This is a genomic window from Duganella sp. HH101 (assembly GCF_001758795.1).
GTDB lineage: Bacteria > Pseudomonadota > Gammaproteobacteria > Burkholderiales > Burkholderiaceae_D > Rugamonas > Rugamonas rivuli.
Map to the genome: position 1 here is coordinate 57672 of NZ_LRON01000010.1, position 55381 is coordinate 113052.

57 protein-coding genes and 1 tRNA gene (2 of these 58 only partly in view) are annotated in these 55381 nt (G+C 60.9%); 16 read left to right on the top strand and 42 right to left on the bottom strand.

The genetic code is table 11. The features are described 5' to 3' along the window. The 3 genes in view from DUGA2_RS17095 to DUGA2_RS17105 are tightly spaced (at most 33 nt apart) and all read left to right on the top strand, a layout consistent with a single transcriptional unit that may run on beyond the window. Window positions 1-238, top strand: partial view of a diguanylate cyclase gene (locus DUGA2_RS17095; RefSeq protein ID WP_070270614.1) — the end only. Its footprint begins 2870 nt before the window's first position; only the last 238 of its 3108 coding nucleotides appear in the window; its start codon lies off the left edge, out of view; the stop codon is at window positions 236-238. Window positions 239-246: 8 nt separating this feature from the next. Next, window positions 247-432 (top strand): oxidoreductase-like domain-containing protein, encoded by a 186-nt coding sequence (locus tag DUGA2_RS17100; protein ID WP_070270615.1) that lies wholly within the window; start codon window positions 247-249, stop codon window positions 430-432. Window positions 433-465: 33 nt separating this feature from the next. Next, entirely contained in the window at window positions 466-1119 is a 654-nt protein-coding gene (locus tag DUGA2_RS17105) for a dihydrofolate reductase family protein (protein ID WP_070270617.1), read from the top strand. Here DUGA2_RS17105 and DUGA2_RS17110 read toward each other — a convergent pair. Continuing rightward, the gene (locus DUGA2_RS17110) at window positions 1116-2798 is read right to left on the bottom strand and encodes a methyl-accepting chemotaxis protein (protein ID WP_070270620.1); all 1683 of its coding nucleotides are present in this window, start codon (window positions 2796-2798) and stop codon (window positions 1116-1118) included. The two genes, DUGA2_RS17105 and DUGA2_RS17110, sit on opposite strands and share 4 nt — an antisense overlap. Window positions 2799-2922: 124 nt before the next feature. Next, window positions 2923-5169 (bottom strand): TonB-dependent receptor, encoded by a 2247-nt coding sequence (locus tag DUGA2_RS17115; RefSeq protein ID WP_070270623.1) that lies wholly within the window; start codon window positions 5167-5169, stop codon window positions 2923-2925. A gap of 201 nt (window positions 5170-5370) precedes the next feature. Here DUGA2_RS17115 and DUGA2_RS17120 point away from each other — a divergent pair, with 201 nt between their 5' ends. Together DUGA2_RS17120 and DUGA2_RS17125 are read left to right on the top strand one after the other, a co-directional pair. Continuing rightward, the gene (locus tag DUGA2_RS17120; RefSeq protein WP_070270626.1) at window positions 5371-6651 is read left to right on the top strand and encodes an NRAMP family divalent metal transporter; all 1281 of its coding nucleotides are present in this window, start codon (window positions 5371-5373) and stop codon (window positions 6649-6651) included. Between the two features lie 38 nt (window positions 6652-6689). After that, window positions 6690-7013, top strand: coding sequence for a hypothetical protein (locus tag DUGA2_RS17125; RefSeq protein WP_070270629.1), 324 nt, complete (start codon window positions 6690-6692; stop codon window positions 7011-7013). Here the strand turns inward: DUGA2_RS17125 and DUGA2_RS17130 are convergent. Continuing rightward, a complete protein-coding gene (locus DUGA2_RS17130; protein WP_229214712.1) occupies window positions 7006-8964 on the bottom strand; it encodes a bifunctional diguanylate cyclase/phosphodiesterase in 1959 nt (652 codons plus the stop codon). The genes DUGA2_RS17125 and DUGA2_RS17130 overlap by 8 nt on opposite strands. A 625-nt stretch (window positions 8965-9589) precedes the next feature. Further along, window positions 9590-10195: a LysE/ArgO family amino acid transporter gene (locus tag DUGA2_RS17135; RefSeq protein ID WP_070270632.1), complete on the bottom strand. Its 606-nt coding sequence runs from the start codon at window positions 10193-10195 to the stop codon at window positions 9590-9592. Window positions 10196-10283: 88 nt separating this feature from the next. Here DUGA2_RS17135 and DUGA2_RS17140 point away from each other — a divergent pair, with 88 nt between their 5' ends. After that, complete coding sequence (locus DUGA2_RS17140; protein ID WP_070270634.1) at window positions 10284-11168, top strand: LysR family transcriptional regulator ArgP; 885 nt, start codon at window positions 10284-10286, stop codon at window positions 11166-11168. Here the strand turns inward: DUGA2_RS17140 and DUGA2_RS17145 are convergent. Together DUGA2_RS17145 and DUGA2_RS17150 are read right to left on the bottom strand one after the other, a co-directional pair. Then, on the bottom strand, window positions 11165-12226 hold the full coding sequence (locus tag DUGA2_RS17145) for a histone methylation protein DOT1-like protein (RefSeq protein ID WP_070270636.1): 1062 nt from the start codon (window positions 12224-12226) through the stop codon (window positions 11165-11167). The genes DUGA2_RS17140 and DUGA2_RS17145 overlap by 4 nt on opposite strands. Before the next feature lies 1 nt (window position 12227). After that, a complete protein-coding gene (locus DUGA2_RS17150; RefSeq protein ID WP_008451864.1) occupies window positions 12228-12590 on the bottom strand; it encodes a DUF5710 domain-containing protein in 363 nt (120 codons plus the stop codon). Window positions 12591-12692: 102 nt separating this feature from the next. Here DUGA2_RS17150 and DUGA2_RS17155 point away from each other — a divergent pair, with 102 nt between their 5' ends. Continuing rightward, complete coding sequence (locus tag DUGA2_RS17155; RefSeq protein WP_070270638.1) at window positions 12693-13583, top strand: helix-turn-helix domain-containing GNAT family N-acetyltransferase; 891 nt, start codon at window positions 12693-12695, stop codon at window positions 13581-13583. 59 nt (window positions 13584-13642) lie between these two features. Then, on the top strand, window positions 13643-14272 hold the full coding sequence (locus tag DUGA2_RS17160; protein ID WP_070270640.1) for a hypothetical protein: 630 nt from the start codon (window positions 13643-13645) through the stop codon (window positions 14270-14272). A 58-nt stretch (window positions 14273-14330) separates the two neighbouring features. Here DUGA2_RS17160 and DUGA2_RS17165 read toward each other — a convergent pair whose 3' ends face one another. Then, on the bottom strand, window positions 14331-15623 hold the full coding sequence (locus tag DUGA2_RS17165; RefSeq protein ID WP_070270642.1) for a Vps62-related protein: 1293 nt from the start codon (window positions 15621-15623) through the stop codon (window positions 14331-14333). Window positions 15624-15908: 285 nt separating this feature from the next. Here DUGA2_RS17165 and DUGA2_RS17170 point away from each other — a divergent pair, with 285 nt between their 5' ends. Both DUGA2_RS17170 and DUGA2_RS17175 read left to right on the top strand, forming a co-directional pair. Further along, entirely contained in the window at window positions 15909-18098 is a 2190-nt protein-coding gene (locus DUGA2_RS17170; protein ID WP_071658932.1) for a serine/threonine-protein kinase, read from the top strand. Then, on the top strand, window positions 18098-18691 hold the full coding sequence (locus DUGA2_RS17175) for a hypothetical protein (protein WP_141753298.1): 594 nt from the start codon (window positions 18098-18100) through the stop codon (window positions 18689-18691). The genes DUGA2_RS17170 and DUGA2_RS17175 overlap by 1 nt, the downstream gene beginning before the upstream one ends. Here DUGA2_RS17175 and DUGA2_RS17180 read toward each other — a convergent pair. Both DUGA2_RS17180 and DUGA2_RS17185 read right to left on the bottom strand, forming a co-directional pair. Further along, a complete protein-coding gene (locus DUGA2_RS17180; protein ID WP_083296357.1) occupies window positions 18688-20226 on the bottom strand; it encodes a sigma 54-interacting transcriptional regulator in 1539 nt (512 codons plus the stop codon). The two genes, DUGA2_RS17175 and DUGA2_RS17180, sit on opposite strands and share 4 nt — an antisense overlap. A 198-nt stretch (window positions 20227-20424) precedes the next feature. Next, window positions 20425-21213, bottom strand: coding sequence for an SDR family NAD(P)-dependent oxidoreductase (locus DUGA2_RS17185; RefSeq protein ID WP_070270649.1), 789 nt, complete (start codon window positions 21211-21213; stop codon window positions 20425-20427). A gap of 91 nt (window positions 21214-21304) precedes the next feature. Here DUGA2_RS17185 and DUGA2_RS17190 point away from each other — a divergent pair, with 91 nt between their 5' ends. Beyond that, window positions 21305-22177: a LysR family transcriptional regulator gene (locus DUGA2_RS17190; RefSeq protein ID WP_070270651.1), complete on the top strand. Its 873-nt coding sequence runs from the start codon at window positions 21305-21307 to the stop codon at window positions 22175-22177. Window positions 22178-22189: 12 nt separating this feature from the next. Here the strand turns inward: DUGA2_RS17190 and DUGA2_RS17195 are convergent, their stop codons facing one another. The 16 genes from DUGA2_RS17195 to DUGA2_RS17260 all read right to left on the bottom strand — a co-directional run bounded on the left by DUGA2_RS17195 (window position 22190) and on the right by DUGA2_RS17260 (window position 35358). Then, the gene (locus tag DUGA2_RS17195; RefSeq protein WP_070270653.1) at window positions 22190-23500 is read right to left on the bottom strand and encodes a type II toxin-antitoxin system HipA family toxin; all 1311 of its coding nucleotides are present in this window, start codon (window positions 23498-23500) and stop codon (window positions 22190-22192) included. Then, window positions 23501-23785: a helix-turn-helix transcriptional regulator gene (locus DUGA2_RS17200; protein ID WP_070270655.1), complete on the bottom strand. Its 285-nt coding sequence runs from the start codon at window positions 23783-23785 to the stop codon at window positions 23501-23503. It abuts the gene before it with no gap. A gap of 612 nt (window positions 23786-24397) precedes the next feature. Then, window positions 24398-25774, bottom strand: a complete 1377-nt coding sequence (locus tag DUGA2_RS33585; protein ID WP_141753299.1) for a hypothetical protein — start codon at window positions 25772-25774, stop codon at window positions 24398-24400. Continuing rightward, window positions 25746-26222, bottom strand: a complete 477-nt coding sequence (locus DUGA2_RS33590) for a hypothetical protein (RefSeq protein WP_141753300.1) — start codon at window positions 26220-26222, stop codon at window positions 25746-25748. Before DUGA2_RS33590 ends, DUGA2_RS33585 begins: the two co-directional genes overlap by 29 nt. Before the next feature lie 860 nt (window positions 26223-27082). Beyond that, window positions 27083-27949 carry a hypothetical protein gene (locus DUGA2_RS33595; RefSeq protein ID WP_141753301.1) on the bottom strand — a complete coding sequence of 289 codons (867 nt, stop codon included), beginning with the start codon at window positions 27947-27949 and terminating at the stop codon, window positions 27083-27085. A 25-nt stretch (window positions 27950-27974) separates the two neighbouring features. Continuing rightward, complete coding sequence (locus DUGA2_RS32755) at window positions 27975-28754, bottom strand: metallophosphoesterase (RefSeq protein WP_071658933.1); 780 nt, start codon at window positions 28752-28754, stop codon at window positions 27975-27977. A 21-nt stretch (window positions 28755-28775) separates the two neighbouring features. Continuing rightward, the gene (locus DUGA2_RS17215; RefSeq protein WP_070270661.1) at window positions 28776-30038 is read right to left on the bottom strand and encodes a type II secretion system protein GspD; all 1263 of its coding nucleotides are present in this window, start codon (window positions 30036-30038) and stop codon (window positions 28776-28778) included. Further along, on the bottom strand, window positions 30035-30895 hold the full coding sequence (locus DUGA2_RS32760) for a zonular occludens toxin domain-containing protein (protein WP_071658934.1): 861 nt from the start codon (window positions 30893-30895) through the stop codon (window positions 30035-30037). The genes DUGA2_RS17215 and DUGA2_RS32760 overlap by 4 nt, the downstream gene beginning before the upstream one ends. Before the next feature lie 2 nt (window positions 30896-30897). Beyond that, window positions 30898-31182 (bottom strand): DUF2523 domain-containing protein, encoded by a 285-nt coding sequence (locus tag DUGA2_RS17225; protein WP_070270665.1) that lies wholly within the window; start codon window positions 31180-31182, stop codon window positions 30898-30900. A 16-nt stretch (window positions 31183-31198) separates the two neighbouring features. Further along, window positions 31199-32368, bottom strand: a complete 1170-nt coding sequence (locus DUGA2_RS33600) for a virulence factor TspB C-terminal domain-related protein (RefSeq protein WP_141753302.1) — start codon at window positions 32366-32368, stop codon at window positions 31199-31201. Further along, window positions 32365-32730, bottom strand: coding sequence for a hypothetical protein (locus tag DUGA2_RS33605; RefSeq protein WP_141753303.1), 366 nt, complete (start codon window positions 32728-32730; stop codon window positions 32365-32367). Before DUGA2_RS33605 ends, DUGA2_RS33600 begins: the two co-directional genes overlap by 4 nt. A 4-nt stretch (window positions 32731-32734) precedes the next feature. Further along, a complete protein-coding gene (locus DUGA2_RS17235; RefSeq protein ID WP_070270668.1) occupies window positions 32735-32959 on the bottom strand; it encodes a major capsid protein in 225 nt (74 codons plus the stop codon). 55 nt (window positions 32960-33014) lie between these two features. Further along, the gene (locus DUGA2_RS17240) at window positions 33015-33212 is read right to left on the bottom strand and encodes a hypothetical protein (RefSeq protein ID WP_070270670.1); all 198 of its coding nucleotides are present in this window, start codon (window positions 33210-33212) and stop codon (window positions 33015-33017) included. Beyond that, window positions 33199-33534 (bottom strand): hypothetical protein, encoded by a 336-nt coding sequence (locus tag DUGA2_RS17245; RefSeq protein WP_070270672.1) that lies wholly within the window; start codon window positions 33532-33534, stop codon window positions 33199-33201. The genes DUGA2_RS17240 and DUGA2_RS17245 overlap by 14 nt, the downstream gene beginning before the upstream one ends. Before the next feature lie 24 nt (window positions 33535-33558). Next, window positions 33559-34959, bottom strand: a complete 1401-nt coding sequence (locus DUGA2_RS17250; protein WP_229214713.1) for a replication initiation factor domain-containing protein — start codon at window positions 34957-34959, stop codon at window positions 33559-33561. A 183-nt stretch (window positions 34960-35142) separates the two neighbouring features. After that, window positions 35143-35358, bottom strand: coding sequence for a hypothetical protein (locus DUGA2_RS17260; protein ID WP_229214714.1), 216 nt, complete (start codon window positions 35356-35358; stop codon window positions 35143-35145). A gap of 80 nt (window positions 35359-35438) precedes the next feature. Here DUGA2_RS17260 and DUGA2_RS17265 point away from each other — a divergent pair, with 80 nt between their 5' ends. Next, window positions 35439-35951, top strand: a complete 513-nt coding sequence (locus tag DUGA2_RS17265; RefSeq protein ID WP_141753304.1) for a hypothetical protein — start codon at window positions 35439-35441, stop codon at window positions 35949-35951. Further along, window positions 35932-36939, top strand: a complete 1008-nt coding sequence (locus DUGA2_RS17270) for a tyrosine-type recombinase/integrase (RefSeq protein WP_070270676.1) — start codon at window positions 35932-35934, stop codon at window positions 36937-36939. The genes DUGA2_RS17265 and DUGA2_RS17270 overlap by 20 nt, the downstream gene beginning before the upstream one ends. A gap of 50 nt (window positions 36940-36989) precedes the next feature. On the opposite strand, the gene DUGA2_RS17275 is transcribed toward DUGA2_RS17270, so the two are convergent. The 7 genes from DUGA2_RS17275 to ybiB form a co-directional block, all read right to left on the bottom strand. Continuing rightward, a tRNA-Ile gene (locus tag DUGA2_RS17275) sits at window positions 36990-37068 on the bottom strand. 104 nt (window positions 37069-37172) lie between these two features. Next, window positions 37173-39413, bottom strand: coding sequence for an RNA polymerase sigma factor RpoD (rpoD, locus tag DUGA2_RS17280; RefSeq protein WP_070270677.1), 2241 nt, complete (start codon window positions 39411-39413; stop codon window positions 37173-37175). 489 nt (window positions 39414-39902) lie between these two features. Then, complete coding sequence (gene dnaG, locus DUGA2_RS17285; protein ID WP_070270679.1) at window positions 39903-41699, bottom strand: DNA primase; 1797 nt, start codon at window positions 41697-41699, stop codon at window positions 39903-39905. 93 nt (window positions 41700-41792) lie between these two features. After that, window positions 41793-42242, bottom strand: a complete 450-nt coding sequence (locus DUGA2_RS17290) for a GatB/YqeY domain-containing protein (protein WP_008451877.1) — start codon at window positions 42240-42242, stop codon at window positions 41793-41795. Between the two features lie 139 nt (window positions 42243-42381). Continuing rightward, window positions 42382-42594, bottom strand: coding sequence for a 30S ribosomal protein S21 (gene rpsU, locus DUGA2_RS17295; protein WP_008451879.1), 213 nt, complete (start codon window positions 42592-42594; stop codon window positions 42382-42384). A gap of 194 nt (window positions 42595-42788) precedes the next feature. Beyond that, a complete protein-coding gene (locus DUGA2_RS17300) occupies window positions 42789-43997 on the bottom strand; it encodes an NAD(P)/FAD-dependent oxidoreductase (protein ID WP_070270681.1) in 1209 nt (402 codons plus the stop codon). A gap of 49 nt (window positions 43998-44046) precedes the next feature. Further along, complete coding sequence (gene ybiB, locus DUGA2_RS17305; RefSeq protein WP_070270682.1) at window positions 44047-45036, bottom strand: DNA-binding protein YbiB; 990 nt, start codon at window positions 45034-45036, stop codon at window positions 44047-44049. Between the two features lie 74 nt (window positions 45037-45110). Here ybiB and DUGA2_RS17310 point away from each other — a divergent pair, with 74 nt between their 5' ends. Next, window positions 45111-46169: a 3-deoxy-7-phosphoheptulonate synthase gene (locus DUGA2_RS17310; protein ID WP_070270684.1), complete on the top strand. Its 1059-nt coding sequence runs from the start codon at window positions 45111-45113 to the stop codon at window positions 46167-46169. Window positions 46170-46242: 73 nt separating this feature from the next. On the opposite strand, the gene DUGA2_RS17315 is transcribed toward DUGA2_RS17310, so the two are convergent. After that, the gene (locus tag DUGA2_RS17315) at window positions 46243-46557 is read right to left on the bottom strand and encodes a hypothetical protein (protein ID WP_070270685.1); all 315 of its coding nucleotides are present in this window, start codon (window positions 46555-46557) and stop codon (window positions 46243-46245) included. Between the two features lie 187 nt (window positions 46558-46744). Here DUGA2_RS17315 and tsaD point away from each other — a divergent pair, with 187 nt between their 5' ends. Next, entirely contained in the window at window positions 46745-47785 is a 1041-nt protein-coding gene (gene tsaD, locus DUGA2_RS17320) for a tRNA (adenosine(37)-N6)-threonylcarbamoyltransferase complex transferase subunit TsaD (protein ID WP_070270687.1), read from the top strand. On the opposite strand, the gene DUGA2_RS17325 is transcribed toward tsaD, so the two are convergent. Further along, window positions 47782-47967, bottom strand: coding sequence for a hypothetical protein (locus tag DUGA2_RS17325; RefSeq protein ID WP_070270689.1), 186 nt, complete (start codon window positions 47965-47967; stop codon window positions 47782-47784). The genes tsaD and DUGA2_RS17325 overlap by 4 nt on opposite strands. A 163-nt stretch (window positions 47968-48130) precedes the next feature. Beyond that, window positions 48131-49036 carry a LysR family transcriptional regulator gene (locus DUGA2_RS17330; protein WP_083296359.1) on the bottom strand — a complete coding sequence of 302 codons (906 nt, stop codon included), beginning with the start codon at window positions 49034-49036 and terminating at the stop codon, window positions 48131-48133. 104 nt (window positions 49037-49140) lie between these two features. Between DUGA2_RS17330 and DUGA2_RS17335 the strand changes: the two genes are divergently transcribed. Further along, window positions 49141-50001: an oxidoreductase gene (locus tag DUGA2_RS17335; RefSeq protein WP_070270691.1), complete on the top strand. Its 861-nt coding sequence runs from the start codon at window positions 49141-49143 to the stop codon at window positions 49999-50001. Here the strand turns inward: DUGA2_RS17335 and DUGA2_RS17340 are convergent. The 7 genes from DUGA2_RS17340 to ybaK form a co-directional block, all read right to left on the bottom strand. Next, window positions 49998-51248, bottom strand: coding sequence for a metal-dependent hydrolase (locus DUGA2_RS17340; RefSeq protein ID WP_070270693.1), 1251 nt, complete (start codon window positions 51246-51248; stop codon window positions 49998-50000). The genes DUGA2_RS17335 and DUGA2_RS17340 overlap by 4 nt on opposite strands. A gap of 4 nt (window positions 51249-51252) precedes the next feature. After that, window positions 51253-51987, bottom strand: a complete 735-nt coding sequence (locus DUGA2_RS17345; RefSeq protein ID WP_070270695.1) for an AAA family ATPase — start codon at window positions 51985-51987, stop codon at window positions 51253-51255. Between the two features lies 1 nt (window position 51988). Beyond that, on the bottom strand, window positions 51989-52279 hold the full coding sequence (locus DUGA2_RS17350) for a DUF427 domain-containing protein (protein WP_070270696.1): 291 nt from the start codon (window positions 52277-52279) through the stop codon (window positions 51989-51991). A gap of 18 nt (window positions 52280-52297) precedes the next feature. Beyond that, window positions 52298-53350 (bottom strand): sensor domain-containing diguanylate cyclase, encoded by a 1053-nt coding sequence (locus tag DUGA2_RS17355; protein WP_070270698.1) that lies wholly within the window; start codon window positions 53348-53350, stop codon window positions 52298-52300. A 135-nt stretch (window positions 53351-53485) separates the two neighbouring features. Further along, window positions 53486-54136 carry a DsbA family oxidoreductase gene (locus DUGA2_RS17360; protein ID WP_070270699.1) on the bottom strand — a complete coding sequence of 217 codons (651 nt, stop codon included), beginning with the start codon at window positions 54134-54136 and terminating at the stop codon, window positions 53486-53488. 77 nt (window positions 54137-54213) lie between these two features. Then, window positions 54214-54843, bottom strand: coding sequence for a glycerol-3-phosphate 1-O-acyltransferase PlsY (gene plsY / locus DUGA2_RS17365; RefSeq protein ID WP_070270700.1), 630 nt, complete (start codon window positions 54841-54843; stop codon window positions 54214-54216). 59 nt (window positions 54844-54902) lie between these two features. After that, on the bottom strand, window positions 54903-55381 hold the 3' portion of the coding sequence (ybaK, locus tag DUGA2_RS17370; RefSeq protein WP_070270702.1) for a Cys-tRNA(Pro) deacylase. 13 nt of this gene lie beyond the right edge of the window; 479 of the gene's 492 nt are visible here — the last part of the coding sequence; the start codon falls outside the window, past its right edge; the stop codon is at window positions 54903-54905.

Sequence of the window (55381 nt, forward strand, 5' to 3'; positions counted from 1 at the left end):
CACCGACGCCGCCGACGCCTTCGGCATCGCCGAGGAAATCTGCGCCGAGCTGGCGCGGCGCCAGCTGCCGCACGAGCAGTCGCCGTTCGGCATCCTGACCATCAGCATCGGCGTGGCGGTGATGGTGCCGACCGAGGACAGCTCGCCCGAGCTGCTGGTGCAGATGGCCGACCGCGCGCTGTACCGCGCCAAGGAAAAGGGCCGCAACATGGCGCTGCTGGCCATGCCGCCAATGTGAGGACGGCGATGAGCGACACCGCCGCCTCCATCCCTGCCGACGATCCGCAGCCGCAAGCGCCGCAGCCGCCGCAACCGGGCGACTGCTGCCACAGCGGCTGCGCCTTCTGCGTCGAAGACATGTACCAGGATGAACTGGATCGCTACCGCGCCGCACTGAAGGCGTGGCGGGAGCGCCATCCCGGGCGTGGATGATAGGATAGTCAAAACACTACACGGAGGCAGACGATGACACGAGTTCGCGTTGAAGGCTTCACCATCTCGCTCGATGGATACGGCGCAGGTCCGGACCAGGACATCAACCACCCGCTCGGCGTGGGCGGAACCGAGCTGCACCAGTGGCTGCTGCCCACGCGCACCTTCCAGCAGGCGCTGTTCGGACAGGACGGCGGCACCACCGGGATAGACGATGATTTCGCCAGCCGTGGTTTCCAGAATGTCGGCGCCTGGATACTTGGCCGGAATATGTTCTCGCCCGATCGCGGCAACTGGCCGGACCCGGACTGGAAAGGCTGGTGGGGCGACAGCCCGCCGTACCACACGCCGGTGTTCATCCTGACCCACCATGCGCGCGCTCCCATCGAGATGGAGGGCGGCACGACCTTCCACTTCATCACAGGCGGCATCCACGAGGCGCTGGACCGCGCGCGCGAAGCGGCAGCCGGCAAGGACGTACGCATAGGCGGCGGGCCGCACACCATCCGCCAGTATCTGCGCGAAGGCCTGATCGACGAGCTGCACATCGCCATCTCGCCGGTGCTGCTGGGCCGGGGAGAACCGCTGTTCGAAGGCTTGGACTTGCGGGCTCTGGGATACGCGTGCGTGGCGTCGGTCGGGACGGAGAAGGCCACGCACATCGTGCTGCGGCGGCAGCGCGGTTAAAACGTTTCCCACTCGTCGCCAGCGGCACTGGCCTTGGCCGGCTTCTTCAGCGCCGGCCTGGCCGCCGCCACGCGGACCGAGGCAGCGGCAGGCTTGCTGCGCGCCGCCGGGCGAACCGGCGGTGCGCCGGACGCCTGCAGCTTGAACACGCTGACCACCTCGCTCAACCTGGCCGCCTGATCCTGCATGGCTTCCGCCGCCGCCGCGGCCTGCTCCACCAGCGCGGCGTTCTGCTGCGTCACCTGGTCCATCTGGACGATGGCGGTGTTGACCTGCTCGATGCCGCTGCTCTGCTCGACGCTGGCCGAGGTGATCTCGCTCATGATGTCGGTCACGCGGGCGATGCTGGCGACGACCTCGTTCATGGTGGCGCCGGCCTGGTCGACCAGCTGCGAACCGCTCTCCACCTTCTGCACCGAATCGCCGATCAGCTGCTTGATGTCCTTGGCCGCCGCCGCCGAGCGCTGCGCCAGGTTGCGCACCTCGGACGCCACCACCGCGAAGCCGCGCCCCTGCTCGCCGGCGCGGGCTGCCTCCACCGCCGCGTTCAAGGCCAGGATATTGGTCTGGAAAGCGATGCCGTCGATGACGGCGATGATGTCGACGATCTTGCGCGACGACTCATTGATCGAGGCCATGGTGCCGACCACCTGCCCCACCACGTCGCCGCCCTTGAGCGCGATGCCGGAGGCCGACTGCGCCAGCTGGTTGGCCTGGCGCGCATTGTCGGCGTTCTGCTTGACGGTGCTGGTCAGCTCCTCCATCGACGAGGCCGTCTCTTCCAGCGAGCTGGCCTGCTGCTCGGTGCGCGACGACAGGTCCTGGTTGCCGCTGGCGATCTGGCTCGATGCGGTGGCGATGGTGTCGGTGCCGCTGCGCACCTGGCTGACCAGGTTTTGCAGATTGCCGGTCATGTCCTTGAGCGCCTGCATCAGCTGGCCCGTCTCGCAGGCCGAGTGCACGGCGATGGCGCGCGTCAGGTCGCCGTCGGCGACGCCGCGCGCCAGCCCCACCGCTTCCCGCAGCGGCGCCGAGACGATGCGCGCCACCCACAGCGCCAGCACCATGCCGATGCCGATGTTCAGCGCCAGCAGTCCGATCGCGGTCCAGCGGGCGGTGTGGAAGGTGGCGGTGGCCTGCGCGCTGGCGTCGTTGCCGCCGTCGATATTGATCTTGACCAGCTGGTTGACGTCCTCGATCAGCGCGCCGATGGTGGTGGCCGAACTGCCGACGATGACGGCGCGCGCCTCGGCCTTCTGGCCGGCGCGCGACAGCGCCAGCAGTTTGTCGTTGTCTTTCAACAGCGCCTGCAAGGACAGCGAGAAGCGCTCGTAGGCGGCTTTTTCCCCGGGGCTGGAGATCAGTTTTTCGTAGCGTGCGCGGTCGGCCGCCAGCGCCGCCAGCGTGGCGTTCATGCGCTGGTCGTACTGCGCCATGGCCTTTTCTTCGTCGACCATCAGGTGCGACAGTTCCCAGCGCCGCAGTTCGCCGATATCGACGCGCAGGGCCAGCACCGCCTGCACGCTGGGCATCCAGTTTTCCGCCAGATCGTTGGAGGCCTGGTTGACTTGTCCCATCGACAGCAGCGAACAAACGCCCATGATGAGCGTCAGCAATAAAACTATGCCGAAAGAAACTATGAGCTTGGTGGCGATTCTCAGGTCGTAAAACCATTGCATGGCGGTCTCCTCATCGTTGCCCGGGCTAGCCAGTATGCAACGATGTGGAGTCCGCCACCAGCGCCATGATCGGGCTGTGTTGGGCGAGCAACAGCGGCTGGCGTGGCCAGCCGCCGCCGCAGGCTTACAGCTTGCCGTTCAGCGTGAAGAACACCTGGCGCGGCGCGCCGGTCAGCAGCGTTTGCGCGGTGCCGCCGACATCGCTGGCCTGGAAGCCGTTGGTGCCGATCGAGCTGATGTACTGCTTGTCGAACAGATTGGTGACGTTCACCTGCAGCGACAGGTCTTTCAGCATGCCCAGCGATTTCAGCTTGTAGCCGGCCGACAGGTTGGCCAGCCAGAACGATGGCACGCCGGCGTCGTTCAGGTAGGTGTAGTAGCGCTTGCCGGTGTACTTGCCGCCGACGCGGGCGAACCACGTACCGCTTTCATACGATACTTCGGTGTTGAACAGCGAACGCGGCGCGTCAACCACTTGCTTGCCGTTGACGGCCACCAGCTTGTTGTTGTCGGTGTAGTCCGATTTGTACTTGGAATCGTTGAAGGTGTACGAGTTGAACCAGCTGATTTCGCGGTTGAACTTCCACACGGCGATCGCTTCCAGGCCCTTGGTGTCGATCTTGCCGACGTTGACGAAGGTCGATGGGCAGCCGACGATGCCGGCGCAGGTGGCCACGCTCAGCAGACGGTCGTCGAAGCGGGCGTTGTAGACCGCCACCGAACCCTGGATGTCGGCGCGCTTGAAGCGGTAGCCGAAGTCGAGGTTGACCGAGGTTTCAGGCTTGAGCTTGCCAACGCCGGCGTTGTAGGCGGCCTGGGTTTGCGAGAACGGGCCGTTGACGCCCGGCTGGAAGGCGCGCATGTTTTTCGACGCCGAGCCGAACACTTCGTCGTCGCTGCTGAGGGCGTAGTTGAAGCCGGCCTGCGGCAGGAATTTCTTCTCGGCGTCGAGGTCGCCGGCGGCGCGGGTGCCGACGATGTTGGTGGCCTTGATGTCCACGTCCATGGCCTTGAAGCCGGCGTTGATCTTCAGTTTGCCGTCCATGGCGCTGAGGGTGTCGCTCACGTAGTACTGCGAGGTGGTGGTGACGAAGTTCTGCTTGAAGTCGGTGCGGAACGGATTGGCCAGGAAGAACATGGTGTCGGCAGGGCCAGTCACCTTGTAGTAGTTGCGGGTGGCGTTGTGGTTGCTGCGCTCGCCCCACAGGCCGGCGGTGACGGTGTGGTTGCCGAACTCCCAGGTCAGGTCGCTGGTGACGCCGTCGCGGCCGATCGAGTACTCGGTGGTGCGCAGCGAGATCGGGTTGGCGGCGTCGGTCGCCACGTACGGCGTGTACCAGTGGCCCTGGCCGTCGTTGTCGTGGTGGTAGATGGTGGTCTTCAGCGCCAGGTTGCTGGTGAAGTTCAGGTTCAGCGTCAGGCCGCCGATGGTGTCCTTGCGCAGGCCACCGGCCGAGTAGTAGGCGTCGTCCAGGCTGTTGACGGCGCCGCTGAATTTGTTCTTGGCGGCGTCCACCGCGCGCTGCCAGTCAGGCTGGTAGTTGTCCCAGCCGTAGCCCAGGCGACGCACCATTTCCAGCGACACGTCCTGGTAATCGACTTCGCGGCGGTCGGAGTAGTTGAGGAAGCCGGTCAGGCTGTTTTCGCCGAAGTTGAACACGAATTGCGAGTTCAGCTGATCCTGGTCCTGGCCGCCGCCGCCCTTGGTCTTGTCGGTGCGCTGGCGGGTGCCGCTGATGTAGGCCTTGACGGCGTTGCCGATCAGGCCGGTGTCGACGCGGGCGAAGGTGCGCGAGGTCGAATCGCTGCCGAAGGTTTGCGCGAAGGTCAGGCCGCGCTGTTCGCTCGGGGCCAGCGTGAAGAATTGCACGGTGCCGCCCAGGTTGCTGGTCGATGCGGTGCCGACGGCGCCGGCGCCCTGCGACACGGTGACGTTGCCGACGTTTTCCGACGAGATGGCGCGGCTGATGTGCAGGCCGTTGTTGTTACCATAGCTCATGTCGCCCAGCGGTACGCCGTCCAGCGTGAAGCCCAGCTGGTTCTGGTTGAAGCCGCGCACGCTGAAGCGGGTCGACCACTCGTAGGCGCCGAACGGATCGGCGGACTGGAAGTTCACGCCTGGCAGTTTTTCCAGGACTTTCAGCGGGCTGGTGCCCGGCAGCGCTTCGGCCAGGTCGGCCTTGTTGATGTTCTGCACCTGGCGCGACTGGCCACGGCCGGTGATTTCCACCGTCTGCACCGGACCGACGATGGCGCCGGCCACCGAGCTGTCGGCGGCGGCGTCGACCGCTTCAGCGGCGGCGTAGGCGTGGCAAGCCAGGGCTTGCAGGACCACCAGGCACAATGGTTTCAAAGGGAAGCGCTGTTGCATAATTGTTCTTCTTTCTTGCGAGTTAGTGGAAACTGGACTGGAATCAAAACTGGCAAGATTGTAGGAACTGCATATGACGCAGCGATGACGGGAATGTGACAACTTGGTGACATGACAACATTCCTTCACCCAGCATAAGTACGCGAGCGTACGGACCGCCTGCGGCGTCCGCCCTAGCATGGTCATCGACAGGGAGACGCCATGGATACGACCAAACCGCCGCACAGCGGCAAGCCAGGCTGGCTGGGCAAGCTGGGCCCCGGCCTGATCACCGGCGCCGCCGACGACGACCCGAGCGGCATCGCCACCTATTCGCAGGCCGGCGCGCAGTTCGGCTACGGCATGCTGTGGACCGTGCTGCTGACCTATCCGCTGATGGTGGGCATCCAGGCGATCAGCGCGCGCATCGGCCGCGTCACCGGACATGGACTGGCGACCAATATCCGCCGCCACTTTCCGAAGCCGCTGCTGTACCTGCTGGTGGGCCTGCTGCTGGTGGCCAACACCATCAATATCGCCGCCGACATCGCCGCCATGGGCCAGGCCGTGGCGCTGCTGGCCGGCGGTCCCGCCCACTGGTATGCGGCCGCGGCCGGCCTGCTGTCGCTGGTGCTGCAGGTGACGCTGCCGTACAGCCGCTACGTCAAGGTGCTGAAGTGGCTGACGCTGGCCCTGCTGGCCTATGTCGTCACGGCGCTGACGCTGAAGCTGCCGTGGCTGAAGCTGCTGCACGAGGCGCTGCTGCCCAAGCTGTCGTGGAACGCCGCCTACATCACGACGGTGGTGGCGATCTTCGGCACCACCATCAGCCCCTACCTGTTTTTCTGGCAGGCCTCGCAGGAGGTGGAAGATCTGCACGCCGATCCAGAAGCCCGGGCGCTCAAGCATGCGCAAGCGCAGGCGCCGCAGAACCTGCAGCGCATCAAGATCGACACCGTGGTCGGCATGGGCTTTTCCAACCTGGTGGCCGCGTTCATCATGCTGACCACGGCCGCCACGCTGGGCGCGCATGGCGTCACGCAGATCGCCTCGTCGGCGCAGGCGGCCTCGGCGCTACGACCGATCGCCGGCGACTTCGCGTTCGCGCTGTTCAGCATGGGCATCATCGGCACCGGCCTGCTGGCGGTGCCCGTGCTGGCCGGCTCGGCCGCCTACGCCATCGCCGGCGCCATGCGCTGGAAGAACAGCCTGGAGCTCCAGTATTCGGGCGCGCCCAGGTTCTACGCCATCATCATCGGCTCCACGGCGATCGGCACGGCGCTGTGCTTTACCGACATCGATCCTATCCGCGCGCTGTACTGGAGCGCCGTGCTCAACGGCGTGATCTCGGTGCCCATCATGGTGGTGGTGATGCTGCTGGCGGCGCGGCCTGCCGTGATGGGCAAGCTGGTGATCTCGCGCCGGCTCGGCGTGCTGGGCTGGCTATGCACCGGCGTGATGGCCGCCGCCGTGCTGGCGATGTTCGCCACGATGGGAAAATAATCGGGTAAGCTGAAGCCTCATCACTTGGGGAGCTGCGTATGCTGCGATTGTTTGCACTGCTGATGGCCGGCCTGATGTCGCTGTCGGCGCTGGCGTTCGAGCGGCCGTTTCCGGCGCACGCGCTGCGCGGCAAGATGACGCCCGGCTACTTCCCCGACATCAGCATCGACGGCAAGCCGCGCCAGCTGTCGCCGGCCGCGCGCATCTTCAACCAGGACAATATGATCGAAATGCCGGCCGCGATACGCGGCAGCGACATCGTCGTCAACTACACGGTGGACATGAACGGCAATATCGACCGCATCTGGATACTGACGCCCGAGGAGGCGGCGCAAAAGCTGCCGACCTCAGTGGCTAAATAGCGAAATTATCAACGTGCGGCCTGTCGAGCAGGCCGTCCGCAAAAACCAGCAGTTCCTCCGCCGGGATGGGCCGGGAAATATGGTAGCCCTGCAGATAGTGGCAACCCATTTTTTCCAGGATGGACGCCTGGCCTGCCGTTTCCACGCCCTCCGCCACCAGTTGCAGGCCCAGGCTGTGGCCCATGGCGATGATGGCGTGCACCAGGTTGTTGCTGCGCTCGCTATGCTCGATATCCATGACGAAGGCGCGGTCTATCTTCAGCGTGTTCAGGTGGAACTGGGTCAGGTAGCTGAGCGAAGAGTAGCCGGTGCCGAAGTCGTCCAGCGAAATGCTCACGCCCAGCGCGCGCAACTGCGTCAGCACCGCCTGCACCTGGCCGCCGTCGTCGATCAGCACCCTTTCCGTCAATTCCAGTTCCAGCTGGCGCGGCGCCAGGCCGTTGGCCGCCAGCGCCTGCCGCACCAGCTCGACGAAGCGCGGATCGGCCAGCTGCCAGGCCGAGACATTGATGCTGATGGTGATCCCGTCCAGCGCGCCGGTTTTCCACTGCCCCACCTGGCGGCACGCTTCGTTCAGCACCCAGGTGCCAAGTTCGACGATCATGCCGCTATCTTCGGCGACCGGTATGAAACGATCCGGCTGCACCGCGCCCAGCAAAGCGCTGTTCCAGCGCAGCAGCGCCTCCACCTTGGTCAGTTTTCCGGTGTGGGCATCGGTGATGGCCTGGTAGACCAGATGGAATTCGCCGGCCTCGATGGCGCCGCGCAGGGCGCCGTCGATCACCAGCGCATCCTTGGCGGCGGCGTTCATGGCGTCGTTGAAGAAGCGCATCTCGCCGCGCCCGGCCTTCTTGGCTTCGTACATGGCGATATCGGCGTTGCGGATTAGCGTATCGCTATCGCTGCCGTGCGAGGGATAGCAGGCGATGCCCACGCTGGCCGACACGCCGATCGCGTGGTGCGACAGGCTGAAGCTGTCCGCCATGGTGGCGATGATGCCGCTGGCGCAGTCGCTGGCGGTCTGTTCGCTGGTGCCCAGGGGCAGGCCGGGCAGGATGACGATGAACTCGTCGCCGCCGAAGCGGGCCAGCACGTCCTGCGGACGCAGCACGCCGTGCAGGCGGCGCGCGCACTGGCGCAGCAGCTCGTCGCCGGCAGCATGGCCGAAGGAATCGTTGACGCGTTTGAACTTGTCCAGGTCGATGAACAGCACGGCGCACTCGCAGACGCTGGAGGCGGCTTTGGCGACCTCCTCTTCCAGCCGCTTGGACAGCGCGTGGCGATTGAAATAGCCGGTCACGGGGTCGATGCGGGCTGCCTGGTAGAGCTGGTCGTCCTTCTTTTTGCGCTCGCTGATGTCCAACAGCTGGACCAGGCAATACAGTCGGCCGCGCTCTTCGTACGGCGAACCGAGCATCTCGACCGGCAGTTTATTGCCGTTATGCAAAGTCAGGATGGTGGTGTCGACGATGGGGAACTGGACGCCTTCGGTCAGGAAATGGCTGAAATACTGGTCCGCCATCTGGCGCGTGAGACCGGGAAGCAACTCGGAAACGTGGCGGCCGATCAGGTCGGCGGGACCGTTGAAGCCCAGCAATCTTGCGCAGCGTTCATTCGCCACCATCACGTATCCGCGGCGGTCGCGGATCAGGAAGCCATTGCTCAGGCTATCGATGGTGCGCGCATAGCGTTGTTGAATCTCGTCCTGCACCGCGTAAATCAAACCCAGCATGCTGAGGGTTTTCAATATCGTGGTGCCGATAAACCAGATCAGGTATAACTCCGGCCCCAGCGTGACGGAGGTCAAAACATTAAACCCGCCTCTTAATATCAGCGTGATGCCGAGCAGGCGATAGCGGTTTTTATTATTGATCAGCCGGTGGCCGCACCACAACATCATCAGGCCCAAGATCAGGGCACTGCCCGGCGCCAGCAAATCCGGATATTCCATCCAGACTGCACTGCTGCCGATGGCTATTAATAAACCAGCCGGCAATATGAAACGTATTTGATAACGATATAACTCACCGAGGAAGAATTTGGTCCCGCTCCAATATCCGATCATGCCGGCGGAAAGCAAGCTAGCGCAAAGCGGAATGCGCACGGCCTCGGACAATATACGGTCGCCGATAAACCAGATAATAATCCCGCTCATTACCGACAGCTGTCCCAGCCCCCAGAACAGAGCATGCTTTTCCTTGCGCTGCATTATCCAAAGGAAAATAAGCAAGGTACTCAGAATAGCGTCTGCAGCAAAGGCAGCCGCTACTGCGGAGAGGTGGGCGTAATTACTGAGGTCCGTGCTCATATATATCGGCCGGCGTCGGGCCCAAGAACTGTATGGAGTAACTACCCTCATTGTATGCTGAACGGCTGTGCCAGCGGTATTCCAGGCGGAGTGGAGTGTTGCCGATTGGCACAATGCGGCTTCCCAGCGGAAAAAGAGCGGGCAACCATGCTTTTTATGCCAAAAATTAGCATGAACCTGCCAGTTTCCGGCTTGACCCAAAGCACCTGGGCGCAGCGCCCCGGACGCGCGGAACCAGCGTGCGGGGCAACGGCCGACAGGGTGCTATTCAGAAGAATAAGGAGATTGCCAGCGCCCACATTACCAGCGCAATCAGGCCATCCAATATCTGCCAGGCCCGGGGATTGGCAAATACCGGCGTTAAATAACGGGCGCCCAGTCCCAGGCTGCTAAACCACAATAGCGAAGCGAGCATTGCACCCAGCGCGAAATACCAGCGTCCATTCCCGGCCTGCTGCCCGCCTATCGAACCCAGTAATACGACCGTATCCAGATAAACATGGGGATTTAAAAGGCTGAATGCCAGCATGGCGGCGACCACCGTGCGGCGATCGCTGCCCGTGGAGTTTTCATTGGCTGTCATGGCTCCCGGATTCAGGGCCGAGCGCGCCGCCCGCAATCCGTACCAGAATAAAAATCCGGCGCCGGCGATTTTAATCCAGAATAAAAGCGCGGGCGCTTCCATAATCAATTGGCCCATACCGGCCACGCCGGCACCAATCAGCACAACGTCGCAAACGACGCAAATGGCGATACAAGTTAATACGAATTCCCGTTTCAGCGCCTGTCTCAACAAATAAGCGTTTTGCGAGCCGATGGCGACGATGAGGCTGCCGCCGAGGCCGATACCCTTTAAAAAAGCTGTGGCTTCCATATTTTTTCTCCGTGAACAATGCCGACAGCTTAGATCGCGCGCAAAGATAAGTATAATTAATAATACTGACCAAATATTAGAGACGCTAATGAAGCAGGTAGACTATCGCGGCCTCGCCGCGCTCGACGCCGTCATCGATTACGGCAGCTTCGACAAGGCTGCCGTGGCCTTGTCGATCACCCAGTCCGCCGTCTCGCAGCGGATCCGCATGCTGGAAAACAACGCCGGCGAGTTGCTGATCGTCCGCAGCCAGCCGCCCGCCCCCACCGAAGCGGGACAGCGCTTGATCGCCCACTACCGCCAGGTGCGGCTGCTGGAGGCGGCGCTGCTGCACCGCCCGGACTCCGGCGAGGCGCGGCCGGAGATCGCCATCGCCGTCAACGCCGACAGCGCCGCCACCTGGGTGCCGGAAGCCGTGACGCCGCTGATGAGCAGCGGCGCCTGCCTGCTGCACATCCGCCTGGACGACCAGGATCACACGCTGACGATGTTGCGGGAGGGACGGGTATTCGGCTGCGTCACCAGCGAAGCGGCGCAAGTGGCGGGCACCACCCCGACCCCGCTGGGCGTCATGCGCTACCACTGCGTCGCCAGCCCGGCGTTCGCCCGGCGCTGGTTCCCGCACGGCATGACGGCCCAGGCCGTTCAACAGGCGCCGGCCCTGAATTTCGACCGCAAGGATGCGCTGCAGGAGCGCTACATCGCCCGCCGTACCGGCTATACCGGCCACTATCCCCACCATTCCTTCGCCAGCTCGGAGGGTTTTGTGCGGTTTATCGAGGCAGGTTTCGGCTACGGCATGGTGCCGGCGCTGCAATGCGCGCCGCAGCTCAGCGCGGGAACGCTGGTGGAAATCACGCCGGGAGATTATCTGGACGTGCCGCTGATCTGGCATATGTGGGATATCCAGACAGCATTTACGCGTGCATTGTCTGACAATATGATCGCTACTGCGCGCAAATACCTTCTTTAAGCCGCACCGTCGAGCGCCGCGAGTTCTTGCCGCACGCGCTCCTCCCATGCCGCCGGGTCGGGTTCATAAGCCGCTTGCGCGGCGGCGGGCGCCAGCGTCTCCAGCGGGCCGACGCGCTGGTACAGCATCACGCTGGTCCAGGCCACGGTGCCGGCGGGGAAATAATGCAGCAGCCTGAATGCCGGATGTTTGAGCGCATAAGTGGTGGTGCTGACCAGCGCACCTTCCCGCATCTCGCGCGCCAGCTTGTCCCCCAGCGCGTCCATCAGCGGGCCGAAGCAGGTGCTGTACATGAACACCAGGCTGGCGCCGCGCACATCGACCTTGAACATGTCCGCCTCGATGAAGGCGATGCGTGAAGCGAGATCGAGCAGATGGCTGCCCCGCGCCGCCCCGCCGAACGGCAGCCGCAGCGGCGTGTCGGGCGTCAGCGGCGACGGCAGCGCGGCCAGCCCCTGGCGTGCCAGCGCCAACAGCGCATGCAGGCGCTCGACCGCCATCGCGTGCCGGTAGCCCATCAGCTCGACGCCGATGCAGCGCTGGAATGGAAACGCCAGCGCCGCCGACATCACCACCTTGCCCAGCCCGCTGCCCAGATCGACCATGACGCCGCCGGCAGGGATCAGCGGCGCGATCGCCCCGAAATAGTTATCCAGCTCGTAGCGCTGGAATTCGCCGTAGATCAGGCTGCCGTCTTCGGCCAGCCAGGCGCGCACTTCGGCGTCGCTGATCCGCTCCAGCGGACGAAAATCCGGCGGCGGCGGGGTGCGCGGCAACATCCCGTGCGGCAGCAAGCTGGCCGGCAGGGTGCCGATGATGGCGCTCACATGCGGACGCAGGCGCTGGATCAGGTAGTCGCGCCGCGAACGGTCTTCCAGGCAGGCGCGCAGCGCGTAGCCGACTTCGATAAATGGGAGGAAAGGGCTGTCGGGCGTCAGCATGATCGGCGGCCGCACATGCTTTTCGCCGCCCTGAATGCTTTGAAACAGCGCCTCGAACACATCGTCCGGGTGCTGGAAGCTGGTGACGGGTCGGGCCGGCCTGTCCTCCGTGCGCATATCAGGCCCGCAGCGCGGCCAGCATTTGATCGACGCTGTCGTGCGCGGCCTGCCAGCCGGAGCTCGCCAGCGCCGGCGCGCAGACCGGGCAAGCCTCGAAGGGATTGCAGTCGTGCGGCAGTTCCTGGTAGAACTTGCCCACCACCGATTTTCCCACATACGAATCGACCGACAGCGGCTTGGCCTTCGGCGCGACGGCCGCCTTGGCCGGCACGAAATCGGCGCCGCCGGGCGCCAGCCAGCGCTCGAAAGGCTCGGTCGGCTTGCCGTCGGGCACGTACCACGACTTGCGCTCGCCATTCCAGCGCGCGCCCAGGGCCTTGGCTTCGTCCTTTTCCGCAAACGGAACTTTTAAAAACATCATCGTGGCTACTCCGCTAAAGGAAGCCGCCATTTTACATGCACCTGATTGACTGCACCGCATATCGCCGATATAGTTGCCAAAAGCAAGCATCTGGAGGATTCCATGCATCAGGACGTGCAACAGCAGGCCGAGATCGTCAGGCAGTTCAACCGCTACTACACCGTGCACCTGGGGCTGTTGCGCGGCCGCTACCTGGACACCGACTATTCGCTCAGCGAAGGGCGCGTCCTGTACGAACTGTCGATGCAGCCCGGCTGCACCGCCAACCACCTGCGCAACAAGCTGGGCCTGGATGGCGGCTATATGAGCCGCCTGGTGCGTTCGCTCGGCGAGCGCGGCCTGCTGCACGGCGTGCGCTCCACGCAGGACAAGCGTTCCACCCTGCTGAGCCTGACCGAAGCGGGCCAGGCCGCCATCGCCGACATCAACCATCGCGCCTCGGCGGAAACCGTGCGCATGCTGGGCCAGCTGGGCGAAGCGCAGCGCATGGAATTGCTGGAGGCGATGGGCAAGGTGCAGCACATCCTGTCGACGCCGGCCACGCGCGTGACGCGCGCCACCACCGCCCAGCTCGGCGATGCGCGGCATCTGCTGTACGAATATTTCGACGTCATCAACGTCGTGCTGCGCGATGACGACGAGGCCATCCGCGCCTTCCTCGACGACGCCAGCTCGGCCATGTGGATCGCCTACGTCGACGGCGTCGCGGCCGCCTGCGTGGCCATGCGTCCGCTGGCGGAAGTGGCCGGCGCGACCGAGTGCAAGCGGCTGTATGTCGCCGACCGTTTCCGCCGGCGCGGCCTGGCCGAGGCGCTGATGCAGGCACTGGAAAGCCACGCGGCCCAGGCCGGCTATGACGCGGTGTATCTCGACACCAAGGACGACCTGCAAGCGGCGATCAAGCTGTACGAACGGCTAGGCTACGAACGCTGCGCGCGCTACAACGACAACCCGCAGGCGACCATCTTCATGCGCAAGCGCCTGCGCGGATAAAGCGCTGGCCGGGCGGCGTCTGTGAGAAAATCCGGGATTGGATTCAACTCGCGACAACCATGCCCATCATCGAACCGATCACCCTGACGCTGGCCGAACTGGCCAGCCGTTGGAACCAGCCCACCCGCCAAGTGCTCGAACAAGGCCTGCCGATGTATTTCTACTTCGACGGGCTGGTGTTCGACTTCAGCGACAAATGGCACCGCGCCAACGGCGACACCGAGCAAGTACAGGATCTGGAAGCGCATCAAACGCGGCTGGCCGCGGTCGACCTGGATCTGCAACGCCAGTCGCTGCACAAACGCGGCCTGCTGAAACTGACGCAGTGGGAAGACGCGCTCAGCGACGACCAACTGCACCACCTGCAAGCCGAGTCCGACCGCCTGGCCACGGAAATCGCACGCCTGGGCGCGCTGCTCAAGGAGCGCACCGAAGAGCGCCAGCGCCACGTGCGCAACGGCCTGCTGCGCGCCGCGCCGCGCACGCTGCGCGACATCGCTCAGCACGGCCAGGCCAGGTTCCCGCAATTCGCCTTCATGCCGGCCTCCCCCGCCGGCAACGAACAGATCGCCGGCGGCGCGGTGGTCGCGATGGAGGATGGCTTCCCGGCAAAAGCACTGCTGACCGCCGACGATCTGGTGGTGGCGATGCTGGACGTGCGCGCGGCCGAGGCGGCAGCGAAGCCTTGAAGTAACACCGGCCCCGGCCGGCGCGCCAGTCTCACGCCAACCGGAGCTGGAATGACGCCTAGCGGTCGTTGACCAATGGTTTCGCGGTCAGCGCCGTTTCCTGCGTACCATACACGGCATTCACCATGCGCGTACCATCGGTGCGGATGGTGACGAACTCGACATTTTTCTGCCACATCAACACACGGTTGGATGCCGGCACGGTCAATTCGGTCGCCTCGGTGGTGCGGGTATCGTTCTGCAGCGAATCGGAGGTCGTGACCTGCATCTCGTAGGTGTAACTCACCGAGAGCTGGGCGTTGAAGCCGCCTTTATCGCCAGCGGCAATACCAACGCTGGCGCTGACCGTGACGCCGTTGGTTTCCTGGAAGGCCTTGGACGAAATCGCCGTCGTGCCGATGGAGATCTCCTTGGTGTACTTGCCGCCAGCGGGAGCCGAGAAGGCATTGGTGCAAAGGAACGACGACTGGCCGGCCAGATAGTAGAAAGGTGCGGCGTCGGGCTCGGCGCCCACGCTGTGGTCCACCACCACACTGGCGGGAATGACCGCCACGTTGACGACACTTTGTGGGGTGGCCGAGCCGATCCCGAAGCTGTCGGCATAGCTCGGCTGGGTCGAGGTGGGCGTCGGCATCGGCAAAAAGAGCTTGTCGACGACCAGGCAAAACGCTTTGGCGCTGCCGGTATTGCCGCTGTATTCGTTGCTGAGGAAGGTGGTCGGCGTCAGGAACAGGCTGTTGCTGGGGGCCGTCGCATTGATCGCAGGCGAACTCAGGCTGCCGTCGTGGTGCTTCCAGTGCGAACCGGAGTCGCTCCAGTTCCCTTGCGTCCCCACATTCTGCAAAAAGCTATTGTTCACGCACCAGTAGTTTTGCGCTGCCGGCTTGTCTACACCGAAGACCACGCCGACCGCCTGATACCCTTCGGGCGCGATCGGCCACCAGTAGCTGATGTCGTTGGAGTTGCCAGAACCGGCGTCGTCCAGTATCCACTCGAAATCGACCGGATGTGCCAGGGCCCCGGGATTGTTTGCGTCGGGCGCCAGTAGCATGATCGGCTGTTTGCCGAAAGGCACGCGATCGGTGATCGCATAGTCGCCCAGCGGCAAGAAGCCATCGGTACGGGAGCCCGAGTAGCGATAGAAATCAATCGCCGTATCGCCGCGTTCCGAACTCCAGATCACATTGAAATCGGCGCGTGCTGCGAATTTCATCAGGAATGGCGCAAAAGGCGCGCCATTCTGCGCATAGTTGGCGGCTTTGATCGCTTCCAGGATGGAGCGATCGGGCGAAGTCAGTTCGTCGAGAAACTGATTGGCGGTGGAAACTTTGCGGGGCGTAGCTGCTTTCATGATGACTTCCTTCCAAAGATCATTGATCGGATATGACGTGCAATGCGGAGTCCCGTGGGGCGCATTCCCTTATCTCTTTGCAAGCGCCGTGCCATAGAAAAAATCTGTCTATTTCGCCCATTTCCATCTAATTCACATCATTTAAAACCCAACCATCTTTTCCTTTACATGTAGAACCAGGCAATTTACATGTCGCGCGATAGTTTTTTGACATCGAAATATTCAACGCGAAATGTTATTTACCTATAATATTTATCAAATCTGCCATACCAAATTATCCTGCCTATGAGCTTGCCCCCAGAACCGCGTGACGCAAGCCAGAGCCTGGGACGCTACCAGCTCCGTAAATTACTGGGCCAAGGGGGATTCGGCCAAGTGCATGAGGCATGGGATCCAGCCTTGCAACGCTGCGTGGCGGTCAAGCGACTCATGCCGGATCTGCTGCAGGGCCAGGCCGCCAATCTGATCGGCGAGGCACGGCTGGCCGCGTCCTTGCGTCATCCGGCCTTCGTTCAAATCTACGGGCTGGAGGACGACGGCCGGAGCCAGTCCATCGTCATGGAGTTAGTCGACGGCAAGACCTTGCGCCAGCTGCTGAGCGAACAATCCTCCTTGGGCGCTCAGCAGTTGCTCGACATCGTGTGCCAGTTGGCCGATGCGATGGAACAAGCCCATATTGCCGGACTGGTGCATGGCGACCTCAAACCTGCCAATCTGATGATCGAGCCGTCCGGGCAGTTGCGTATCATGGACTTCGGCCTGGCCCGCAAGATAGACCCGCTCGCCACCGAATCGGCCAGCGACATCAAGTCGCAGGGAACGGTAGCCTATCTGGCGCCGGAGACGCTGCTCGGCAAGCCGCCCAACCAGCTCAGCGACATCTATGCGGTCGGTGTGCTGATCTATGAAATGATGCATGGTCAGCGCCCGTTTGCCCATTTGAACGGCTTGGCGCTGGCCGCCGCCCACCTGCAATCGTCGTCGGCGCAATGGGTATTTGCCGCCGGCAGCGATCCAGCAATGACCCGCCTGGTGATGGCCTTGTGTGCGCGTGAACCTGCGGACCGTCTGCCCACCATGCGCGCGGTCGGGCTGGCCGCCGGTGCGCTGCGCAGCGGGACCGGCACCCAGCGCGGCGCTGACGGCCTGGCCCCGGCATGGCTGCCGCCCCAGCTGGCCCAGCCTCAGCGCAGGCCGCGCGCGCGCACGCTGGCCTGGTGCGCGGCCGGCTTGACGGCCTGTGCGCTCGGCATCGCCTTGCTGCCTTCACCGCTCCAGAGCGCGCGACAATGGCTGCCGCCGTATTCCGACGCCGCCAGCCTCGCCAGCGGCCAGGACGCGCTGCGCCACTTCGACCGCGATCAGAGTCTCGATATCGCCGAAGAGAATTTCAAGGCCATCCTGGCGCGTCGTCCAGGCCACGCGGCGGCCGCCGCCGGCCTGGCCATTGCTTACGCGCTGCGCTATGCCGGCGACCGCAGCGACGACTCCTGGCTGCAGCGAGCCGACGCCAGCGCCCAGCTGTCGCTGGCGTCGGACGATCAGCTGGCGCAAGGCTACGCCGCCCTATCCCTGGTGCGGCAACTGCAGGGGCGCAACGACGAAGGCCTGCAACTGGCCGAGCGTGCTTTGAAGCTCGATCCGCTCAACCTGTTCGCCTTGAATGACCGCGCCACGATCCTGATACGGATGCGCCGCTTCGACGAGGCCCGCCGCTGCATCGACGAGGCGCTGCAGGCCTATCCGAACGAGCGCATGTTGATCGACCAGCTCGGCGTCCTGCATTTCAAGCAGGGCGACTATGCTGCGGCGGAACTGGCGTTCCGACGCAGCATCCTGGCCCAGCCGGACGCCGTCTTTGCGTACGCCAATCTGAACGCGGCCTTGCTGCGCCAGGGCCGCAGCGACGAAGCCCTGCAGATACTCCAGCAAGGCCTGCAGATCCGGCCCAGCGGACAGCTCTACAGCAATCTCGGCACCGTCCTCTTCAACCGCGGCGACTATCTGGGCGCGGCCCAGGCATTCCAACATGCGGTCTCGTCGGTCAAGGGTCGGGGCAACGCTTATCTGCACTGGGCCAACCTGGCCGACACGCTGCGCTGGATTCCCGGCCGAGAAACGGCCTCCCGCCAGGCGTATCAGGAGGCGGCGGCGCTGTTGCAGCCGCTGCTGGCGCACTCGCCCAGCGACACCACGTATTTATCGCGCATGGGCTTGTATGCGGCCAAGCTCGGCGACAAGCCGACCGCCGAACTCATGAGCGGCAAGGCGGTGGCCGCTGCGCCCAACAGCGCCGACGTGCATTTCCGAGCGGCCATGGCCTACGAGATCATCGGCCAGCGCGATGCCGCGCTGGGTGAGCTGGGCCGTGCCCAGCAACACGGCTATCCGGCCAAACTCATCAGCACCGAGCCGGATTTGCTGGCTTTGCGGCGCGATCCTCGTTTTCACCAACCCCACACGGAAAGCAAATAATGACACCCCTACCCTTGATGACATTGTCCGGCACCTTCGACGTCAATCAGCGCAGCGATCGTATGGACTGGGAATTCCTGGACATCGGCGCGGTACCTGGGCAACCGCCCCAGCCCGGCGGAGAGCATTGGAACAGCGACGTGTTTTTCTCGGCCGGCCAGAGTTTCTGCATCGCGTTGACCGCCACCGACAACCAGCTCACGGGATTCCAGTCGTTCCAAATTCTTGACTGCCACCTCATCACGCGGCCGCAGATACTCCGCTGCGGCAAGGACGAGCTGACGCTGTACGCGCCGCCGTCGCCATTTGTCGACGCGGCGGGCGACACCCTCAACGCTGTGTGCCCGATAGCCGGCACCGACTTCTTGCCGCTCTCGAGTACCCAGCCGAACGGCAGCACGCAGCAAACCATGCTGTGGGCGAACAGCCTGACCGTGGGCGGCATCAACGCCCATTGGGAAATGTCGCTCTACATCACGGTGAGCATCCAGCGCGCGTGGAGCGAGCAGCAACAATTGCGGGTGTTTTACTTCGACCCGGAAAGCGAAGTCGGCAATGGCACCACGCCTCCGGACGTCGTCGGCAAACGTTAAGACAAGGCGATACCCAGTGCGCCGAGATGGCGGCGCAAGGCCTCCACCGGCGTCATCAGGCGCGACGCGCTGCGCAGCAGGTCGCCGTCGCAAGCCTGCAAGGCGGCATGGATTTCGTCGATGGGAATGCGGGCCGGGAAGCGGATGTGCGGATGGTCGTGCAGCAGCTTGTACAGCGACGGACGCGAAATGCCCAGCTGCTGCGCCGTGGCCAGGATTTGCCAATCGCAGCGCTCCATCGCCGCGCTCAAGTCATGATGGCTCAGCTCGGACACCTTGCGTCGGCCGGTCGTCCGCGCATGCGGCAAGGCAGGCGCGGCAGGCATAGCCGGCGCAACGACGGACGGCGGCGACGGACGGCTGAAGGCCGACTTGTCCAGCACCGGCACCAGCCCCTCGCGCAAGTCGAGCACGATACGCCGCATCGCGTGCGCCAATTGACGGACATTTCCCGGCCAGTCTCCATTGCAAATCTGGCTCAACAAACCGGCGGGCAGGACACCCTGCGGTTCCGCCCCATGCAGATGCAAAAAATGCTGCATCAACAGCCCGATATCCTCGCGCCGCTCGCGCAGCGCAGGCAGGCGTATCACATATGCCTCCATGCGCCGCCGCAAGGCTTGATTGAATCCGCCGCCGGCGTCCAGTGCGCGGTCGGTGGCGGCAATCAGGCGTGCACGCGATATCGCGTCTGCCGCGGCGCCCAGCGGTCGATACTCGCCGTTCTCCAGTACCCTTAACAGCATCGACTGGACCGATGCCGGCGTATCGCCGATTTCATCAAGAAATAAAGTGCCGTCTTCAGCCTCGGCAAACCAGCCGCGCCGCGTGCCTTGGGCGCCGGTATAGGCGCCTTTGACGGCACCGAACAAGTCGGCGGCGGCCAGCGATTCGCTAAGGGTGGCCATGTTCACCGCGACAAACGGACGTACGCGGCGCGCGCTGATGCGATGGATGGCGCGCGCGGCCACCTCCTTGCCGCAGCCGGTCTCCCCCAGCAGCAGCACGGGCATATCGGTCGCGGCCACCTGCATGATCGCTTCGCGGACCTGGATCGCCGCGCTGCTCACGCCGAGCAGTTCGGGCAGGCTGCCCGGCTTGGGCAAGCAGCGCATCCAGTGCAGGCAGATAAACACCTGACCGCCCAGGCCGAGCACGATGCCGTTCGCCAGTTGTCCGGCATCGAGCGAGACCGGGCCGTAGCTCGGCTGACCATTCACCTCCAGTGCCATTTTGCCGCCCGCATACGCGATCTCGACTGCGCCAGCCGCATCCACGCGAATAGACAGCGGCTCGCGCGAGATCGCGCGATGGCCGATGGGCATGCCTGCGCCGCCGTGACCGGGCCGGGAAAACATCGGCGCGAAACGGCTGATGGCAATCGCATCGCCGGAACCCATGCATTGTTCGCCGATCCGCTCCCGCTCGGGATGCCACATGATGGTCATGCCCAGGATAGGCTGTTCGGCGTACGCGTCCGTTAGCCGGGCCGTCGTCAGGGTGTTGTCCAGGTCGCTCACAGGTCGGATCGCCATGGCAACGCCGCCAGGCCGTCTGGAGTGAGTGGATTTTTAATCATGCGATGTGAAACAGAAAGCATTGGGGTCCGCTGGCAGAAGTGATGCGTTCGCGCCGTACACGAACGCACATTGGTTTAAGCTACGCCGCCATTATTTCCGAATAACCTGACCGCGTCACTCCCGCGCCGAATCGGGCCCTGCAAAAACAACAAATCACGTCATCACGCGGCCGCCCGCCACATCGAGCGTGACGCCGGTGATCCATGACGCCGACTCGGACAGCAGGAACAGCGCGGCCGATGCGACATCATCCGGCTGCCCAAGCCGCCCCAGCGGAAAAGCCTGCTGCATCGCCTGCTGCTGCGCGGGCGGCATGCGCTGAGCGGTGCGCTCGGTCAGCACCGCCGACGGCGAAATGCAGTTCACGCGCAAGCCATGCCGCCCCACCTCGTTGGCCGCGTGCTTGGTCAACATGATCACACCGGCCTTGGCCGCCCCGTAGCCCGCCGGCGCCCCCGAAGCCACCCGCCCTCCCGCCGACGCCATGGTGACGACGCTGCCCGCGCCGCGCGCGATCATCGCCGGCAGGAAGCACTTGAGCGTAAAGAAGGTCGAGGTCAGGTTGTGGTCGATGCTTGAGCGCCAATCCTGTTCCGTGATCTCGGCCAAAGGCACGGGACGTCCGCTGCCGCCGCCGGCAAACGCCAGCAACAACTCGGGCGAGCCGAACTCGGCCTCGACGGCGATACGCATGCGTTCGACGGCGGCCAGGTCGGCGCAGTCCGCCTCTGCCGCGAACGCCTCGCCGCCCCCGGCGCGGATCGCCGCCACGGTGCTGGCGATGGCATCGCGGTCGCGGCCGTTGACGGCGACCCGGACTCCGCAGCGCGCCAGCGCCAGGCAGGTGGCGGCGCCGATACCGCGCGAGCCGCCGGTGACAAGGGCCACCTTGCCGCGCAGGTCGGCGTAGGTGGGAACAAGGCTGTTTGCTTTTTCGGTCATGGCTAGTCTCCTGTGTATGCTTGACGCCAGATTACAAAGTGGCTAGGCTAAAATCAAATCATCAATTATTGGTCTAACCATAAAATAAAAGATGTCTTACCTACTTCATCTGCGCAGCTTCCTCAGCGTCTACCGGCACAATTCGATCTCGCGTGCGGCGCTCGCGCTGCAACTGACCCAGCCTGCGGTATCGCGCCACATCAAGATACTGGAAGCGCGCTTGCAGTCGCAGCTGTTCACCCGCTTGCCGCGCGGCCTGGCGCCGACGCCGGCCGCGATCGAACTCGAACGGCAGGCGGGGCCGCATCTGGATGCGCTCGATGCGCTGGTCGGCAGCGGCGCGGGCCAGCGCGACGACCTTGCCGGCGTGGTTCACGTGGGCGCGACCAGCGGGTTCTCGCGGCTGCTGTTGTCTGCGTTGAGCACGCTGCCGCGCTACGCGATCCGGCTCGACCTGCGCGCGATGCCGCCGCCGGCGCTGGTGGCGGCGCTGGTGGCGCGTGAGATTGATGTGGCGGTCACGCTGGCGCGCATCCCGCACAAAGGCATCGACTACGAACTGTTGTTTGAAGGGCGACAGCAACTGGTCTGCGCGCCGGCGCTGCGCGACCGCCTGCCCAAGTCGGCCGCGCCGAAAGGCTTGCCGCTGATCGATTTGCAGGGGCCGGTACCGCCGCTGGCCAGTTTCTGGCGCGAGGTGTTCAGCGGCAGTCCGGAGCTGCCGTCCGCTGTCGTACCGGACTATCAAACCGCGTTGGAGGCGGCGGCAGCGGGCGCCGGACTGGCGGTCGTGCCGGAGTGTTTGTGCCGGCCGCTGCTGCACGCCGGACAGTTGATCGCGCTGCCGCTGCCGAAACGCGCGCCGCAGTTCGCGCTCTACATCGCCAGCGCCAAGGGAGGCGGCGCCTCAGGGCGCGTCAGCGTTTGCCGCCAGCAGCTGATCGACGCCGCCCGCAACTGGTGACGGGGAGTTCGATCAAGACTTCGCGCCGCGCGCGAGCGGCAGCGTATTCAAGCGGTCCTCAATCTCGATGCGCACCGCATCCGGCACAGCCAGGTCCTGCATGGCCTTGGGCCAGAGATCCCTGGCGCGCGCCACCGTTTGAGTGACGGCCGCCTTGGCTATGCGTTCCGAGATGCCGGCCCGCCTGGCTATCGCAGCGTAGGTGGCCAGCGTTTCTTGCCGCTGCAATTTGTCGATGGCGACATTGGCGCCAAATCCCCGAAAGCCCGGCAGTGCCGCCACGCAGACGATATCGTAGGCCGGCGACAGCTCGGGGCGAACGCCATTGTGGTAAAGCACGCTGAAATTCTTCAGATGGGCATCCGAGTTCCCGATCAGCGTGTTGACGGCCTGCCGGATAAAGAACTGGCGCACATCCTCGATGCCACGCGTGCTGAGGCGGTCCAGCACCTGGATCAGCTTGACGAATTCTTTGGCGCCGGAATACTTCTGGCCGGGCATCAGCGTCAGCAGTTGGCACGCGTCTTCCATGTGCACCGCGCCGCCGGGGCCGCGGTCGAATCGGTCGACGGCCAGGAAGCGCGTGCCGGGGCCCAAGGCGTCAACCAGTTCGGGATAGCCGGCCAGCGTACTCATCGGCTCCGGCCTGCATTGCGCGACGTTGACCCCGGCCAGGCCCGCCAGCGTCATGCACGCGTATTCATTCAGCACTTGCGAGTCGTCGCCGGCCAGCGGCAGCTTGGCGACAAGGTCGGACGGCGTGCCCTTGACCGGCATGCAGTAGCGTTTGCCATCCCTGGCGCGGGACAGCGCCAGCTTGTCCTGCACGCCGGACAGCGACGCCGCGCCCTCGGCGGCCTGCTCGGGCACACCGATTTCCAGGTTGTCGGCGCCACCCGTGACGCCATATGCGCGGGCGGCCGCAGTCAGATTGTCGAGCTTGGCCGGCACCACGGTGGCGGCGCCTGGCAAGTCTTCGCCGGCGGCGGCCAGGATGCCGAAGTCATCCATGTCGAGGTCGCTCTTGCGCGTGGCCGCCAGCCGGCGGCGGAGGGCCCCTTCTGGCAACAGGCCCGCAAAGAATGGCGGCAACTCGCCGCGTTCGCGGTACACCGCTGGATCGAAGTAGTTTTTCAGCGTTTCCTGCGTCACTTGCTCGACGCCCGGCAGCGTCATGGAAAGCGACAGGGTAGCGCGCCGCGTATCGGCCAGGTATTGCTCGGTAGCGATGAAGCGCGTTACCCGTCCTGCTTCGCACAGCCAGCCGACCTGCTGCCCGTGTAGCCACACTTCCAGGTATCGCGGTCTCAACGCGTTGCTCAATTAAGCCCCCTGCAGAAGCCGGTCCACCGTTGATGGAACATCGTCCGGCCCGATGGTTTTGCCGGACAGCAGGCGGGCAAGCTCGGGGAGCAGATGCTTGGGTATCAGGACCAGGCTGACATCCATGGCATCGGCCAGCGCCTCGACGGTGCTGAGCCGGGAATCTACTTTCCCGCTCAGTACATTGCTGACCTGCGGCACGCTCATCGCAGTCAAATCCGAGAGGGCCTGCAGCGTTTTGCCCAATTCGCGACGACGTTGCTGTAGTTGCTCGAAGACCTTCATTTTATTCTTTCAGATAAGTTACACCTCAAATTTTACATCAAAACGTAAATTATTTATGAGGCAATTTTTATGGAAAAGCATAAAATCACTCACTCCTATTGCGTAAAAGAATAAATCAGGAAAACAAATGAAAAAAGCACCTGGATAGTGACCCATCCAGGTGCTCTGATTTTCATGTGAAATTTGGTGGGCCTCCCGTGAGTCGAACACGGCACCAACGGATTATGAGTCGTTGACGCAGGGTCGCTATAGGCACGCATTACCCAGCAATTCAAAGATTTACGATACCCAGCCTCGCTTTAAACCCGCATTGTACAGCTATGCCGTTGACAGATTGTTGACAGCCACGACAGCGCATCTAAGACCTTGGGGCGCCGCCCCAATCCCCGCCGAGCGCCCTCGGTCGTCAGGGGGCTGGACAGGAAAACCAGTCCAGCCTCCTAACGACGAGCGTAATCATACCTGGCACGTCAAGGGAGCGCTGCGCTTCGTACTCACCCGTTCGTTTTTTTGACCAACACCCGTCAAAAAAGCCGCTGCGGCTTCCGTGCGACCCTTGACATGGCACAAGCCTAGGGCAGGAAAAGGCAACATTCAATATGAAAATTTATATCAAAGAGAATGAGCACTAGTAAAAAGTGGTTTCCAAGAAAACATCTTTCCTTTTGCATCTTGGCTTTGCCCATGACACCAAAAGAAAGGAACAGTAGACTTTGGCAAAGAATGAGCAAATGCAATTAATAACGCCATATTTCCCGCACCCAATGCACAATCTTGGATCCTACGCTCAGTCCAAGTTTTCCCCTTTCCTTCTTGATAGGCTCTAAACAATTGAGCTCCAACATGCCGACAGAAACTTATAGCCTCATCTCGACGGGTTCCCCATCGATTATCAAGAAAAGCTTGAGGAATTATATCTTGATCTGACGAACGTAATACGTCCTTGCCCTGCTCATCAAGTTCATATAAAGATCCTGCCGCCAAGTTAACACGACCTGAATCTGTTAACACTTCAATTAAATTTTCAGACACCAAATTGACTGATATCCCCAATTTTTTTATTGTTTGCTGTATTTTATAAATCCCAACATCAGTTGCTAGCGAAAAGAAAACGTGCGTTACAATTTCATTTAATTTTCCAGATTCGGTAAGTGGAGCGCATTTTTTATATCCTTCAACACCCATCAAACTACTGAAAAAATCACTAATTTCAATTCCCGTAAAAGCCCCATCTTCAAAAATGTAGATGTCAGACAAAGAATCGCCCTCAAGAAATTCTCGATATTCCAATACCTTATTTTCAACTATCAGATGTGATAGCTGCTTTCTTATCATCACAGCAATTGAATCAGCGCTTTTTCCATTTTCATAGCGGATAATGCAAATCTGCCTAAACTTTTCATCGCTCGAGTAATTTCTCTCAAAAGAACTCGTCATCTCTTGAGAAGAAATTATTTTGAAATTGCGCAATAGCCGCTCACCCACCCAGCGATACCGGCCATCACTAATTTTATCAAACTGATCTAGCCAGTGATCCAAATCCTTTTCGACAAGCGCATCATGTTGCCACTTGTGCATTTCCCTTACTACTGCTGAACGCCAATCCAGCTTCCATTCCTTTAACCGAAGTTCCAGCAAATCATCTGCTAGATGCTTGAAGGTAGAGCAAGTTACAAACTCAGCATGTTTCACCCAAGTTATTTGGCGCTTTAAATCAATTCCAAAATCGTCTACTACAATATAGCGAACATTATCGGGGCTGTCCGTAAGTGCAAATTCGCGTGAGAGTTTTTTAAGGGCAGCATTTGCATGTCCCAAACTATTAACATATTGATCTTCCACTTCAATGAGGAATATGCAATCGCTAGTTCGCCAATCGTTGATCGCAAATTTATCGAGTAATTTCTCTAGCGATGCAACTCGCTTTTTCGGCAGCACCAAAGCGAGAACGGTTCCGTCTTTAGCGGCGATTCGTTTTATTAATTGCATCGAGGAGAATTCCTGCTGGAATTGCTAATTGTCTGATTTGCTCTGCCGTCATCGAATCGATAGAATCTTTAATAGCCGCTCTTAGAATATCGTCAGAAAGTGGAATTTGCTGGGATGTAGATGTTTTGTCAGAGCGTGATTTTATCGTAGGCTTATCGGGCGAAATGGAACTTTTCTGTTCTATCGAAACGATTTGAGAAGTGTTGGCGGTGTTAGCCAAATCAAATGTATAGACGTTATCTATACCTTGTCGGCCAGTTATTTTCAAAATTTCAGAAAAATTCTTCTCAACAAAATTTCTAACTGAACCATAATTGCTTCTTATATTCTCATCCGGAAACTGCTTCTTTACTATATCACCTAGCTTAGCTCCCAATATCGTAGGTGAATTCTTTGCCTCTTCAAGAAATAACTGACTCAAAAGCGCAATATTCTCGGAACTAAACATTAGCATAAGCCTTTCAAAATTATAGTTAAAAAAAACCCTGAACGATTTCTCATTCAGGGAATTTTCTATCGGCGAGAGTATCTATGGATTCTAGCCGCGATGTTTGGTTAGTAGCACTTAATTAGAGCGCACTCGAAGTACCCAAGAACCTAGAAATTGAGCACTGTCCGCAGAGTCAGAGAGGTCCGTTCTGCATCGTAATGAATACCTGGTCAGAGCTATCGAAGTAATCCGACGACACTAACAAAATATTTCCCCTAAAGCTATAGGCCACGGCCACCAAGATTTTCTTGAAAAAGAAATATGGATCGATCGCATCACTTCTCGCGAACCATGCCTTTTAGCTTCATCACCACAACTCCATCATAGCATAGCCAATCCACCTAGTGCCACACAACACGTCGGACAGATCGAAATTTTCGACCCTTGTCAACACATATGTGACGCCAACGAACAATTGTCACGTTCTACAGCAGACTATGGGCTAATCTTGGATCTGAACAGCTAAGACTAACACCAGATCGGTGTTGAAGTTCGCAGTTGACGGCACGGCCCAGCTCCGGGGGAAACGCTTGGCCCCTGCTTGAAGCAACAGACTTGTTTCTGCTCAGCCCACCGCGCATCTAAGACCTTGGGGCGCCGCCCCAATCCCCGCCGAGCGCCCTCGGTCGTCAGTGGCCTGGACAGGAAACCAGTCCAGCCTCCTAACGACAAGCGTAATCATATCTGGCACGTCAAGGGAGCGCTGAGCTTCGTACTCACCCGTTCGTTTTTTTGACCAACACCCGTCAAAAGAGCCGCTGCTGCTTCCGTGCGACCCTTGACTTGATCTAAGTCTACGCGCTGCACGCAAAGAGCACCTATGGGGTGAGCTGCTGACCTACCTCGGTCAGCGCTGGCAAGATATAGCCGTCCTTGCCAATCGTTACTCGCCAATCCTTCCCAGTCTCTTCCAGCCGCTGATTTATCCAGTCGACGGGAACCTGCTCTATGCCCGCGTTGATGTAGGGCGCATCGCCAGGAAACCTCGTCATATACTCCATGCGAAATGTCCTGAGCGCTTCAATACGTGCGTCATACTCTGGGTTGTTCGCCCCAGATCCTCCGCGACCAAAGCCCCACAGATAGGTTTCGAAACCCACCCGCTCGGTAGGGCCGCGCGCACCTCGTCCACCTCGACCGTCAGCTGTGGGACAACTGCCGCCATCCCCACCAATGATTAGACCGTCATCCCCATTGACAACGCCGCCTCCACCTTTTCCACCTGTTCCGGCAACGCCCCCATCACCGCCTCGTCCACCAATAATCACCCCCCTATTTCCATTGATTGTTCCGCTACCACCTTCCCCGCCCACACCTGCTGGGCTTTTGTTTAGGTTGCCAGCGACCCATTCTTCATGACCATCTTTCCATGCCCGCAATCGTTCAACAGAGAAATCAATTCCTTGATTTTTGTCGATCATGTCGGCGCAATTACCGCAAAGGAAAATGCCATTTGAGATGGACTTTCGCTCCAGTTCGGTCATTGATGCATCAAAGCGAGGTCCGTTGCTTGCGGCAGCGCAAATATGAGCAGCCTTACCAATGTAAAGGAATTTCTCAGGATCATCAGCTGAGGGCGCAATCGTCAGTTTTCTACAGTCCGGGTTCGAGCAGATAAACGCTGCGCGTTTGCCCAACACATCTATCACTGGTTTCAGAAAATCATCACGAGACATGTTTTTCATAATCCTCATCTTGAGTTACGACGTTTTAGAGTTGAACAATAAAATTGGGATCGAATTGTGCGTTTTCCGCTGTCCGTCCAAGCGTCGGATACCCGCATGGATTGCATACCACTCGACACTTTCCGACTTGGTAATCGCAGGAGTCATGCACATGCCCATGAACCCATAAATCAGCCTGAACCACCAACTCCTCCAGACTTGAAGCGTAGGCTGCGGAAAGCGGATCTGTAGCATAGCGGACAGGCACCGAACGAATGGAGGGCGCCATGTGAGTCACAACAACAGTCTTTCCATCGAACGACTCCGCAAGCTTCTTTGCCAACCAGGCACGTTGCGTTAAGTGGAACTGGACAGTGTCCCCAGCGCGTAATTTCCGGTACCCCTTTTTAGCTAACCGGATTCGCTTGTAGTCATTCAATCCGGACTCTGCCTCCATGAAGCAGTAGCGACGCTGATCGTCACCAAACAAACAAAAATCCGTCCACATTACGGCGCCGAGAAAGCGAACCCCATCAAGCCTAACTTCCCTACAATTCAAAAAAGTGACGTGCCCACTGGCGGCACAAGCTGCCTCAATATGATCCTGGACATCGTCAAGACTCCCCCCATACGCTTCATGGTTTCCCGGTACATAGAGCACAGGCAGGCCCGCAAACGCTTCGCTGGCCCAGCCAACAGCTTTAGCCCCCGTATGGATGTCACCAGCCAGGATTACCACGTCAGGTAGGCTGTCGAGCGGATTGATTCTTGGAGCCTGCCCATGCCAGAGCTCATGGTGTAAATCGGAAAGGACAAGTAGGCGCATCCCAGCAATCTTTCATCAATTTTACTCTTGAATCTGAACAGCTAAAACTAACACCAGATCGGTGTTGGAATTGGCAGTCGAGGGCACCGCCCAGCTCTTGGGGAGGAACGATAAGCCCGTGCTTGAAGCAACTGACTTGTTGCTGCTCAGACCACCGATGATCAGAATTTCGCCGTCGTTCATTGTGAGCGACGTCTGGATTTGCCGATTGCTCAGAGTTGGCGAGGACGTAACGCCTGTAGTGGTAGCGCTAAAGCTCGACACTTGGCCGTCAACACTAAGGTTTATTTTCCCAGATCCCAGCACTCGCGGCGTAACATTCAAAACCACTCCAGATTGTTGATAGGCGACCTGCTGCAGTGGATTGCCATTCTTGTCCAGCGTGGTCGACGCGATGGTGGGCACCTTGTCGCCGAAATTAACAGCAGTTTTTTCATAATCGTCGACAAGGGCCGTAGGGTTGGCAACCTGTTTAAACCTGCCATCCGATGCTATGGCATCCAGCACTACCTGAAAGTTATTTCCTTTCAGGGATAAAGCGGATCCAGACGAATCGCCAAGTCGAATGCCCAACTTCGCACCAAGCAAATCGGCGACCACGGATATGCCAAGACCGGCTGCGTCTTGAGAACTCACTTCGACAAACGTCGCCGAAATCTTAATCTTATGCGGCGCAACATCTATCGCCTTCGCAAGCAACGACGCCTTCTTCAGCTTTTCAGCAGGAGCGTTCAGGACGACGAGCCCACCCGCTACCGACGCAGGTTTAGCCTGAAATGCAGCATTCACCACATCCGACACAAAAGCGGCATTGCGATTTATTGGCCGGTAAACCTCGGTTTCAAAATCTTCCTCCGCCTTCGACTTGGCCAACATTGCGGCATCATCCATCTGGCGGAGCTCATCACGTTGGTCTGCCTTTCCGCGATCCCCCACAATCCCCACCGGCCCCGACAAGGCCAGCGAACGTCGGGCCGAGACTGTATCTTCTTTTATGCCCAGGTAGTAAATTCCGTCACGCTGAACGCTCGTAATCCCTTGTGCGGACAGTACACCCTCGACAAATTTAGGAAGCGCCTCTGCCGAGATACTCTTAACAGACACGGCTATGGTCTTGTCCATTGCCAGCAGCTCGGGACTGATCACATAGTCCCGCTTCATCATTTCTTTATACGTCGCCTGAGCAAATGCCACAACTGACAGGGACTTAAAATTGAGAACGAGCGTCTCCGCATGGAGAGCAATCGGCAACGTGAGCGCAAATATTGCGCACAATTTTTTCATTTCATGTTCTCCCTGCACTGCGGCGGCTCAGAGGCGATGACGCCACCTTTAGTTATGCTGAAACAATACGGCCCTTGGACGTAATAGCCAGCCACCTGCTGAGCAGCAGGCAATTGAACCGGCGTAGCAGCGGGCGGAACAGAACCGCCACCACCTTTCTGGGAAGCGCCAAGCCCCTTGCCAGCCATGCCCTGCGATAACGTTGTGTAGGCCCTAGGAACAGCCACAACAGCAAGCGCAATGCCAATGGGGAAGGCGAGAAGCCACTTGGGCAGCGCAAATTTTTGCTTCGTATGGATTTCTGCGCTCTTGTACCACTTGAACGCCTTCTTCGGGTAGGACCAGTATCGCGTTACCGCCGTCGCCATCCCCGCAAGACTGTCGGAGCATGCATCCCATTCGTACACCATAGCGCGTTGACCACCGAACAGCCTTCGATAATGCTGATGCTTACCGACGAGCGCACGTACAGACCCATCAATCAGCTTGGGATGCTGAGTAGTGATCCATATATCAAAGCCACGATGGCGGTGTGTATTGAGCCATGCCACATGAGCGGGAGCAATTGACGCTGACGACCGCGGCGGAAAGCAGCCTTGCGCCTCATCGATAATGACCAGGGAACCATCAGGCATCTCATCCCAATCAGGAACGAGCATAGGCGCCCCCGCCTTCGCAACCTGTACAGACTTCAGCGGCATGATGGCGTGAGGTAGCGCCAAGTCAGGAACTCCAGAAACAAATATTGGCCGTGCCTCTTCAGGGTGAGCAGCCCACCGATCAACCAGCGCGGCAAGCTTTTCGACCATGGAAAGAGTCTTTCCTGATCCAGGAACCCCAGTGTTCAAATCGATCATGATTAGCTCTTAAGTACATACTTCGCGGCGCCCACAGATGCCCACATAGCGACTCTGGCCATATAAGCACCGAAGATCATGCCCATCACCTGGGGAATACCGGAAAGTGCGGCAAGTTGAAGAACTGCTGATGGCATCGCCGACCAATTGCTTTGTGCGCTGGAGACCAGCGACGACACCAAGGCAGTGACGCCGGTATATGTAACTGCCGTGAAACCTAGTGCCACGATTGCACGCAGCACCAGAGGGCCGATAAGGCCCATCAGAAACGTAGCTATATTCAGCATGACAAGCTCCCATGATTCATGATCGCAACCCCTGCGCGAAAATAAGAGCTGCCGCCGCCGCGCCACATGCCAAGAAGATCGGGGATAGCGTCGTCATTAGATCGCACGTGGATTGATACTTGAGATCGTAGGTCTTGCCGAACATAGTGAAAGAGATAGGCGCAGGGCATCCAGTAGGGGCAGCAAATACCGTAGGAATAAAAGTCGCCGGCACATTGATCTTCTCCACGGTCGGCGACTCAGGCAGCGTGTAGTCATATCCGGGTATCGGGCCGGGCTCACCTGGCTTTATCACCGGATCAAGAGGGTTTTGGACTGTAGCAGGATCAGGGAACCCGATTGGGTTCGCCAGATCGCCAACCTTAGGCACCTGCCCTGTCGCAGCACGGATTGCCTCGATCATTTGAGCAGTCATAGGATTGTTGACTGTATCGTTGTACGCCTTCGTTCCGTTGACCGCAGCATCATCTTGCAAGACTTTGTTGATGATGTCGGCCATCTGCTGGGCGGGGATCACTTTTTCCTTCATATCCGCAGGCATGTCCTTCATCGCCTCAGGTACGGACACGGTTTTGGGCGGCTTTGCAGCAATCGGAACTGTGTAGTCAATCACCGCTCCGGGTGGCGTTTCAGCATAACCATACACAACAGCGGTTCGCGTGGTCCCGCCACCATTCCAAGCAGAATCGAGTGCTACGGTATACGTTGAGCCAGTGCCGTTCGGGGAAGTGCTACCGATACGGAGATTGCTGTATGTGACGCCTGGCGTGCTACAAGTGTAGGTGCCGCACTCACCGTACATAATCACCGCTCGACCAACGGTTAGAGGATCGCTCCCCTCCACTTGCTTGCCATTGTATGTCGCGCTGCGGAACGTCACTTCACTTGGATTGCCGCCGCCAGAACCAGGGGCCGAATCAGCGGGAGGCGTGTACGTCACCGTCCCATCAGAGTTGCGTATCCAGTCTATCGCGGCAGGCAACAGCAAACCGGCTAGCAGGCCATACGGACCGAGCCCAGACAAAATACGACTGGCACCGGCAGTGGCACCGCGTGACGCCATAGCGGAAAGAATCTCCCGCCCCACAAAGGTTGAAATTGGCGGCATCACCAGCGCCTGCGCCGTGCTGACAAAAAGATAGACTTGGATGGATAAAAGCGCAAAAAGTTTCTTTACAAAATTCATGATGGTTCACCTCGCGACCAGTCCAGATATTTACGGATTGCATTGAGGGCATAGACCGCCGCCCAGCACGCCAATACGGCGGCCATGACTATCTCTGCTGCATCTACGTAATCGGATTGGGTACAACCGGGGAAAGCAATCGCCTGGCTGACATACGCAATGCTGGAGGCACTGCCATCAATAGGCGTTGAGGATATTTGTAGATTCAGTGAGCCGGTCGAAGGATCGGCAGAGGTGCATGTAACTGTGCGCACAACTGCACCGTCAGCCACAATGGAACTGATCGGTGCATATGCCGCGCAAGCGGCACCCCCTGCATCCACGACGGTCGCGTAACAGGAAGCGCCGACTTGGTAGCTCATCGCATTAAGCGCCCGCTTTACGCTTGATGAAAGCGTAAACCTTGCTGATGCCGAACAGCGCCACGGACAGGCTCACCAGGCCGCCGATAACGGACAGCAGAGCAGTCTGCGCATCGGTGATGCCCTGCGTCGTGGCGGTAACGTCGATGGCGGCACTTGCAGCATTTGCGGCACCAACGGAGACCAGAGCGACGACGGTCAACAGACCCTTTTGAATATTGCTTTTCATATACAACCCCTATTACGAATGCCGGAAACCCGTCCGGCGCGGTACCACAAAAAAATTAATGCAGAACTTCGACAATGAAATAGCCTTCGTGGCAGTTCAACGCGGCGGTGTCGGCCGCCTCGCTGTAAGCATCAAACCGGCCTGCTTCATGCGCCCAAGGAGTGAATCCAACATCACCGTCCACTGGCATCAAAAACAATGCACTCTCCTTGTCCTGCACGATGAATTTGACCTCGCGCTTATGCGCCCACATTTTTGCCACCAGGGGCAGCAGTCTTTACTGCGTCAACTGGTCGCAGCGAATGGATAACGGTCTTTTGCGTTTTCCCGTTGGTGACAATCTCAATTTCCGCAAGTGCCATAAATGGCAACGAGCCAGCGAGGTGTTTGTATTTCTGGTATTCCTCCGCCTTACCGAGGCCGTACTCTGCGGTGGCCGTACCCATCGCGGTATCCTTACTGGTGTCGAGTTCGGTCTCGACAAACACCTTCGTGCTATCAAACGCCTGACCGTTGTCCATCGTGCCCTTGGAGAACTTCATGCCGGTGACTTTGATCGTGGAGGTAAATTTCATGTTGAGTTCCTATCTATAAGCGGCCTACGCAAAACCGTTTTCCCCATTGAGGCCAAAACATGGGACGGTCGTAATAAATTTCATCCAAGATGGAATCGCAGCGGGTTCTTGCTTATGCACTGGCACCGGGCCAGACGTAGCGTCACTGGTCAGCGGCTTCATGCGCTTAGGCCAGTAGTCCACACTGTCGTTGCACACCAGATCGAGCGCCTCCTTATCACCGTAGAGCTCACGGAATACGCGGAGATATTTTCCAAATTGGTGTTTGGTGACTTCGATGCATGCGGCCATAGTGATCTGGGCCGTCTTCTGCTTAACTTCCATTCTTCGCGGTGTATCCACCTGGGCAAATTCCACAAAGCACGGATACGCTCCGCAAAAATACTGCGACGGGTTCAGCAAAACTTCGGGCAAGATAATCATGCTGGTGTTCTTGAACTCGACCTCGCACCGGCACCAGGCACTCTCTTTGTCGCCTTCCTTCTTGCCCTTCTCATAGAATCGACAGAACTTACTGGACGTGCGCTGACCAATGGTCAAAGTACGCCCCTTGCCGCTGGGGCGGTTCCAGTTGCCAAGCTGCTGTATTTCTGGCGGACGGCCACCTTTCTTGAAGCTGTAGCCGCCATCCCACCATTGCTTTTCAGCCCAATCCACCGACAGCCGATCCCCGGAAAAGTCATCGTGAGCAAGATCAATTCGCGAGATCGAAGGACGCATCGCCACCTTCGTGAGGAAGTTGAACAACCGCCCTTCCCATCCCGCTATGGCGTTCTGGCAGCCTTGGCCGCTAAGGGTGACAAGCATCGTCGAGCGCTGACCACCAAAGCAGACGAACCCCATGTCATCACCCAGCACCCACGACTCCCGATAGAAGTTCATACCCCGGTCACGTTTGGACGTAATACCGAAGCCAAAGATACTTTCGAACTGACGGCTGGCTTCTTCGATGATTTGATCGTCTGCAACCAGAATCTGACGGGCAGTCTTAAAGAACGTGTCCTCCAGAACAGTGAAATTGATCCAGTCAATAATGCAGACTTGCCCTTCCGCTGGACGACGGACCATCACGGTTTTCGTTTTGCCGGAATCAGTCATGACCAACGACACTTCGCCAAGATGTTCTTCCGAAACCAAAGACCATTTTTCTGAAATGTCGTCCTCGTCGGCGCCAACTAAGTTTTCCCCCATGTTATTAATGGGGCGATCATCTGGCGCCGTTACCTGCGCTTTTTGCGGCACTAACCGGGCATTTCCGGCAGTCGCGGCGACACCCGGCGCCGGCGCTAGCGCGCTGTCGACGTGGTCGCCGCCATTGCCAAGCGACTTGCCGATGCCAAAAATCTTCACTTTCACAGATCGCGCGATGGACGATCCGCCCGATGCAGCAACATAGGCTTCTGCAGGTGTATTAATTTTCTTCATGCGATTTCAGATTGCTGCCTGGGACATGTTTAGGGCTGAGATTGGAGTCGAAGACGGAGTTGATTTCCAAGCAAAACTTCTCAATAACTACGATTCGTTCTTCATCGTTCAGCTTCACGAATTGATCGACAAACATCTTGGTGAGGGTCGCGCAGACAAGCACGTTGGGCGAGTGAAGGAGGCTCATTTGAACTCAGCATCCAAGGCGCGTTTCCGCACGAGCTCAACATTCACAAAAACGCGCTTGCCGATCTTCATGATTGGCCAATAGCCGCGATCCGCCTGCGCGATGAAGACCGACGCAGGCAAGCCAATGGCAGCAGCGAACGACTCACGTGTCATGAGTGGCACGGCGAGTTGCATCGGCGCAAGCTGGTCAAATTTCGGAATGTCGCCCATAATTGAATCCATAAGTTTCTGTTGGCGGTAATATTTACCGCTTTGTCGAACAATAATACCTATCTAGGTTGATGTCAAGCATGGAAAATTCTCCTGAGCATAAAAAAATTGGGCACCTGGGCGACCGTCTCCGTGCAGTCGTGCAGCTGACACTGACCCAATCCAGGCGTTTTAAGGAGCTGGAGGAGCTCTCACAAATTCCGGCTACCCACTGGCGAAACTTCTTCAGCGGCAAGCAGCGCCCGACCGTCGAAATGATTGAATTCGCATCGAAGCAGTGGCCAGAGCACGCTTTCTGGCTAGCGACAGGCATCGACGACACCGAACGCGGGCATATCGATCCCTATGGGCCGCCTGACACGGGTACCAACTTGGATGCCATCTACATGGAGCGGCGTGCTGCCGCACGTGTCTTCAGAGCGGCAATAGATCGGGCGGACTATATCGAGGCTCGTCTGCAGGAAGACCCTCATTTCGAGCAGGACGACCAAGTAGTTAAACTTGAATCGCTGCTCGTTCAGCTCAGGCGCTTACGGGACGAAGAAGAACGTACGATGAATGAATTGGAAAAGAATGGCGATCAAGAAAACTGAAACTGGCTGGCTCGTAGACGCGCAACCAGCCGGACGTGGCGGCAAGCGCTTTAGGAAATCGTTCAAAACTCAGGCGGAAGCGAAGGCGTGGGAAGCATGGCTTAAAACGCAAATAAACCAAAAGGCGGAGTGGGCTCCCGATAAGCGAGACATCAGGAAAATTACCGACCTAGTCGATACCTGGTTCCAACATCACGGAGTCGGCCTGCGGTCTGGGAAGGACACTTACGCTCGGCTGAAAGCAATGATGGCGGCAATGGGAAATCCAACGGTTGAGAACTTCGATGTCAGTATGTTTGCGGAGTACCGCACGAAGCGTCTAAGCGTAGGTATTTCTGCCAACAACCTGAACCGCGAGCATGCCTATTTGCGATCGGTGTTTAACGAATTAGAAAGGCTGGGATTCTGGACAAAAGAAAACCCGCTTGCGAAGCTTCGACAATTCAAGATCACGGAAACAGAGCTCTCTTACCTGACGCTGCCACAAGTGACACACCTTCTCGACGCGATCAGCAAAGGCCGCAACAAGCATGCGCTGCTAGTGACCAAGATATGCCTGGCAACCGGTGCCCGATGGAGCGAAGCGGAGGAACTGCGGCTTTCGCAAATCCACACCGGACTCATCCAGTACGCAAGAACTAAGTCTGGCAAGGTTCGATCAGTACCAATTCAATCCGAGCTGGAGACAGAATTGCGGGAGCACCATAAAACACACGGCGAAGGGGAAAGAGTCTTTGGGTATGCGTTCTCAGCGTTCCGAGAAGCAATTGAACGGTCAGAGATTGTACTGCCCGACGGACAGCTCACACATGCGCTCCGACACACATTTGCCAGCCACTTCATGATGAACGGCGGCAACATCATCACGCTCCAGCGCATACTGGGGCACTCCAGCTTGACGATGACCATGCGTTACGCACACCTAGCGCCGGAGCATTTGCAAGAGGCCAAGAACCTCAATCCGTTAGCGCTGTTGACACTCGGTTGACAGTAGAAAAGAACAAGGACTTAGGTTCGCACCTAAGTCCTTGTTTTTATTGGTGGGCCTCCCGTGAGTCGAACACGGCACCAACGGATTATGAGTCCGCTGCTCTAACCAAGCATGAGCTAGAGGCCCAGGGTCTTGCTTTGCGCTGGGGACAGTTGCCAGCCCCTCCTACGCGCGGTCGTTTTTAAAACGAACTCGCGAGGATAAGGGCTAGCGCCGCCACTAGTCAAGTCTTAGTTGCCTTCCAAGAAGCTTTTCAGCTTGTCCGAACGCGATGGGTGGCGCAGCTTGCGCAGCGCCTTGGCTTCGATCTGGCGTATCCGCTCGCGCGTGACGTCGAACTGCTTGCCCACCTCTTCCAGCGTGTGGTCGGTCGACATTTCGATACCGAAACGCATGCGCAGCACCTTGGCTTCGCGCGGGGTCAGCGAGTCCAGCACGTCCTTGACCACGCCGCGCATCGAGGCGTGCAAGGCGGCGTCGGATGGCGCCAGCGTGTTGTTGTCCTCGATGAAGTCGCCCAGGTGCGAATCGTCGTCGTCGCCGATCGGCGTCTCCATCGAAATCGGTTCCTTGGCGATCTTCATGATCTTGCGGATCTTGTCCTCGGGCATCTCCATCTTGATGGCCAGCGTCGCCGGATCCGGCTCGGCGCCGGTTTCCTGCAGAATCTGGCGGGAAATCCGGTTCATCTTGTTGATGGTCTCGATCATGTGCACCGGAATACGGATGGTGCGCGCCTGGTCGGCGATCGAGCGGGTGATGGCCTGGCGTATCCACCACGTCGCATAGGTCGAGAACTTGTAGCCGCGGCGGTATTCGAACTTGTCGACCGCCTTCATCAGGCCGATATTGCCTTCCTGGATCAGGTCGAGGAATTGCAGGCCGCGGTTGGTGTATTTCTTGGCGATCGAAATCACCAGGCGCAAGTTGGCCTCGGTCATTTCGCGCTTGGCCTTGCGCGCCTTCATTTCGCCGGCCGCCATCTGGCGGTTGATGTTGCGCAGGTCCGGCAACGGCAGCACGACGCGCGCCTGCAGGTCGATCAGGCGCTGCTGCAGTTCCTTGATGGTCGGGATATTGCGACCCAGGATGGCGCTGTAGGCGTGCCCTGCGGCCACTTCGCCGTCCACCCATTCCAGATTGGTTTCATTGCCCGGGAAGACTTTGATGAAGTGGGCGCGCGGCATGCCGCACTTGTTCACGGCCACGTCGAGGATCTGCTTCTCGATATGGCGCACTTCGTCGACCTGGCCGCGCAGCGTGTCGCACAGCTTCTCGACCACCTTGGCGGTGAAGCGGATGCCCAGCAGCTCGTACGAAATCGCTTCCTGCGCCTTGACGTAGGCCTTGGAGTTGTAGCCTTCCTTCTCGAAGGCGCGGCGCATCTTGTCGAATTGCAGGGAGATGACGTCGAATTTTTCCAGCGCGGCGTTTTTCAACGCTTCCAGCTGTTCAGCCGAGAAACCTGCCGCGCCGGAGGCGCTCGCTTCTTCCTCTTCCTCTTCTTCCTCTTCTTCCTCTTCCTCTTCGTCCTCTTCCTCTTCGGCCGGCGCGGCCGCTACCGGCGCGGCGACTTCCTCGCTCTCGTCGACCAGGCCGTCGACGATTTCGTCGATCTTGATTTCATCGGCGCGGATGCGGTCGGAGGCGGCGATGATCTCGGCGATCGTCACCGGGCAGGCGGAGATCGCCTGGATCATGTCTTTCAGGCCGTCTTCGATGCGCTTGGCGATCTCGATCTCGCCTTCGCGGGTCAGCAGCTCGACCGAGCCCATTTCGCGCATATACATGCGCACCGGGTCGGTGGTGCGGCCGAAATCGGAGTCGACGGTCGACAGCGCCGCTTCGGCGGCCGCTTCGGCTTCGTCGTCGCTGGTGACGGTGGCGACGTTGTCGGACAGCAGCAGGGTCTCGGCATCGGGCGCGTGCTCGTAGACGGCGATGCCCATGTCGTTGAAGGTGCCGATAATGCCCTCGATCGCTTCCGGATCGACGATATTCTCAGGCAAATGGTCATTGATCTCGGCGTACGTGAGGAAGCCGCGTTCCTTGCCGAACTTGATCAGGGTCTTGAGTTTCTGGCGGCGGCGTTCGAGCTCTTCCTCGGTCGCTTCCGTGTCCGACGAGAAAGCGTCCTTCAGCAGCGCCTTTTCCTTGGCCTTGCGGTCCTTGGCCTTGGCCTTGTCGACCGCCTTCAGCTCGGCGCGTTCGACCGCGTTCAGCGCGGCGACTTCGTCGTTTTCCGGCTGGAATTCTTTCGGCTTGCGCCCGCGCCTGCCCGGCACTTTGACCGACGGCAGCACGTAGCCCGACGTATCAATCGCAGCCAGCGTCGCCGCATCGGTGGTCTGGCTGACCGCCGGCGGGTTGCTGGCGACACGCGTTTCCGATTTGTCCGCCGTTTTAGCGGATTTTGCGGTCACTTTGCTCGGCTTTACAGCCGCTTTGGATTCAGGTTTCTTGATTGGCACAGGCGCTTTCGATTACACAACGACTTGCTTATTTAGGATAAAGTTTCTTGCGGCCCTCTCGGGCCTACGTCTTCGAACTTGCCGACTGCACAAGTGCGACAATACTACGACTTACTTACACCTGGTCGGGCCGATCGACCTCAACAGAACCCCACCCTCTCGGCGGAAATTCTACTGCATCAGACACGTGCGTGGGGGCAAGAAACCATGACTAGGTTAGAAAGCAAACAGAACGTCTGCCGTGCAGCGCCGCCGTAGCGCGCTGCCGTAACCAAAGCTGGCCCTGGCCGCCGACACCCGTTCTTCCATGTCGATCAAGAGCCTAACTTACTGAAAACAAACACACTCTGAACTGAAAAACGATGCCAAAACATACAACACTTAGCGTTTTATTATAGCACGTCACTTTTCAATTTCCAGAGGGCAGAACCCCACTTCTGCCCGCTGCAATCATGACAGAAACATTACTATACAAAACGCCTTACAACATTATCGATTAGCTAACTCCGCCTCCGCTTCGCGCAGCAGCTGATTTTGCTGCGCCGTCAGTTCGCGGTAGCGCACGCCGATCTCGTCGGACGACAATCCCGCCGCGAACAGCTGGCTCAGCTCCTGCTTCAGGGCCTCGGTCTTCACCTGCCGGATAATCCCGCGCAACTCCATCCGCACCGCATCGATATCCGCCTCCGGCTCCTTGGCGATCTCGCCGATCAGCGCGTCGTACTCGTCGCCCTGCGACTTCAGGTGCTGGGCAAAGGCCGCGAAGCCGCCGTTCGGCCCCATCGCCTGGGCCGAGGCCACCAGCTGGACCAGGCGCTCGGCCGGCGCCGCGCCAAAGTAATTGAACGCAGCCAGCGCCGCCTCGTCGATATTCAGCGCCAGCGGCGGATGCGCCACCAGCATGCGCACGATCTGCAACTCCAGCCCGACCGGCACCGGCCGACCGGTGCGCGGCGGCGCCTGGCGAGAGACGGCGACCGGCTTGGCCAGCTCGAACAGCACCTCGATCTCGGACGGCGTGCTCTGCGTCAACTGCGCCAGGCCGCGCACGATCTGCAGGCGCAGCGAGGTCGGCGTCATCGCCTGCAGCATCGGCTTGGCGTCGAACTGGGCGCGGGCCCGGCCTTCCGGACTCTGCAAATCATGCTCGCCCACCGCTTCCTTGACCAGGAACTGCGACAGCGGCATGGCTTCGTGTATTTCCTGCTCGAACGCCTCGTTGCCATAGGTGCGGACATAGCTGTCCGGGTCGTGCTCGGTCGGCAGGAACAGGAATTTGATGGTCTTGTTATCCGTCACGTGCGGCAGACAGGCTTCCAGCGCGCGCCGTGCGGCGCGGCGGCCGGCCTTGTCGCCGTCGAAGCTGAAAATCACCGTGTCGGTTTGACGCAACAATTTCTGTACGTGATGGGTGGTGCAGGCGGTGCCCAGCGTCGCCACGGCTTGCGGGAAACCCATCTGCGCCAACGCCACCACATCCATATAGCCTTCCGTCACCAGCACATAACCCGCATCGCGGATCGCCTGGCGCGCTTCGAACAAGCCATACAACTCGAATCCCTTAGAAAATAAAGGCGTTTCGGGAGAATTCAAGTACTTCGGCTCACCGTGGTCGAGCACCCGGCCGCCAAAGGCGATGACCTGGCCTTTGGTGTTTTTAATCGGAAACATCACGCGCTCGCGGAAGCGGTCGTAGCGTTTGCGGTTGCCGCCGTCCTCGTCCACCTTGTCGATCACCAGGCCGGCTTCGGCCAGCGCCACCGCCTCGTAATCGGGGAAGATGGAGCGCAGGTTGTCCCAGCCGGGCGGCGCGTAGCCGAGGCCGAAACGTGCGGCGATCTCGCCGGTCAGGCCGCGATTCTTCAGGTAGGCGATGGCGTCGGTGGCGCCGCGCAGCTGGGAGCGGTAAAACTCGCTGGCGCGCGTCATCGCCTCGGTCAAAGCCAGGCTCTGCGCGGCCATCTGCGCGCGCTGGGCCGGCGGAATCTTGTCGTCCTGCTCGGGCACAACCATGCCGACGTTCTGCGCCAGGTCCTTGACGGCGTCGACAAAGCCCATGCCGGAGTATTCGATCAGGAAGCCGATCGAGGTGCCGTGGGCGCCGCAGCCGAAGCAATGGTAGAACTGCTTGGTCGGGCTGACCGTGAAACTGGGCGATTTTTCGCTGTGAAACGGGCACAGGCCCATGAAATTCGCGCCGCCTTTTTTCAGCTGCACATAGCGCCCGACCACGTCGACGATGTCGACCCGGTTCAGCAAATCGGAAATAAAGGATTGTGGGATCACAGGCTAGACGGTCTTGTTATGGATCAGACTATACCGCCGCAGCGATCCGGTTTTGAGCCGGATCAAGCTGCGGCGGAGGGAACTGCAACGGCATTATGCCGGGGTCAGCGCTTTCTTGACCAGCGCGGACACCACGGTCATGTCGGCACGGCCGGCCAGCTTCGGCTTGACGATGGCCATGACCTTGCCCATGTCCTGGGGACCGGCGGCGCCCGAGGCGGCCACGGCGGCGGCCACTTCGGCGGCGATTTCCTCGTCCGACAGGCCGGCAGGCATGTAGGCGGTCAGCACCACCAGTTCGGCTTTTTCGATGTCGGCCAGGTCGGCGCGGCCGCCGGCTTCGAACTGGGTGATCGAATCCTTGCGCTGCTTGATCATTTTTTCCACGATGGCCACGGTCTGGTCGTCGTTGACTTCGATACGCTCGTCGACTTCCTTGCGCTTGATTTCAGCCAGGATCAGGCGGATGGTCGCCAGGCGGCCGGCTTCCTTGGCGCGCATGGCGTTTTTCATGTCTTCGGTGATTTGTTCTCTCAGGCCCATGGCGTTTCTTTCAGAAAATTAACGGAGTAAAAATGCGAAAACCCGCTGCGGCGAACCGGAGCGGGTATCTTCCAGATGCAACGAGATACAACCCGAGGCGTAAGCGCCATACTACCGGGTTGAATCTGCAAGAGCAGTCTTAGAACAGTTTTTTCGGCAGTTGCTGGCTGCGGATGCGCTTGTAGTGACGCTTCACTGCAGCTGCCAGCTTGCGCTTACGCTCAGCCGTTGGCTTTTCGTAGAACTCGCGTGCGCGCAGTTCGGTCAGCAGACCGGTTTTTTCGATGGTGCGTTTGAAGCGACGCATTGCGACTTCGAACGGCTCGTTTTCTTTAAGGCGAATAGTGGTCATGTAAAAATTCAAACCGTTTGAGGTTATAGGGAGAAAGAGACTATAGCAGCTTTTGCGGGAAAATGGAAGACGCCTGGCCATCTGAACGGCCAGCCATCAGGCTTTCACTGCAAAAACAACGCGGCGTATGGTGCAATCTTTCAGGAACTTCAACGATTGCGTGACGCCACTAACTTCCAGAGACCGCCAGTATATCAGACTGCTTGCCCCGCCGCCACACCGGATGCCCATGCCCATTGGAAGTTGTAGCCGCCCAGCCACCCGGTCACGTCCACCGCTTCGCCGATGAAGTACAGGCCCGGCACCTTGTTGGCCATCATGCTCTGCTGCGACAGCTCGCGGGTGTCGACGCCGCCGCGCGTCACTTCAGCCTTCTTGTAGCCTTCGGAGCCGTTCGGCGTGATCGTCCACTGGTTGATCGCCGCGCCCAGCTTGCGCAGCTGCGCATCGGGCAAGTCGGCCAGGCGCGCATCCAGCGCGAAGCCGTGCGCCAGCAGCAAGCCTTCCGCCAGGCGCGCCGGCAGCCACTGCGACAGCACATTGCCCAGCTGCTTCTTGATCGTGCCCTTGCCTTCGATCAGCGTGGCCGCCAGGTCCAGCTCGGGAATCAGGTTGATGACGATGGGCGTACCCGGCGTCCAGTACGAGGAGATCTGCAGGATCGCCGGACCGGACAGGCCACGGTGGGTGAACAGCAAGTCTTCGCGGAAGCGGCCGCCGGTCGGGTTGCGGCCCTTGAAGGAGCCGGTTTCCACGTCGACTTCCAGCGCGATGCCGGCCATTTCGACGAACGGCGCCCACTGCTGCGGGTCGAAGGTCAGCGGCACCAGCGCCGGGCGCGGCTCGACCATGCGCAGCGCGAACTGTTCGGCGATGCGGTAGCCGAAGTCGGTGGCGCCGATCTTGGCGATCGACAGGCCGCCGGTGGCGATGACCACGCTGTCGGCCTCGATGTCGCCGGTGTCGGTGTGCAGCAGGAAGCCACCCTCGTCCGCCCGCGCCAGGCTGCTGACCTTGCACGGCATGCGCCAGTGCACGTCGCCGGCGGCGCATTCGTCTTTCAGCATGTCGATGATCTGTTCGGCCGAGTCGTCGCAGAACAGCTGGCCGCGATGCTTCTCGTGGTAGCCGATGCGGTGCTTCTTGACCAGCGCAACGAAGTCGGCGGCGGTGTAGCGCGACAGCGCGCTCTTGCAGAAGTGAGGATTCTCGGACAGGAAGTTGGCCGGACCAGCGTTGATGTTGGTGAAGTTGCAGCGGCCGCCGCCGGAGATGCGGATTTTTTCCGCCAGCTTGGTGGCGTGGTCGATCAGCACCACGCGCTTGCCGCGCTGGGCCGCCGTCGCCGCACACATCATGCCGGCCGCGCCCGCGCCGATTACCGCTACATCAAACTTTGCCATATCAAATCCAATCGTCCAAAGGCGTATTGTACTTGAAGGCCCGGCCTGCTTACTCGATCGGCTCGCTCACCCGCTGGCGCGACTGCAGCGTGCGCGACACCAGCAGGCACTGCGCCACCTGCTCGGCGATCGACGGCGGCACCGGCACGTCGCCGTCCAGCACCGAGCGTATCCAGGCCGCCGTGGTGGCCGCGTCCTTGTCCTCCGGCAGCAGCGGCAATTCGCCCACCGAGGTCTGCTTGGGCACCAGCGTCGTGCGCAGGCCGCCGTGGAACCAGTCGATCTGCTGCGCCTTGTTGGCGTTGGCCACCGTCTCGCCCTCGGTGCCGCGCATCAGGAAGGCGTCGCCGCGCTCCGGCAAGGCCGCCGTGGTGAAGTATTCGCCCAGCATTTCCAGATATTCCGGGTGCGTGTACGACACCAGCCGCAACGCCGGCCCGGCGAACGGCTGCATGATCTTGACCAGCGTGTGGGTCGAATTGCGCACGCCCAGCCGGCGCCGCAGCGACAGCATATAGGCCAGCTTGGGCGCCAGCGTGTCGATGGTGATGAAGGCCGGATGCCCCTGCGACATGGCCTCCTCCGCCTCGGCACGGTGGCGCGCGGCCGGCACGCCCAGCGCCTCGAACACCTCGGCCGTGGCGACGCGGCCGGCGTCGTGCGCCACGCCGTGCACCAGCACCGGCACGCCCTCGCGCGCCAGCAGCATGGCCAGCAGCGGCGTCAGGTTGGCCATCTTGCGGGCGCCGTTGTAGCTGGGGATGCAGACCGGGGCGAACTGCCCGGGCGGCGCGCTGAGCGGCTCGAAAGCGGCCTCGGCCGCATCGAGGAAACCGGCGATCTCCTCCACCGATTCGCCCTTGATGCGCATGGACAGCAAGATGCCGCCCAGCTCCAGGTCGGAAACGCGGCCGTCCAGCATGGCTTGATACAAGTCGTGGGCGTCGTCCCGGGTCATGCTGCGGGCGCCGTTTTTGCCGCGGCCTATTTCTTTGATGAAACGTGCGGCCAGGAAGGGTTCGGGGGATTGTGTCGTCATGGCGTCAGCTTAAACCAGTCCGCCGCATTTCGGCTACACTATCCCTCCCCCGCAATAAATATACGTAGAGAATCATGATTTCCCCAGACATCGAAAACATCAACGTCACCTCGTTCGCGCCGATGCCGTCGCCGGAAGCCTTGCACAGCAAGCTGCCGCTGACCGACAGCGCCTCGGACACCGTGATGAAGGGCCGCGAAGCCCTGCGCAACATCATCGACCGCCAGGACAAGCGCCTGTTCGTGGTCGTCGGTCCATGCTCGATCCACGATCCCGTGGCCGGCCTGGATTACGCCCGCCGCCTGAAAGCCCTGCAAGCCGAAGTGGCCGACACCATGCTGCTGGTGATGCGCGTGTATTTCGAAAAGCCGCGCACCACCACCGGCTGGAAGGGCTATATCAACGATCCGGACATGGACGATTCCTTCCGCGTCAACGTCGGCATGGAAAAGGCGCGCCAGTTCCTGCTGGACGTCTGCGAGCTGGGCCTGCCGACCGCCACCGAGGCGCTGGATCCGATCTCGCCGCAATACCTGGGCGACCTGATCGCCTGGACCGCCATCGGCGCCCGCACCACCGAATCGCAGACCCACCGCGAAATGTCGTCCGGCCTGTCGACGCCGGTGGGCTTCAAGAACGGCACCGACGGCGACATCAGCATCGCCATCAACGCCATCCTGTCATCGGCGCACCCGCACTCCTTCCTGGGCATCAACGCGCAGGGCAATGTGGCGATCGTGCGCACGCGCGGCAACGCCTACGGCCACGTGGTGCTGCGCGGCGGCGACGGCCGTCCGAACTACGATTCGGTATCGATCGCGATCGCCGAGCAAGCGCTGGCCAAGGCCAAGCTGCCGGCCAACCTGGTGGTCGACTGCTCGCACGCCAACAGCTACAAGAAGCCTGAGCTGCAACCGCTGGTGATGGCCGACGTCATCCACCAGATCGTGCAGGGCAACCAGTCGCTGGTGGGCGTGATGATCGAGTCCAACATCGTCGGCGGCAACCAGAAGATCCCGGCCAACCTGAGCGAGCTGAAGTATGGCTGCTCCGTGACCGACGGCTGCATCGACTGGGAAACCACCGAGAAGATGCTGCTCGACGCGCACAAGCAGCTGAAGCAGCGCCCGTAACCCCGCACCCCGCCACGCCCGGGGTCTGACCCCGTACGGGGTCAGACCCCTTTTGCAGTGGGGTAAGCGACGCTCAGACGAAGGCCATCACCCTGGTGGCCACTCCGAAAGACCCCGCTAGCGCCGCCTCGGCCTTGCTGGCCGGGGCGCTCAGTTCATCGAGATCCAGATAGACCTTGCAGTCCTCCACCTTGACCGAATAGCGGCGCGCATGACTGTCGCGCGGCTCGGCATCCGCACACTCCAGCACCGCATGCACCTGCTCCTCGCCAACGCGGAACAGCGCCACGCCCGGCAACTCCTGCCAGGCCAGCCCGCGCGGCACCAGGCGCGCGCCGCTCATGGGCACATCCTTGAGTTTGCAAATCAGCTTCCATTGTCCAGACATCGCTTGCCTCCGTGATCGACTTTTTATAGTGATGTAAGCAAAAGCGGTGCCACGGAAAACGCCCGGCCAGCCCGGGCAAATGGCGAAATGGCGCACTTCGCCAGTGCGGTGCGGACCTGCCGTGGTGCATGCTGGCACGCACTTTCCATTACAATGGCGGATTCCTCTTTTCATTTGTGCACTCTTCATGATCGTTCTCGGCGTTGAATCCTCCTGTGACGAAACCGGCCTTGCGCTGTACGACACGCAACACGGCCTGCTGTCGCACGCCCTGTATTCGCAAGTGGCGATGCATGAAGAGTACGGCGGCGTCGTGCCCGAGCTGGCCTCGCGCGACCACATCCGCCGCGCCATCCCGCTGCTGACGCAGACGCTGGAAGGCGCCGGCAAGTCGCTGGCCGACATCGACGCCATCGCCTACACGCAAGGCCCCGGCCTGGCCGGCGCGCTGCTGGTCGGCTCGTCCGTGGCGTGCAGCCTGGGCCTGGCGCTGGACAAGCCGGTGCTGGGCGTGCACCACCTGGAAGGCCATCTGCTGTCGCCGCTGCTGGCGACGCAACCGCCGGAATTCCCCTTCATCGCGCTGCTGGTATCGGGCGGCCACACGCAGCTGATGCGGGTGGACGGCGTCGGCCAGTACACGCTGCTGGGCGAAACGCTGGACGACGCCGCCGGCGAAGCCTTCGACAAGTCGGCCAAGTTGCTGGGCCTGGGTTATCCGGGCGGTCCCGCGATTTCGCGCCTGGCCGAGTTCGGCGATCCGGCAGCTTACAAGCTGCCGCGCCCCATGCTGCACACCAAGGATTTCAATTTCAGCTTCTCCGGCCTGAAAACGGCGGTGCTGACGGTGGTGAAGAACCACGAGGAAAAAGTCATCGCCAATATCTGCGAGCAGGACAAGGCCAACATCGCGCGCGGCTTCGTCGACGCGATCGTCGATGTGCTGACCGCCAAGTGCGTGTCCGCGCTCAAGCACACCGGCCTGAAGCGGCTGGTGATCGCGGGCGGCGTGGGCGCCAACTCGCAGCTGCGGGCGTCGCTGAACGCGGCGGCAGCCAAGAAAAAGTTCAAGGTCTACTATCCGGAGCTGGAATTCTGCACGGATAACGGCGCGATGATCGCCTTCGCCGGGGCCATGCGCTTGATGATCAACCCGGACGCGGCAAAGAAGGACTACTCGTTCAACGTGCGGCCACGCTGGCCGCTGGACGAGATCAAAGTCGTTTAACCCTGGGCGAAAGCGACTGAGGCGAGTACGGCCAGGCCGGCCAGCGCCAGCAGGTATTTGACCTTGCCCTTGCCCAGACGTACGCCGCGCGCAGCGATGCGCTCGCTGCGCAGACGGTGCTCGTCGGACGACGATTCGTGAACCACGTTATTCGTTGTTTTTTGTTCAGTTGCGGTATTCATAACAGCCTCCATGTTTGTTGATCATCTTCCTTTCTGGAGGGCAATGCAATTGTCGTGCCAACCAACTGGATCAAATTTTGTCCATATGGCAGAATTTTAGGCGCTTTTGTGGTGAGCACGCGACACGATACGGCTGGGCAAGCACCAAATCCGTGCGGGCCGCCTAGCGCGCCGCCAGCCGCTGCGGCGCCCGCTCCGCGACAAAATCGATGAAGTGCCGCACCCGCAGCGGCATCTGGGTGCGCTGCTGGTAGTACATGAACACGCCGTTGTTGCGGCTGGCCGTGTGCGGCAGCAGCGGCACCAGCGCGCCGCTGGCCAGCTCGGCCTCGATCATGAAGACCGGCAGCTGGCCGATGCCCACCCCGCTCAGCACCGCCACCAACTCCCCTTCCACCGTATTGAAGCTGGCCACCGCCGGCACCTCCTGATAGACCGTGGCGCCGTCCACCTGCAACTCCCACGGCATCATGCGGCCGGTGGTCGGACGGCGGAAGCCGGTGCAGCGGTGCCGCTGCAAATCCGCCACCGTCTGCGGCGTGCCGTGCAGCGCCAGGTAGGCGGGCGCGGCGCAGGGCAGCAGCACGATGTCGCCCAGCTTGCGGGAAATCAGGTTGCGCTCGGGCGGACTGCCGGCGCGGAAGCCGACGTCGATCTTGCTTTCCACCAGATCGGTGAAATGGTCGTCCAACTGCAGATCGAAGTGCGCGCCCGGGTAGCGCCGCTGGAACTCCGGCAGCAGCGGGATGATGACGGCGTTGCCGATCGACATGGGTGCGGCCACGCGGATCAGGCCGTCGGCTTCGAGGCGGCTGTTGCGGACCTGGTCCAGCGCCTCGTCCAGCAGGCGCAGGCCGGGGTTGGACAGCTCGAACAGGCGCAAGCCCTCCTCCGTCAGGCTCAGGCTGCGCGTGGTGCGGTGAAACAGGCGCACGCCCAGATGCTCCTCCAGCTGCCGCACCGCCTTGCTGACAGCTTGCGGCGTCAGGCCGGCCTCCACCGCCGCCTGGCTGAAACTCTTGGCGCGCACCACGCCGATGAACAAACTGATGACCCGGGCTTTATCCATATTTACAACCAAAAGGTGATAATCAAACAGCTTTCCTATGGCTAGTGTAGCAGGCGGCGCGTGGCTACACTGGCCTGCATCAACTCACCACAAAGGAAACGATCATGACCGGCACTGCACAAAAAGTATGGTTCATCACCGGCGCGTCGCGCGGCTTCGGCTTGCTGACCGCGCAACAGGCGCTGGCGCGCGGCGACTACGTGGTCGCCACCGCCCGCGATCCGCACAGCGTCACCGCCGCCCTTGGCGAGCACGCGCATCTGCTGGCGCTGCGGCTGGACGTCAAGCTGGAAGCCCAGGCGATCACCGCCGCCCAGCAGGCGGTGGCGCGCTTCGGCCGCATCGACGTGCTGGTCAACAACGCTGGCTACGGCCTGCTGGGCGCGGTGGAGGAAGCCAACGCCGAGGAAGTGCGCGCACTGTACGAGACCAACGTCTTCGGCCTGCTCAACGTCACCCGCGCCGTGCTGCCGGTGATGCGCCGCCAGGGCAGCGGCCACGTCATCAACATCTCGTCGGTCGGCGGTTATTCGGCCTTTGCCGGCTGGGGCGCGTACGCCTCCACCAAGTTCGCGGTCGAAGGCTTGAGCGAAGCGCTGGCGATGGAGCTGGCGCCGCTGGGCATCAATGTGACGGTGGTGGAGCCGGGCTTCTTCCGCACCGACTTCCTCGACGCCTCGTCGCTGATCAGCACCCGCGACCGCATCGAAGACTACGCCGCAACCGTGGGCGCGATGCGCGAGTTCGCGGCCGGCGTCAACCACCAGCAGCCGGGCGATCCGGCCAAGCTGGCGGTCGCCCTGCTGCAACTTGCCGACAGCGCCAAGCCGCCGGTGCGCCTGCAACTGGGCTCGGATACGGTGGAACGCGTGCGCGCCAAAAACCTGTTCGTCGAGACGGAAATGGCGCAGTGGCTGGAGCTGGCGGTATCGACCGATTTCGCCCCGCAGCAAAAGGCCGCTTAAAGTTTGCCGGGCGGGTGGAGCGACAACAGGTCCTCACGTGGATAGCTCCATCCCGGCACGCCCTCGGGACACGGCGCGGCCTCGCCGAAATGCAGCGTCGTGAAATTCCCGCGCGGCGTGGCGGCGAAGCGGTAGTCGGCCAGGTCGCTGGTCGGCAGCATCAGCGCCGGCAGGCGGGCAAAGCGCAGCCAGGCATCGACCTGGCAGTTCTTGTCCTTCAAAATGCGCAGGGCCGGCAGGCTGGCCAGCACCGCGCCGAATTGCTGCACGGCGGGCGACAAGGCCTGCTTCGTTTCAGGCGCGCCGACCAATCCGGCAGGACAAGCCAACGGCGCCAGCCACTCCGGCGCCAGGCTGGCGACGCCACGCCGCAGACGATAGTAGCCCTGCTTCTCGTTGGCCTCCACGCTGGCATACGCCCAGCACAAAGGCTGCGACGGAAACGCCGTCATCGCCACATCCATCACGCGCACCGATGGATCGGCGTTCAGCAAGGCAGCGGTGATCTGCTCGCGGCCCGCGCGCGACGCCACGCCCTGCACCGCGATGAAGCCGGCGCTGACGGCCAGCGCCAGCAGCAAGCCCGCACGGCCACGCGTACCGGCGCGCAACTGCGCCGCGCCGCAAGCCGACGCAATCAACAGCAGCGCGGCGAACGAAGTCCACGCCAGATAACCTTTGGCCGCAAACACCACCAGCGCCGCGAACAGGCAGGCCAGGCCGAGCATGCGCAGCCAGCGCCAGCGCATGATGAGCGCCATCGGCACGCCGACCGCCACCCAGAACAAGGGCTCGACGATGAACACCATGTCGCCGTAGAACCAGCGCCCGTCGAATGGATACCAGGGATGGATGCCGTAGGAATTGGTAAAGTCCATCAGCAGATGCAGCGCAAGCCCCAGGCCCACGCTCAGGGCCAGGCCAAGCCGCGCCGTGCGACTGGCCTTCAACAGCGCGCGTGCCGACGGCCAGCATAGCCACAGCAAGGCCGCCAGCAGCAAAGCCTGCGGCAACGCCAGCAAGGCCGTATGCGTATGGCCGCGATGATGCAGCAGGTAGCCCAGAGGATTGGGCAGCAGCTTGGTCAGGAACAGATCAAGGTCGGGAAAATTACTGGCCAGCGCGCAGGCCACCAGCAACAAGCGGTGCCGCACCTGCTGCGACGGCGCATCCGCCTCGTCGGGCAGGCTGCGGTGCACCACTTCGCCAACGCCGAAACCGATAATGCTGTGAGTGATATTGTCCATGGACCTATTCGGGTTTGAGCAGCTGTTCCAACCGCCGCGGATAGTGATTCAGGAAATCACGCGTGATGGCGTAATGCTCGGTATCTTCGTAAGCGACTTCGGTAATGCCGGCGCCGTCGAACAGCAGTATCTTCGCGTTCGGATAGGCCAGCAATATCGGCGAATGGGTGGCGATGATGAATTGCGACTCGTCTTCCACCAGCCGATGGATCGCCGTCAGCGCCGCCAGTTGGCGGTTGGGCGACAGCGCCGCTTCCGGTTCATCGAGCAGGTACAGGCCCTTGCCTTTGAATTTATTCAGCAGCACCGCCATGAACGCCTCGCCGTGCGAGCGCGAGTGCAGCGAGCGGCCGCCATAGTCGCCCAGATAGCCCAGTTCATCCATGTAGGTGGCGACGTTGTGGAAGCTCTCGGCGCGGAAGAAGTAGCCGTCGCGCGGCGTGCGAAAACTTTTGGACAGCTTCAAGGCCTCAAACAGCGGCGCGTCTTCGCGCGCCGTATTCAGGCGCACGTTCCTGGTGCCGCCCTCCATGCTGAAGCCCAGCGCCAGCGCGATCGACTCCAGCAGCGTCGATTTGCCGGCGCCGTTCTCGCCGATGAAAAAAGTCACATCCGCGTGAAAGCCAATCGACTCCAGGTTGCGCACCGCTGGCACCGTGTACGGATGCTGGTCCCAGTCGACGTGATCGCCGAACAGCGCCGTAATCCGTTGCAGATACGGCTTGGCCTGCAAGCCCATGCTAGCGCTGCACCTCGACGCCGCGCCAGAACGCCACGTGGTCCTTGATCTGCGCGGCCTTTTCGGACGGCTCGGGGTAGTACCAGGCGGCGTTCTCGTTGACCTTGCCGTCGACGTTCAGGCTGTAGTAGCTGGCCAATCCCTTCCACGGGCAGCGCGTGGTGTGCGCGCTGGCTTGCAGGTACTCCTTCTTCACGCTCGATGGTGGGAAGTAGACATTGTTCTCGACGATTTGAACCTCGTCGTCCCGCGCCTGCGCGATGACGACGCCGTTCCAGCTTGCTGTAGGCATGGGACTTCCTTCTCGGTGTCAGTTGGGAGAGCACTCCACGCGATTGCGGCCCGCGTGCTTGGCGTGGTACAGCGAGGCGTCGGCCTGGCGCAGCAGGCTTTCCGCATCGGCGATTTCCATGTGGTCGAACGAGGCCACGCCCAGGCTGGCCGTCACCGGCAGCAGGCGCGGACCGGCGTAGTGGACTTGCGCTTCGATCTTGGCGCGCAGGCTCTCGGCGAACTTGCAGGCGCCTTCGACCGGCGTGTTCGGCAGGATCACGCACAGCTCTTCTCCACCATAGCGGCCCGGCACGTCGATCACGCGCACGCTCTCGCGCAGCAGGCGGCCGACGCTGGCCAGCACCTGGTCGCCGACCGCATGGCCGTATTCGTCGTTGATGCGCTTGAAGTGGTCGAGGTCTATCATCACCGCCGACAGCGGCGAGCGGAAACGCTTGGCGCGCGCCGTCTCGAACTTCAGGCGGTGCAGCAGCGAGCGGCGGTTGTGCAGGCCGGTCAGCTCGTCGGTGGTGGCCAGCTGCTCCAGCTCGCGCACCGTGGCTTCCAGCGCCTTCTCGTTGGCGCGCAGTTCGATCAGCGCCATCACCTGGCGGGCCAGCTTGACCAGCGTGGCGCGCTGCTCGGGATTGAGGCCGCCGGGCTTGGTGTCCATCACGCACAGCGTGCCGATGGCGAAGCCGTCGGACGAGGTCAGCGCCACGCTGCTGTACATGCGCATGAACGGCGCGTCGACCGTCAGCGCCATGCCGGCGGTGCGGAAATCCTGCGTCAGGTCGGGGATCTCGGTGGCGGCCTCGCCCAGCACCGCCAGCGAGCAGTAGCTTTCGCCGCGCGGCAGCTCGCCCATCTGCATGCCGGTGCAGGACTTGATCCAGACACGCTCGGCGTCGACCAGCGAGATGAAGGCGTAAGGCACCTCGCACACCCTGGCGGCCAGCTCGGTGAGGAAGCTGAAGTCTTCGCAGGCGGGGGTATCGAGGATGTGGTAGCGGTGCAGTGCGGCCAGCCGGAACTGGTCGGCCTGCGGACGGGCGATGGAGAGTGTATGTACTTTTTCTGCGGCCAGCATAGGCCTCCCTGTAGCGACGTCGATTTTCTTGTAGGGTACCCGGCGTGGCACGGGTCCGAGCTATGGTGCTACCCGACCAGTTTATCGCAAAACAGGGACGGCGGGAGCACTTGCCCCCGCCGCTTGCGGCATTTTTTAAGCCGCTTGCGCCATGATCTCGCGCAGCGCCTTTTCGAACACGGCGGCCGGCTGGCCGCCCGAGATCAGGTGGCGCTCGTTGATGATCACGGCCGGCACCGAGTTGATGCCGTGGCGCTGGAAGAACTGCTCGCGCTCGCGCACCTCGTCTGCGTAGCGGTTCGCCTGCAGCACTTCGGTGGCGACATCGACATCCAGCCCCACTTCGCCGACCACGCGCAGCAGCACCTCGTGCGAGCTCGGATCGTCGCCCTTGGTGAAGTAGGCGCCGAACAGCGCTTCCTTCAGCTCCTTCTGCTTGCCTTCCAGCTCGGCCCAGTGCAGCAGGCGGTGGGCGTCGAAGGTGTTGTAGATGCGGCTGCGCTTGCCCATGGCGAAATCGAAGCCGACTTCGGCGCCGCGGGCGCGTATCATCTCGCGCGCCTGTTCCTGCTGCGACGGCGTCGAGCCGTATTTCTCGCTCAGGTGCTCGACTATGTCCTGGCCTTCGGGGCCCATGTTGGGATTGAGTTCGAAAGGCTGGAAGTGCATGCTGACGGCGGCTTCGTCGCCGATATTGGCCAGCGCCTGGTCCAGCGACTTGAGGCCGATGGCGCACCATGGGCAGGAAACGTCGGAGACGAAATCGATCTTGAGGGTAGTGGTCATGCTGTGCCTTTGCTAAACGATGTTTCAGCATATGGCGACGCCCGGCGCAAAATCAAGCGCCGGGACGGGGGATGGCCTTACTTTTTGCGGGGTTTGACCGCTTCCTTGCTCTTGCTGCCGATGCGGCTTTCCTTGCCGGCCAGCAAATTCGAGATGTTCTTGCTGTGACGGAAAGCCAACAGTGCGCTCATGGCGAACACCGCGAACAGCTGCGGTTCGACGCCGAACAGCAGGCCGTAGTAGAACGGCGCGAACAGCGCCGCCACCAGCGCCGCCAGCGACGAGTAGCGGAAGGCGTAGGCCACCGCCAGCCAGGTCACCAGGGTGGCCAGGCCCAGCCACGGGTTCAGGCCCAGCAGCACGCCCAGCGCGGTCGCCACGCCCTTGCCGCCGACAAAGCGGAAGAACACCGGCCACAGGTGGCCCAGGAACACCGCGATCGCCACCAGCGCGATGGTGGCGTCGCCGATCTGCAACTGGTCCTGGTAGCGGATCGCCAGCCATACCGCCAGCCAGCCCTTGGCGCCGTCGCCGATCAGGGTCATGATGGCAGCGCCCTTATTTCCGCTGCGCAACACATTGGTGGCGCCCGGGTTTTTCGAACCATAGGTGCGGGGATCGGCGATGCCGAACAACTTGCTCATGACGACGGCAAACGAGATCGAACCGATCAGGTAGGCGGCGACGGTCATCCAAACTGTATTCATTGTTTCCTCAAAAGTAGTCATGCGCCCGTTGGGGGCCGCTGAATATACACTGTCGCGCCTCAATCGGCCAGAGCGCAGTGCACCGGCCTGGCCTGCAACAGCTCGACCAGCACCTGCGGCGCGATGCCGACCAGATAGCCCCTCCTGCCGCCATTGATATAAATCGTTTCCAGCCCAAGAATGCTATCCTCGACGTACACCGGCAGCACCTTGCGGGTGCCGAAGGGCGAGGTGCCGCCGATCTGGTAGCCGCTGTGGCGCGTGGCCACCTCCGGCTTGCACGGCTCGACCGACTTGCAGCCGATGCCGCGCGCCAGGTTCTTGGTCGAGACCTTGCAATCGCCGTGCATCAGCACAATTAATGGTTTGGCGGCCTCGTCCTGCATGACCAGGGTCTTGACCACCGCGTGTTCGTCCACGCCCAGCTCGCGCGCGGACACCGTGGTGCCGCCGTGCTCTTCGTAGTCGTAGGGGTGCTCGCTGAAGACCACCTTATGTTTGCGCAGCATTTGCGTTGCCGGGGTCTCGGAGATGTGCT

Excerpts from the sequence above, each read along its gene's own strand:
- DUGA2_RS17155 (WP_070270638.1), top strand. The coding sequence starts at position 12,693 with ATGCATCAGGACGTGCAACAGCAGGCCGAGATCGTCAGGCAGTTCAAC.
- tsaD (WP_070270687.1), top strand. The coding sequence starts at position 46,745 with ATGATCGTTCTCGGCGTTGAATCCTCCTGTGACGAAACCGGCCTTGCG.
- DUGA2_RS17225 (WP_070270665.1), bottom strand. The coding sequence starts at position 31,182 with ATGCTGAATATAGCTACGTTTCTGATGGGCCTTATCGGCCCTCTGGTG.
- DUGA2_RS17115 (WP_070270623.1), bottom strand. The coding sequence starts at position 5,169 with ATGCAACAGCGCTTCCCTTTGAAACCATTGTGCCTGGTGGTCCTGCAA.
- DUGA2_RS17345 (WP_070270695.1), bottom strand. The coding sequence starts at position 51,987 with ATGGGCTTGCAGGCCAAGCCGTATCTGCAACGGATTACGGCGCTGTTC.
- DUGA2_RS17235 (WP_070270668.1), bottom strand. The coding sequence starts at position 32,959 with ATGAAAAGCAATATTCAAAAGGGTCTGTTGACCGTCGTCGCTCTGGTC.
- DUGA2_RS33605 (WP_141753303.1), bottom strand. The coding sequence starts at position 32,730 with ATGAGCTACCAAGTCGGCGCTTCCTGTTACGCGACCGTCGTGGATGCA.
- DUGA2_RS32760 (WP_071658934.1), bottom strand. The coding sequence starts at position 30,895 with ATGATCGATTTGAACACTGGGGTTCCTGGATCAGGAAAGACTCTTTCC.
- DUGA2_RS17145 (WP_070270636.1), bottom strand. The coding sequence starts at position 12,226 with ATGCGCACGGAGGACAGGCCGGCCCGACCCGTCACCAGCTTCCAGCAC.
- DUGA2_RS17185 (WP_070270649.1), bottom strand. The coding sequence starts at position 21,213 with ATGACCGAAAAAGCAAACAGCCTTGTTCCCACCTACGCCGACCTGCGC.
- rpsU (WP_008451879.1), bottom strand. The coding sequence starts at position 42,594 with ATGACCACTATTCGCCTTAAAGAAAACGAGCCGTTCGAAGTCGCAATG.
- DUGA2_RS17200 (WP_070270655.1), bottom strand. The coding sequence starts at position 23,785 with ATGAAGGTCTTCGAGCAACTACAGCAACGTCGTCGCGAATTGGGCAAA.
- plsY (WP_070270700.1), bottom strand. The coding sequence starts at position 54,843 with ATGAATACAGTTTGGATGACCGTCGCCGCCTACCTGATCGGTTCGATC.
- DUGA2_RS17100 (WP_070270615.1), top strand. The coding sequence starts at position 247 with ATGAGCGACACCGCCGCCTCCATCCCTGCCGACGATCCGCAGCCGCAA.
- DUGA2_RS17360 (WP_070270699.1), bottom strand. The coding sequence starts at position 54,136 with ATGACCACTACCCTCAAGATCGATTTCGTCTCCGACGTTTCCTGCCCA.
- DUGA2_RS17240 (WP_070270670.1), bottom strand. The coding sequence starts at position 33,212 with ATGTGGGCGCATAAGCGCGAGGTCAAATTCATCGTGCAGGACAAGGAG.
- DUGA2_RS17110 (WP_070270620.1), bottom strand. The coding sequence starts at position 2,798 with ATGCAATGGTTTTACGACCTGAGAATCGCCACCAAGCTCATAGTTTCT.
- ybiB (WP_070270682.1), bottom strand. The coding sequence starts at position 45,036 with ATGACGACACAATCCCCCGAACCCTTCCTGGCCGCACGTTTCATCAAA.
- DUGA2_RS33595 (WP_141753301.1), bottom strand. The coding sequence starts at position 27,949 with ATGAAAAACATGTCTCGTGATGATTTTCTGAAACCAGTGATAGATGTG.
- DUGA2_RS33585 (WP_141753299.1), bottom strand. The coding sequence starts at position 25,774 with ATGCAATTAATAAAACGAATCGCCGCTAAAGACGGAACCGTTCTCGCT.
- DUGA2_RS17180 (WP_083296357.1), bottom strand. The coding sequence starts at position 20,226 with ATGGCGATCCGACCTGTGAGCGACCTGGACAACACCCTGACGACGGCC.
- DUGA2_RS17325 (WP_070270689.1), bottom strand. The coding sequence starts at position 47,967 with ATGAATACCGCAACTGAACAAAAAACAACGAATAACGTGGTTCACGAA.
- DUGA2_RS17125 (WP_070270629.1), top strand. The coding sequence starts at position 6,690 with ATGCTGCGATTGTTTGCACTGCTGATGGCCGGCCTGATGTCGCTGTCG.
- DUGA2_RS17355 (WP_070270698.1), bottom strand. The coding sequence starts at position 53,350 with ATGCTGGCCGCAGAAAAAGTACATACACTCTCCATCGCCCGTCCGCAG.
- DUGA2_RS17265 (WP_141753304.1), top strand. The coding sequence starts at position 35,439 with ATGGAAAATTCTCCTGAGCATAAAAAAATTGGGCACCTGGGCGACCGT.
- DUGA2_RS17290 (WP_008451877.1), bottom strand. The coding sequence starts at position 42,242 with ATGGGCCTGAGAGAACAAATCACCGAAGACATGAAAAACGCCATGCGC.
- DUGA2_RS17105 (WP_070270617.1), top strand. The coding sequence starts at position 466 with ATGACACGAGTTCGCGTTGAAGGCTTCACCATCTCGCTCGATGGATAC.
- DUGA2_RS17310 (WP_070270684.1), top strand. The coding sequence starts at position 45,111 with ATGATTTCCCCAGACATCGAAAACATCAACGTCACCTCGTTCGCGCCG.
- DUGA2_RS17215 (WP_070270661.1), bottom strand. The coding sequence starts at position 30,038 with ATGAAAAAATTGTGCGCAATATTTGCGCTCACGTTGCCGATTGCTCTC.
- DUGA2_RS17170 (WP_071658932.1), top strand. The coding sequence starts at position 15,909 with ATGAGCTTGCCCCCAGAACCGCGTGACGCAAGCCAGAGCCTGGGACGC.
- DUGA2_RS17315 (WP_070270685.1), bottom strand. The coding sequence starts at position 46,557 with ATGTCTGGACAATGGAAGCTGATTTGCAAACTCAAGGATGTGCCCATG.
- DUGA2_RS32755 (WP_071658933.1), bottom strand. The coding sequence starts at position 28,754 with ATGCGCCTACTTGTCCTTTCCGATTTACACCATGAGCTCTGGCATGGG.
- DUGA2_RS17165 (WP_070270642.1), bottom strand. The coding sequence starts at position 15,623 with ATGAAAGCAGCTACGCCCCGCAAAGTTTCCACCGCCAATCAGTTTCTC.
- DUGA2_RS33600 (WP_141753302.1), bottom strand. The coding sequence starts at position 32,368 with ATGAATTTTGTAAAGAAACTTTTTGCGCTTTTATCCATCCAAGTCTAT.
- DUGA2_RS17350 (WP_070270696.1), bottom strand. The coding sequence starts at position 52,279 with ATGCCTACAGCAAGCTGGAACGGCGTCGTCATCGCGCAGGCGCGGGAC.
- DUGA2_RS17250 (WP_229214713.1), bottom strand. The coding sequence starts at position 34,959 with ATGAAGAAAATTAATACACCTGCAGAAGCCTATGTTGCTGCATCGGGC.
- DUGA2_RS17300 (WP_070270681.1), bottom strand. The coding sequence starts at position 43,997 with ATGGCAAAGTTTGATGTAGCGGTAATCGGCGCGGGCGCGGCCGGCATG.
- DUGA2_RS17175 (WP_141753298.1), top strand. The coding sequence starts at position 18,098 with ATGACACCCCTACCCTTGATGACATTGTCCGGCACCTTCGACGTCAAT.
- DUGA2_RS17330 (WP_083296359.1), bottom strand. The coding sequence starts at position 49,036 with ATGGATAAAGCCCGGGTCATCAGTTTGTTCATCGGCGTGGTGCGCGCC.
- DUGA2_RS17135 (WP_070270632.1), bottom strand. The coding sequence starts at position 10,195 with ATGGAAGCCACAGCTTTTTTAAAGGGTATCGGCCTCGGCGGCAGCCTC.
- DUGA2_RS17335 (WP_070270691.1), top strand. The coding sequence starts at position 49,141 with ATGACCGGCACTGCACAAAAAGTATGGTTCATCACCGGCGCGTCGCGC.
- DUGA2_RS17340 (WP_070270693.1), bottom strand. The coding sequence starts at position 51,248 with ATGGACAATATCACTCACAGCATTATCGGTTTCGGCGTTGGCGAAGTG.
- DUGA2_RS17120 (WP_070270626.1), top strand. The coding sequence starts at position 5,371 with ATGGATACGACCAAACCGCCGCACAGCGGCAAGCCAGGCTGGCTGGGC.
- DUGA2_RS17150 (WP_008451864.1), bottom strand. The coding sequence starts at position 12,590 with ATGATGTTTTTAAAAGTTCCGTTTGCGGAAAAGGACGAAGCCAAGGCC.
- DUGA2_RS17270 (WP_070270676.1), top strand. The coding sequence starts at position 35,932 with ATGGCGATCAAGAAAACTGAAACTGGCTGGCTCGTAGACGCGCAACCA.
- DUGA2_RS33590 (WP_141753300.1), bottom strand. The coding sequence starts at position 26,222 with ATGTTTAGTTCCGAGAATATTGCGCTTTTGAGTCAGTTATTTCTTGAA.
- DUGA2_RS17260 (WP_229214714.1), bottom strand. The coding sequence starts at position 35,358 with ATGGGCGACATTCCGAAATTTGACCAGCTTGCGCCGATGCAACTCGCC.
- DUGA2_RS17130 (WP_229214712.1), bottom strand. The coding sequence starts at position 8,964 with ATGGAATATCCGGATTTGCTGGCGCCGGGCAGTGCCCTGATCTTGGGC.
- DUGA2_RS17245 (WP_070270672.1), bottom strand. The coding sequence starts at position 33,534 with ATGAAATTTACCTCCACGATCAAAGTCACCGGCATGAAGTTCTCCAAG.
- DUGA2_RS17190 (WP_070270651.1), top strand. The coding sequence starts at position 21,305 with ATGTCTTACCTACTTCATCTGCGCAGCTTCCTCAGCGTCTACCGGCAC.
- DUGA2_RS17140 (WP_070270634.1), top strand. The coding sequence starts at position 10,284 with ATGAAGCAGGTAGACTATCGCGGCCTCGCCGCGCTCGACGCCGTCATC.
- DUGA2_RS17160 (WP_070270640.1), top strand. The coding sequence starts at position 13,643 with ATGCCCATCATCGAACCGATCACCCTGACGCTGGCCGAACTGGCCAGC.